Origin of the sequence: Methylobacterium sp. 092160098-2 (genome assembly GCF_028920805.1) — a bacterium.
GTDB lineage: Bacteria > Pseudomonadota > Alphaproteobacteria > Rhizobiales > Beijerinckiaceae > Methylobacterium > Methylobacterium fujisawaense.
On sequence record NZ_JAQPZJ010000001.1, the window covers coordinates 2,345,611 to 2,402,039 of the forward strand.

Sequence of the window (56,429 nt, forward strand, 5' to 3'; positions counted from 1 at the left end):
TCGTCGAAGCCCGACGCCCCGTCCGCCTCCGGCGGCGCCAACGCCGCCAGGATGCCTTGCAGAATCATTTCCATCGCGGCCAGACGCCGCTCGATCAGCACGCCGTCCATCACCCGCTCCTTCCAGCATCAGCCCGTCGAGCCGTGCCCGTACCGCCGCCGCCCGAATGCGCTCGCCCGTCAGGCGTCGGGAGCCCGCGCCGACGAGCCGCGTCGCCGAATGTGCCGTGCCGCTCGCGTCGACGACGACCGGACCCTCTCGGCCATGCCTCAGGTCGAGCCCGCGGGCTCGGAGGGCGGCGACGAAGCCGGGGCCGTCCGCCGACTCCTGCCAAGCCGAGAAGACCGCGCGGCGCAGGTCGTCGAGCGGCACGCCGGTCCGCTCCTCGACGCGGCGTTCGCCGGGCGTCACCTTGGCGACGGGCCGTTCCGCCCGGGTGGCGCCGGCCGCGACGAGCCATCCCGCCACATCGTGTAGCCCGTCCTTGCGCAGGGCTTGCGCGATGCTCCGGGCGAACTTCGACGGCACGGGCGCAAGCCCGGCCTCGTACTCGACGATGCGCGCGCATTTCTCGCGGCGGGCGTAGTCGTGAGATAGGTCGATCACGGATCCCGAGGGCCGAACCAGGGCATAGACGCGGTGTTCGTGGACGCGTCCGTCCTTGTCGTGCACGACCCCGCAGTAAGGTTGGCGGGTGAGATCGAACTCGCCCTCCATGAGCGCCCAGAAGCGCGCGCGGGCGGCGGCGTTGTCGGCGATGCCAGGGTCGGGGCTGCAATGGACGTGGTAGACCGGGCGTGTGGTCCGGCCGCCCGCGCACAGGGCGACCAATTCGCTGATTTGGCCGGCCAGGTCCGGGCTGCCGAGGCCGCGTGGCGCGGTCACGGTCGGGCGGTTCTCGCCCTTCAGGAGGTGGCGCGCCAGGGCGTCCCCGAGCCCGGCCCCGCGCGTCGCCCCGGAGATCACGGAGCGGGCCGTCCGAGCGCGAGCGGGACCAGGATCGCCCGGGCGGCCTGGATGGCGGGGATGGCCGACGCCGGGTCGTCGGATTGCGCCGCGGCGCTGGCGGCGGCGAGGTTCCTCAAGGCCGCCGCGATGGCGGCCTGATGCGCCTCCGGCATTCGCACGGGCCGGCCGCTGCGCGCGTCCGCATCGGACTGCATGCCGAGCCTATCCAGCAGTTGCCGCCGGACCCAGGCTCCCACCGTCAGGCCCTCGCCCCGGGCCGCCCCCGCTATGGCCGTGCTGAGCCCACCGCTCATCCGGACGACCAGGCGGACATGGAGGCCGCGCTTCGGCGTCGGCGGTCGCGCGGGCGGGCGTGGCACGGGCCGGATCGGGATGATGGCGCGGTAGACTTGGTCGGACATGTTCGTCGTGCCTTGAATGTCGGTCGTGCCGGTGGGCTATCGTCAGGTCCTGCGGGGTGGACCCGGTCCGCCACCTCCCGGCTCCACCGGCACAAGTTCCGGGCCCCCGCCGCCGCCGTCGCCGCCACCCCGTCCGCGTAGGCGAAGCGCGCGCTCGCGCGCCGCTGCCTTCTGCGCTTCGATGGCGGCCGTGACTGCCGGGGGAACGATCAGGGGCGCGGGCTCGGGCGTCCCATAGCGGGCGGCGCGGGTCCGCTCCGCGGCGAGGGTCGCGATGGCCCGCTCCCAGAGCGGGATGTCCCGGAGCATCTGGCCGACGGCGTTCTCGCGCTCACCGCTCTCGACGAAAGCGGGGGATGCCCTCGATGGCGAAACCCCGGCCAGGCGCCGCGCGCGCTGCCATGCCCAGACCTCAGGGCCCATACCGACGTAGAGCCGGGTGACCTCGTGGCTGTCGAGCCGGTCGAATGTGCCGGCCTCAAGCGAGCGGGCGTAATCCCGCGTGGCCGAGGCGAGGGAGGGGACCGGCGTTGACCCCGGCGTCTCCGCGGTCGGGGACGGCCGGACGGGGGACCGGCCCGCGGCGGGGCCCGGGTTGGCGGCGATATCCGGCCGGCGGTGTCTCAGGAAGTGCGGGAGCATCGGAACGGGCCCACGGCCCGTTCCGGGCCAGGTGGCATCGATCAAAGCACCATGAACCTGAATTCCTAGTGGGATGACATCTTTTCCGATCCGACGTATCGCGAAAGTTATCGGCGGATTTAGATCAAATGCTCCGCAACAGTGCCGATGATCGACTTGTCATGCCGGCCTTCAGGCAAGGATGGACGCGCGCGCATTAGCGCTCTGTACGCCCGCGAATCGGGGGCGCGAAACGGCGAAGACGGTCCGGTCTTCAACAAAAAGGGATGACATCTATGGCTTGCGGTTCCGGCGAGGGACGCGCTGTTTGGAAAAACAGGGCCTGACGGGGACAATCGCCGCCGTACGAAACGCGACGAGGTCCGACGATGTCCCTGATGACGGAGCTGCTCCATAGGCTTGGCATCCTGCCCGAACGTCCGCCCCGGACGCCGGTGCAGAGCCCCCCGCCGCACCGACCGGCGCCCGCCACGGTGAGGCCCGTGTCGGCGAGGCCCGTGTCCGATCCCGCGGCGAGAGCGGCGGCAGGAGGAAAAGAGGGTGAGCAAGCCATGGTGGTCATGCCTACGCATGACCACCAGATGCCGCCGCGAGCGGCGTCACCAGGGCTGCCGCCCGTGGACCCGGCCAAGATGGAAGGGCGGATGAGTACGCCCGACGGGTGCGGGCCGGCGACCCGGCCGGCAGGGTCGGTCGAGCGTCAGTCCGACCCGACGGCAGTCGGTCAAGCTTGCGACGAGGGGCCGGACCGAATCACGGAGGGGCCGCGAGCGCCTGGACCGAATCGGCCGACGGACCCGGCCGAAGGTGCCAAAACGCCGCAGCCGGCTACCGGCCAAGCTGCTGACCTTCCCGGTCGGGTGGCGCTGTCAGACCCCGGGCCGCAGGTGCCTGGCGAAGGATTGCCGACCAGTCTGAAGGATTGCGGTCGGTCGGGACCCGGCGACGGTCAGGCGATGATTCCATCCGCGCCGCCCGTGGCTTCCGAGCGCCCAGGGTCGAGTGCGCCCCTGGATTGTGTACTCGGTCCTATAGGTGTCCCGACGGGCGTCGGCGACTGTCGCGACCAGGGAGCCGAGGCTGCTCTCACGGCCTCCCCGGCCTCCGGCGCCGTCGTTGACAGCCCGGCGAAACCGAGTCCCCCTTGTGCGGGAGAGGCGGCCTCGCCGAGGCGCCGGATGCCACCGAGGGTCGCGGCGCGGCCCCGCCCGGAGGAGTGGGCCGATGACGAACTGCTGACCCTGCCGGAGGCCGCCGCCCTGTTCTGGCCGGACGGCCCGATCACCACGAACACCCTGAGGACGGCCGGCCACCAGGGCACGCTGGCCATCACGAAGGTCGCGGGCAAGTTCTTCACCACTCCGATGGCGGTCCGTCGGATGGGGCTGGAGGAGCCGGGGCCGACCCAGCGGCAGCCCGAGGCGGCACAGGACGTGTCCGCGCAGGCGCTGTTCCAGTTGAAGCTCGCCGAGGCCAAGCGTCTCGGACGTGAACGCGCACGCCCGAAGCGTGTCGCGGAGAGATCTGCCGCGCCTGTCCCGAGGGGCAAGGCGGGGCAGTAAGGCGGCGGACACGGGGCGCGTTCGACTTGGCGGAAGATCCGCCCCGCGTCCGCCTTCCCATAACGCCCGCACGCGTGCGGGCTCAGGAAGCAGGACACTAGAATCGTGCGTGAGACGATGCAAGTCGGCGCCCTGGCGCGCGCCGCGGAGGACATTCGCGCCGCGTTGATGACCACCGCGGCGGCCATCCCCGAGATGGACCGGAGGCGGGGGCCGGCCCCGCAGGGCCCTCACCTCGTCGAGCGGCGGTCCCGGACCGACCCCGGCAAGGTCACCCTGTATATCCGGGACGGTCGGGTCGAAACCTCGACCCGGCTTCCCCCGGAACGGCGGGCGGAGGCGGAGACGCTGCTCGACCTGTACAAGCTCCAGAAGGGTGCCCGCGAACGGGGCATCGTCGGTCCGCGGATGGTGCCCGTGGCCGCCGCGCTGGCCCATCTCCTCGACGCGGAGCGCCCCGTCCGGGATGCGCCCCCGGCGGAGCATTCGAAGTACGTCGCACTCGCCACGCGGCTGGCGACCCTCGCGAGCTTCTTCGGCGAGGACGTCTTCAAGGACGTCACGACCGCGCGGTGCAAGGCGTTCATCGACTGGCGCACGAGCCAGCCGGACGCGCGCTACCGCCCGGGAACGCCCGACGCGCCGCTGGCGAAGGAAGCCAGCGCCAGGGAGGATCTGTTCGAGCTCAGGAAGGCCATCGACCTCTACGCGGACGAGAACGCCCTGGCGTGGCATCCCGAGGTGTTCGTGCCCAAGTCGGGCCCCGGCCGCACGCGATGGCTCCGTCGGCCCGAGGTCGCCCGCATCGTCTGGGCGATCCGGGGACGCATCTGGGATGCCGCGACCGGGGACTGGAAGCGCGAGACCGTGGTCGATGCCGCGGGCGACGTCGTGACCCGGCTCGTCCTGCGCGATCCCGAGACGGTCGCGGTCAGGAGGATCATCTACCGCCTGCTCGTGCTCGGCCTCTACACCGGGACCCGGGGAACGGCCATGCGGGAACTCCGGTGGGAGTGCTCGGCCGACGGCGGCTGCATCGACGTCGAGGGCCGCCACATCCATCGGCGCGGGTTCGGCCTCGACCCGAGCCAGGGGAAGCCCCGGGCGAGTTCCCGCATCTCGACCAAGCTCGCCACCACCGTGGCGCGGTGGCGGGATGCCGACCGGGCCGCGGGCATCGCCCACGTCATCCACCGGCCGGACGGCCAGGAGTACCTGTCCACCCCGATATGGCTGTGGAACACCATCATGGCGGATGCCGGCATCGGCTCCGACGTGGTCAGGCACACCCTCCGGCATACGGCGGCGACGTGGCTGCGCATCGCGCGGGTCGACGTGCGCGCCGCCGCCGACGTGCTCGGGATGAGCATCCAGACGATGGTGCGCATCTACGGGCAATGGACCCTGGAGGGCCAGGACGTCGCCGCGGATGCGCTGGCGCTGGGGGCCGGGGTCAAGGCCGCCACCTTCTTCGGCATCCCGGCACCGAAGCCGCTGGCCGACGTGCTCGCGCCGCCGGTCGGCGCCCCGCCGCGCGCCCACCCCACCGTCGCGCTCCGGCGCAAGCGCGACCATGTCCGCGCCAACGGTGCGAGCCTGCGCGCACGGGTCGGGTATGCGCCGGCCGGTCGTCGGGGCGGCAACCCGGCTTGAGGGGCCGTCCGCCAGCCACCATTGCCGGCGGCGTCAGCTCCCGCCGCCCTCGTCGGCCCCTCGGCCCTTAACCTCAGCCGGCGCCGCCGCCGCCGGCGCCTTGGCACCGTTGCCCGGCTTCGGCGGGACTATCTTCGCATGGAGCCGCAGCCATTCGAACTCGTCGATGCCGACATCGTGCAACCGCGCCGCCACCGTGCCGGCCGTCCTCTGGGCGGTCAGGTCGCGCAGGTCGCCCAACCAGAGATACCTGCCGCCGTCAGCGTCGGTGAAGACGAAGGACGGGCCTTGGGCTTCAGCCAGCACGCGTTCGTCGCTGCTGGCGTTGAACCGGACCATCACCGTGTTGAAAGGCTTCGTTTCGACGAGGAGATGGACGCGTTCCTCCGCGTCACCGGGGCCGGGCAGGGTGGCGACAAGGTTGAACGCGTCATCCGTCACCGCCCGTCCCGTTTGGAACGGGAAACTGCGCCCGTCCCCGATGCGGATGGAATCGCAGCGTGGTTGGGTGCACAGGAGGTAGCCTCCGGGGACAGGTGCCCCCGTTTTGTCGAGTGCCACGATCAGGCTTCCGAGGGAGAGCGTGGGCTTCCAACGGCCGCGCGGGGCCCGGCGGCCATAAGGCTCGTTCTTGAACTGCGATAGCCGGGAGAAGCCGTGGTGCGACCGCAGGTAGTGCGCGTGGCCGTCATGGAAGAGCTGGCCGACCGTCCTCGGGGAGATCTTCCTTTTCCCGAGCCCCTCCCGGGGCTTGGCCCGCCCGGGCACGACGGCGTGGTCCTGGACCTTCTCGGAGGCGAGGACCGCTTCCTCGCCTCCGGACGCGAACGCCTTCACGACATCCACCGGGACCTGGACCTCATCGGTCCGGATCAGGCGGTCCGCCCCGGCCCGTCGGTCGATCCACTCCATCAGGGGGGCCGAGGCCAGGACCTGCATCGCCTCGCCGTTGCGTGTGACCACGCCCCTGAATTCTCCCGCCAGGAGTTCCAGTGCGAACTCGGTGGCGTCGTCGGGCGTCTTGAGCGAGCACCGATGCGCCAGGAACGCCCCGTCCAATTCCGAGGAGAAGACCGCGAGGACGTGGTGCGTCGCCCGCCGGATCGCGGCCACGGCCGTCACGGCGAACGTGCTCAGGATGCCGTCGGACAGCCGGGCGAACTCGGCGATGATGCGTTCGGGCAAATCCGGGACCGCGACGGTCTCCGCGGCCATCGGGGTCCCGGATTTGTTGAGGACGACGATCCGGGTATCCGCCCCCGTCAGGACGCCGTTCCCCTCGTGTTTGAGGGCTGTCCCGCCGAGATGCTCGGAGACTTCCCGGGCGACGCCCTCGACGCCCGGCATCGAGGTATAGACGACGATCAGGCGCAGCCGCCCATGGTCCTCCCGGTCCCCGTCCAGGATGCCCTTGATGATGTCCTTCGCCGGTCCGGGATCGCTGCCCACCAGGAGCCAGTCGATGATGACGGCATCGGAGCGCCGCGCCGCGTGGATGGCTTCGCTGACCAGGTCGCCCTCGCCCTCCGGCCTGTGCATGCCGCAGATCAGCGACTTCTTCAGGAACGCATCCATGATGGATTTCACGTTGAGACGGCTCGGACCCGCCGCCGTCGCCTCGACGGGTGTATCGACCCGCCCTTCGGCCGTTCGCTCCGGCTCGACGGCGGTCGGCGGGGGTGGCTCGGCGGCCGGGCTTCGCCCGAAGGGTCCGGGCGGCCGCGGGGGCAACTTCGGCGCCGGCTCGACCGGAGGGGCCGCCATCACCAACTCGTTGTCGATCACGAGGACGGTCTGGAGGAAGCTGCGGGCGCCGGAGCGCACCAGTTCGTCGAGGCTAACTCCCGCGGTCACTCGTCGGTCTCCGTCTCTTCGTCCGCCACGGCGGGAGCGATCATGAAGCGGGGGTTGCGTGCGGCCCCGGCATCCAGCAGCGTCAGTTCCAGGTCGGACCTGCGCAATGCCTCGCGGGACACGTAAAGGCCCATGCCTCGCCCGCCTGTCCTGGTGGTCTCGCCGAACTCGAAGATGCGGTCGGCATTCCTGGCCTCGATGCCGGGGCCGCTGTTGGCGATGGTCAGCCCCGCACCCTCGCATCCGAACCGGACCAGCCTCTCGCCTGCGGGCATCGTGCAAAGCCAGTGGATGGCATTGTCCATGAGGTTCACGAAGGCGGCGAGGATCGCCGACGGCTGGCCGGCTAGGGTGCCGCCGTCGAAATCGCGCGCCGTTTCCACCCTGATACCATGCCGCCTCATCCGGTCGCCGAACACCTCGTCGAGGTACGTTCGGATTTCCCGCCCGGATATGGTGACGGCGGTTCGCGACAGACGCTTGCTCAGGGGCGCGAACAGGTCGAGGTAGGCGTCGATATGCTCGAAACCGGCCCTGAGGTCGCGGTCGAGCGCTTCGAGGCCGGGGTTCGACTTCGCCCACCAGTCGAGTTGCTCGATGGCGCCGCGAACCCGGATCACCGCGCTTGCGAACTCGTGCTGAACGATGCCGACCGCCGTGCCGAGCTGGGCGAGCTCGACGTATTGGTCGAGCTGCTCCCTGTAAGCCTCGGAGCGGGTCTCGATGGCGTCCGTCGTCTCGTCGAGGGTGACGCCGCCGCGAACGGCTTCCATGAGGTTGCCGAGCTGTCCGGCGAGGGCCTCCAGCATTTCCCGGGTATCGCGGGACGACGCTTCGATCTCGTTCTCGAACCCGATGCGCATCCCTTCGAATGCACGTTCGTCGAGGCCGCCGGTGCTGACCCCGGAGAGGGTGATGCGCGTACCCTCGACCTTGGACGACAGGCCGGCGATGGCCGTCCTGACGCTGGTGGTGACCTCCGTGCGAAGCTCTTCGAGACGCTTGTCGACGGAGATGCGCACGCGTTCGGCCTGGGCCACGACGCGTTGGCCCTTGTCGTCGATGGCCTTCGCCAAGCGGCGTCGACGGTCGACGTTGAGCCCCTTCGCGTTGATCGCCTGCTCGATCATCTCGGCCGTCTCCCTGTCGAGGGGACCGATCAGCTCGTTGCGTATGCGGGCGACGTTGCGCTGGTAAGCGTCCCAGTCGGCCGCCTTGGACTTCGATAGTCCCGCGCCCTGCGGCCTGGTGAGGACGAGCTTGGCCGAAAGGGCGTCCTTCGCCCGCCTGAGGTCGGCCTCAATCGCGAGGACCGCCGTCCCTCCGCCCTCGGGATCGGACGTCATGTTGTCGAGGCGTTCGCGCACCTCTTGGCGGATACGCTCGGCCTCCCTGGTGAATTCCCCGGCTTCGAGCCGGGCGAAGAATCCGTCCAGCCGTTTCGTGAACCGGGCGAGCTTGGCCTTGGCGGAACGTTCCCGCTTGGCCAGGAGCGCCGCGTCCCGGTTCAACCTGGACTTCGTCTCGCTCCAGTCACCGTGCTTCGAGCTATCCCGAAAAAAATCGTAGGCGAGCTTTTCGAAGAAGCCCGACAGGATACTGACGAAGTCGTTGTACGCCCCATCCCTGATGAACCCCTCGCGTCCGGCCTTTTCCTTTAGGTCCTTGTTTTCGGGGTAGGTGATCTCCACCGCGCCGAACATGCGCCGGTAGGAGAAGAACCAGTCCGAGGCGCTCTTGGTCCGGCGCCGTTCGATCCCGAGGAAGTCCTGGTCCGGCCCCCCGTACGGCAGGATGCGGATGCCGTCCCTGTAGACGTACAAGCCTCCGAGGCGATTGAGCTTTACCGACAGGCTTTGCCACTTCTCCGGTGGCAGCAGGGTATCGGCCATCGCCCCCTGCAGGTACGCGAAGGTGATGCGGAACGGACCGCAGCGGGACGGGTCATTGGTCGCGTTCCGCCACGCGATCTCGTGATCCTTGTGCTCGCTGCCGTAGACGGAGATGCGTCCACGGAAATGACCGTGCTCGTCGAACCGGCCCTCGATGGAATGATCCGCGCTGGCGAAGTCGTCCGGGGTGAAGAATTCCTGCGAGCCGATGGGCGTCTTGACCGTGCCGTCCTCGCGGTGGTCGTTGAAGGTGGCGACGATGGAAGGCGGGGGCCTGTCCGGCATCATGGTGTTGCTGAAGCCGAGCAGGTACTTCTCGACCTGGGACACGTCTTCGTCGTTGGCCTTCTGCAGGTCGAAGGCGAGCGTTTTCTCCGTAGGCCTGATGATGAACTGGGTCCCGTGACCTCCGTCGGCGAGGGTCGGCCCCGCCATCGCGCCGAGGTCGGCCGCGGGGTCGACGTCGAAACCTGCGATGTCCTTGAGGATGAGGTCGATCTCGATGCCGTTCGCGGGCGTGCGCATCTTCCCGACGTTGTCGGCGAGCCGTTCGCACAGGGTTCGGATGGCGGCGGCGTCGGGAAGGTCGCCGCCGTCGAGGCGCATCGTCGGGACCGCCACCCGGGACAGGTCGACGTCGGGAAGCTTGTTCACGCCCCAGTGGACGAGGCTGACGAGCAGCGGTTGCGTCACTCCGGAGATGGGTCGAGGGCGGGTCAGGATGAGGACCTGCGGTCCGATGGAGGCGATGGCGAGGCGCCCGATCCCCTTTTCGCCCATGATCTTACGGCGGGGTCGTTCGTGGCCTTCGTTTTCGGCCTGCTCGCGGGCAGCGTTGGCTCCCGCCTTGACGGAGCTCGCCAGCGTCAGCCAGCCTTTCCGCAACTGGTCGGGGGTCATGCCGTCGCCGTCGTCCCTGATGACGAAGACGTTCGGCTGGCGGAAATAGTCGGCCACGACCCGGTCGGCGTAGGCGTCGTGCGCGTTCTTGAACAGCTCGTGCAGGGCCGTGGGGATGTTCGCGATCTGCTGGCGTCCCAGCATGTCGATGGTCCGCGCGGGAACCGACCATGCCTCGTCCCAGAACTCGGGTTGGCTCACTTTCCGCCCCTGCTTGCGAGGTCGCCGAGCGCGGACAGGACCATCCCTGCGGCCTCGTCCGGCCCCGTGTGTTCCCAGATCCTTAGCACTCGCCACCCCGCGGCCGCCAACGCCAGGTCGGTATCCCGGTCCCGCTCCCGGTTGCCATCGATCTTGGCCTTCCAAAAGGCGGTGTTGGTCCGTGGAAGCGCCCCGTGGATCGGGCAGCCGTGCCAGAAGCACCCGTCCACGAAGACGGCGAGGCGGCGTCGGGTGAAGGCGATGTCGATGGAGCGGCGCGGCTTGCCGGGAACCGGATGGGTCACGCGATAGCGCAGGCCGGAACGGTGCAGACGGCGGCGCAGGAGGGCTTCCGGCTCGGTGCCGGCCGTCCGGACGCTGCGCATCTCATCGGACTTGGTCGTGGTCGGTGCGACCCAGCCGTCGCCCCCCCTTCTCATGCGGCCGCCAACGCAGCGACGAGGGCGGGCACCATCGCCGCCACCATGGCCACCGGCACGGCGTTGCCGATCTGCGTGGCGACTTCCTTGTATGCGCCGTGAAAGACGTACTTCGGCGGGAATGTCTGGAGCAAGGCCGCCTCGCGCAGGGTGATGGCGCGATCCTGTTCCGGATGGCCGAAGCGTCCGCGGGTGACGTCGGTGCAGCCCGTGGTCAAGGTCGGGGCGACATCATTCCAGGCCATGCGCCCGTACACGTCCGGGTAGCCGTGGGTGGTCTCATGGCACTTCAGGCGGAGCTCGGGCGGCAGGGAGGCCCGACTGCCGCCGTCCCTCGGTATCGCGCGCAAGCGTCGCAGGGCGATGGGGGCGTGTCGCCGCGCGGCATGGAGGTGGTCGCCCGGATCGACTTCGCCGCTTTCGAGGGGGACGAGGTCACGGATGGCATCGGCGACCGTCTTGCGGGCGGCCGACGGTTTCGCCCCCTCGAAGCGGGCGACGACGTCCTCGGACCGTGCCGCGAACATGACGCAACGGATGCGGCGCTGCGGAACCCCCAGGTCCGCGGCGTTGACCTTGCGCGGTTTCCCGACGACGTACCCGACGGCGGCCATGGCGCGCGCGAGATCCTCGTAGACCCCGGCCGCCCCCGCGAGGCCGGGCACGTTCTCGAACAGGATACCCTTGGGATTGCAGGCCTCGGCGTAACGCGCGGCCTGCAGGATCAACGTCGCGCGCGGATCGGCTTCCTTGCGCTGGTTCTGGTTGCTGAAGGGCTGGCAGGGCGCGCAGACGATGAGCAGGTCGACGTTCGCGGCGTCCGGAACCTCCTTCAGGACCTCGGCCGGATCGAGGGTGGTTATGTCGCGCTCGAACAGGCGGACGCCGGGATGGTTCGCCGCATAGGTCAGGCAGGCGGTCGCGTCATGGTCGACGGCGGCCACGACGTCGAACGCGCCCGACAGCCCGGTCGTGACGGCGCCCGATCCGCAGAAGAGGTCGACGGCACGAAGCCGCGACCGGTCGTTCGCCGCCATGACATCACCTCGGTGTGGGAGCCGGATTCGCGGATCGTCCATGGAGGGAACGTACCACCGGCGTAAGCTTGGCAGAAATGGTCCGACCGGGGCCCCGGCCGTGCCCGGTACCGTGTCGGCTCGACCGACCGTGCCCTTCCGTAAATGGATGGGACGACGGACGGGGCTACCTGGCCATGGCGTCCCGTCGCGATCAAGCGGAGGTGCGGGCCCGGCCTGTGGATCCCGCGATGCGCATGCCCATGGGCGCACCCGTAGCCGGTGGCGGGTGACCGGCGTCCGGTGCCGGGCGGCGGTGCCAGCCGCGGGTGGGACGGATGGGCGGGGGTGACGGCACCGGGGGGCGCCGAGGTCCGGCGTCCGGAGGATATCGGACCGCGCGTCGGCAAGGGCCGTGCCGTGACGTCGGGCGAGGGACGGCCCTCCGCCTCCGGGCGCGGACCGGCGTGTCCCGCCGCCGGGCCGCACGGCGCGTTCCCCGGACCGTCGCGGCGTCATGCATCGCGCAGCCCTCTTGGACATGGTCGACCGGCGGCGGATGCCGAAGGCGTTCCACGGTGACCGCCCGTTCCCAGCCATAGAGGGGGGCGAGGCGAAACCGGGCGCCCCCGCCCCGGGACCGCATCGCGGACGCATCACGACCGCAAGCGGTGCGCGGCTCGTCCATCGGACGTGGAGGCCGGCTCGGTGACAGGCCGCCGGGGCCGGCGGGACCGGATGGGTGTAGGGTTCGTCGCATCGGGCCTCCGGCTCTTTCCGGGCTGGCCCTGGCGGCTCATCTTAGGCGTCGGCGATGGTCGCGGCGTCCTGTCCGGCGGCGGGATCGGGCGGTCGGGGGGCGTGGTCCGCCGCGCCGGAGCCGCGAGGGCCGCCGGGAGGGCCGGTCCCGGGACCATGATCCGCCGGGAAACCGTCGGGAGCGACCCCCATCGCCCTGGGGATCGTTGTTGATGGGCAAGAAACTCGTTGTTTCTAACCCATTGATTTTGATCGAGACCGGTTCGGCCCAGTTCAGCCGCGTGCGGTTTCGCTCCCTCGGGAAAACCGAAACCTGCGTGAAACCGTCGGGACAAAATCTCTTGCGGCCGGACGATGCGCCCAGGGCTGTTCGGAGGAGGCAGAAGTTGGCTTAGGCCGTCTACTAAGCACCACAGTCGGTTCGCGTAACGGGCCTATCGCTGGACGACGTGAAAGAATTTCGCGGGTGATCCTTCAGCCGACCACACGCCATGGCGCTGGACCTCAAAATCGCGCTCAGCGCGGTGTTACATAGGGCTCTGCACACGACTCAATGGCATGGCAACCGCTAACCGAGGCGTGATTGGGCTGTCTCTAGGCTGTCCTAGGCTAAAGGCAGAGCACGCGATGCAGTGCTAAGTCATTGTGCAACCTGGCGACCCCGGTAGGGCTCGAACCTACGACCTGCCGCTTAGAAGGCGGCTGCTCTATCCAGCTGAGCTACGGAGTCAGGATGCCAAGCGGCCCCAGAAGCCACGGGCTCGCCCGGGGGTCAAGCGCGAGACGAAGACGTCCGCCGCCCCCGGGTTCACATCGGCGGTGACGATGTGGACGTCTGGATCGTGCCGCGGATCCGGATTGGGGTTGCGCGACGCTGCGGATCCGGACAGGCCGGGGCGCGGTTCATGCCGGGGCACCGCGCCCCCGTCCGGAGACCGAGGTTGCCCGCGCCGAGTCCCACAGCTTCGCCCCCTGGGCCGGCCCGGCGCCGGTGGAACGCCGCGGGTCGGGGCAGCCTGAACCGGCCCGGCTCGGACCTGCGGCGCCTGCCGACGGGCCTCGACCTCCGGAACGTCCGGCTCGTGGAGGGCGTGCGCGCCGCCTTCGCGTTCGGCGTCGTCATCCTCCTCAACATCTGGATCCAGTGGGCGCCGCTGCTGACGATGGCGCTCGCCGCCAACCTCGCCTGCTTCTGCGACAACGGCGGCCCGATGCGCGCCCGCCTGCGGGTCCTCACCGCCTTCTCGGTCCTGGGCGGCCTGCTCTGGGCCGGACTCGGCTTGATCCAGCCCCTCGGCCTGCCGGTGGTCGTCCCGGTCGCCTGCGCGCTGATCTTCGCTTGCTCGTACGCCCGCGTCTGGAGCGTTCAGGCCCAGTCGGCCGGCAACGTGCTCGTGGTGGTGCTGTGCATCGCCCTCGACCGGCCCCTGACCCCGGAGCAGGCGGCCGTCACCGCGCTGATGTTCGCGGCCGGCGGTCTCTGGGCGACGTTCCTGGCCCTGGTGATCTGGCGGCTGCACCCGTACCGGCCGGCCCACCGGGCGGTGGCGGAGGTCTGGCACAACCTCGCCCGGCTCTGCGGCGACCTCGAGCGGCTCGTCGTCCTGCCGGAACCCGACACGGCCGCCTTCGACGGCCACGCGCGGGGCCACCGGCGGGGCGTGCGGGCGAGCATCGAGACCGCCCGGACCATGATCCTCGACCTCGCCCGCTCCCGCGAGCGCGTCTCGGACCGCACCGCCCAGGCCCTGCTGCGCCTGGAGAGCGCCGAGCAGATCTTTTCCGCGCTGATCGCCGTCGGCGAGCTGATCGACAGCCGTCCCGATGCCCGCCGCCGGGCCCTCGCCAAGGTCTTCCTGCGGCGCCTGCGCCCCCTGCTGGTGACCATCGCCCGGGCGATCCGCGACGACGTCAACCTCGACCTCGACCGTCTGGAACACTCCATCGCCCGCGTGGCCGAGGGGCTGTCGGAGGATCCGACCCTCGCCCGCCTCGCCGAACGGATCGTCGGGCGCGTGCGGATCGGCGCCAAGCTGTCGACCCCGGAGGGCTATCGCCCCGGCGGCACGCTCACGGAGGGCGGCAGCCTCGACCGCTGGACCCGCTATGTCGGGCCGCTGCGGCAGAACTTCACCCTGGCCTCGCCCAATCTCCGGCACGCCCTGCGGGCGAGCGCGGTCGCGGCCCCGGCGCTCGCCGCCACCCTGACCTATGCGGGCGCCTTCACGCACTGGCTGGTGATGACCGTGGTGCTCACCATGCAGCCCTTCTACGCGGCGACGTGGCAGCGGGCGCTGGAGCGGATCGGCGGCACGGTGCTGGGCGGCCTCGTGGGCGCCGTGCTCGCCTACTACGCCACGAGCCCCCTGGCGGAGGCCGGGCTGATCCTCGTGCTCAGCATCGTCGGCTTCGCGGCGCGCCAGATCTCCTACGGCTTCTTCGTCACCTGCCTGACCCCCCTCGTGGTGCTGCTGGTCGAGCTGCTGGAGCCCGGCCACAGCTCCTGGGAGATCGTCGCCATGCGGGGCGGCTTCACGGTGCTGGGCGGCGTGATCGCGGTGGCGAGCTGCCTGGTGCTGTGGCCGATCTGGGAGCCCGATCAGGTCCGGCAGGAACTGCGCCGGGCGCTCAAGGCCCAGGCCGGTCTCGCCGAGGCGGTGCTCCGCGCGCCGCGCGGCGAGGGCCGCGAGACCGCGATCGCGGCGCAGAGCCGCGAGGCCGGCCTCGCCCTCAACGATCTGGAGGCGGCGCTCTCCCGCGCCCTGCAGCAGCCCCGGGCCGGCAGCCACCCGGAGGTGGAATCCGCCCTGGTGGCCGACGCGACCCTGCGCCGGATCAGCGCCCGGCTCATCGTCCTGCGGCACGCCCCGGAGGCGGCCGCCCCCGAGGCCGAGCCCTGGCGGGCCTGGATCACCGCAACCCTGGCGGCCCTGGGCGCGGACAGGCCCGTGCCCGAGCGGCCGGCGCTGGATCGCGGGCAATCGCTCGTGCGTCTCGTCAGCCAGGTCGATCTTCTGGTGGGAACCCTGCGCCCTGGAGAGATCCGGGCTGGGACGGCGGCCGTCGGCGCGGTGCCGGGTCCGGCAAGCGGCGCCACCGGCCTTGCCGACCGGCCCGTCCCTCACACCTGAGAGTCCGCCGGTCCGGTGCCCCGATCACCGCCGGTTATCGGGGCCCGAGGAGCCCGCGGGCCCGTTCGCCCGTCAGAACCGCGGCAGGGCGTTGGCCGGGCCGCCGGCATGCGGACCGCTGTAGCGGTAGGCGGCCGCCCGCGCGGGACCGGCGGCGTCCCGATGCAGGACGGCGCCGTTGCCGACCCAGCCCGAATAGGCCGAGGCCGGGTAGGGCGAGTGCTTCGAATCCAGGCCCTGCGCGAGGGCGGGCGTGGCGACCGCGGCGACCAGGGCGGCGGCAGCGAGCATGCGGACGGTCATGATGATCTCCTGGTGTCTTCGTACGACTTCAGCGGGAAGTCATCCGGTCAACCGTGTCGCGTGAGGAAGATCGTCGGGTCGGCGGTCTTGATCACTCGGGCTTTGCTTGGCCGAATGTGACCTCTCAACGGGGATATTCTGCTTCGGGTTCGGCCGAGGCCGTGCGCTGGCGCACGACGGAGACGGCCCGGGCCCGGAGGCCGGCCCATCGCTCCGGTCGGGCCGGACCCGGCCTGGGGGTGCGTCCCGCGCGGAAGCGTGCCACAGACCGCGCCGAACGGAGTCCCGCGGAACCCTCTGACATGAAGTTGATCGTCGGCCTCGGAAACCCGGGCGCACGCTATGCGGGCAACCGGCACAATATCGGCTTCCTCGCCGTCGACGCGATCGCCCGCCAGCACCGGGCGAGCCCGTTCCGCCACCGCTTCCAGGGCGAGGCTGCCGAGGCGGTGCTGGGCCCGGAGCGGGCGATCCTCCTGAAGCCCTCGACCTTCATGAACGAGTCCGGCCGCGCCGTCTCGGAGGCGCAGCGCTTCTACAAGATTCCGCTCTCCGACGTGATCGTGCTGCACGACGAGCTCGACCTCGCCCCCGCCAAGCTCCGGGTGAAGCTCGGCGGCGGCAATGCCGGCCATAACGGCCTGCGCTCGATCACCGCCCAATGCGGCAACGACTACCGCCGGGTGCGGCTCGGCATCGGCCATCCCGGCGACAAGGCGCTGGTGCATGCCTACGTGCTCAACGATTTCGGCAAGGCCGAGCTGCCCTGGGTGGACGATCTCTGCCGGGCCGTGGCCGACCACGCCGCCCTGCTCGCCGCCGGCGAGGATGCGAGCTTCCAGAACAAGGTCCACCTCGCCATGGCCGGCCGCGGCTGGGACGAGGTGAAGACGCTGGGCGCCCGAAATTGACACGCCCCCGCGGGGACGGGATATCGGGGCGGGCGAGAGGGTCCGATGAAGGCCGTGCGCCACAAGCCCGGCTGTCGGCGGTTCGATTGCCTCCCGGTGGCTGAGGCCCGGCTCGCCGGTGCCGCGCGTGCTCGACCGAGGACAGGGCGCACGGTGCCGTGTTCGCGGGCCTGACTCTCCGCAACCCTTTTTCGCGCGTCGCCCGACGACGTGCTGCGACGGAACTGACCCATGGGCTTCAAATGCGGCATCGTCGGCCTGCCGAACGTCGGCAAGTCGACCCTCTTCAACGCGCTGACGCAGACGGCGGCCGCCCAGGCGGCGAACTACCCGTTCTGCACCATCGAGCCGAATGTCGGCGAGGTGGCGGTGCCCGATCCGCGGCTCGATGACCTCGCCCGCATCGCCTCGTCGAAGGAGAAGATCCCGACGCGCCTGACCTTCGTGGACATCGCCGGCCTCGTGCGCGGCGCCTCCAAGGGCGAGGGCCTGGGCAACCAGTTCCTGGCCAATATCCGCGAGGTCGACGCCATCGCCCACGTGGTCCGCTGCTTCACGGACGGCGACGTCACCCACGTGGAGGGCAAGGTCGATCCGGCCGCCGACATCGAGACGATCGAGACCGAGCTGATGCTCGCCGACCTCGACAGCCTGGAGCGCCGCGCCGTCGCCCTGGAGAAGAAGGCCAAGGGGGCCGACAAGGAGGCCAAGGAGAGCCTCGACCTCGTCAACCGGGCGCTGCCGCTCCTGCGCGAGGGCAAGCCGGCGCGGCTGGTGGAGCGCAAGCCCGACGAGGAGAAGCTGTTCCAGTCCCTCGGCCTGATGACCGCCAAGCCCGTCCTCTACGTCTGCAACGTCGATGAGCCCGACGCCGACAAGGGCAACGCCTATTCGGACGCGGTCTTCGCCCGCGCCAAGGCGGAGGGCGCCGTGGCGGTGGTGGTTTCGGCCAAGATCGAGAGCGAGATCGCCGTGATGCCCGAGGCCGACCAGGCGGAGTTCCTGGAGGCGGTGGGGCTCGCCGAGCCCGGCCTCAACCGGGTGATCCGCGCCGGCTACGACCTGCTCGGCCTCGTCACCTACTTCACGGTGGGCCCCAAGGAGGCCCGCGCCTGGACGATCACCAAGGGCACCCGCGCCCCCGGGGCGGCCGGGGTGATCCACTCGGATTTCGAGAAGGGCTTCATCCGGGCCGAGACCATCGCGTTCAAGGACTACACGGCGCTCAACGGCGAATCCGGGGCCCGGGACGCCGGCAAGCTGCGGCTGGAGGGCAAGGAGTACGTGGTGCAGGACGGCGACGTGCTGCACTTCCGCTTCGCCAACTGAGGCTCGGGCCGCGCTCAGCCCTGGGCGACGCTGCGTCTTGGCGAGCGGGGCGAAGCAATCCAGGGCAGCGCGACATCGGTGAGCGTGGCGCTCCTGGATTGCTTCGCTCCCGCTCGCAAAGACGGCGATCCCGATCGCCCGCCCCACCGATCAACCAGACGAGCCCGCCATGCCCGATCCCGCCCTCGAGGATTTCGCCGTCGGCGACGTGATCGTCGGCGCGCCGCTCACCGTCACCCGCGACGCCATCGTGGGCTTCGCGCAGGCCTTCGACTTCCAGCCCTTCCACCTCGACGAGGCGGCGGCGGAAGGGACCTTCGCGGGCCGGCTGATCGGCTCGGGCTGGCACACGGCGGCTTTGGGCATGCGGCTGCTCCAGCAGGGACCGTTCAAGGGCGGCTCGTCGCTCGGCGCGCCGGGGATCGACGAGCTGCGCTGGCTCGCGCCGGTCCTGCCGGGGGACGCGCTGACGCTGACCTTCCGGGTGGTGGGGCTGCGCGATTCGGCCTCCAAGCCCGGGCTCGGTTTCGTGACCGCCGAGGTCGCCCTCGGCAACCCGCGCGGCGAGACGGTGCTGACCCAGCGCTTCACCTTCATGCTGGCCCGCCGCGGCACCGATCCCCTGCCCCCGCGGCCGGTGGAGATCGGCGTGCCGGGACCGGTCGCCGAGCCGGAGGATGCCGAGATCCTGCCGTTCCTGCGGGATGCCGAGATCGGCGCCGTGCGGGAGCTGGGCGCCTATCCGTTCACCGCCGAGGCGATCATCGCGTTCGCCGAGGCCTACGATCCACAGGCCTTCCACCTCGACCACGCGGCGGCCAAGCGCAGCCATTTCGGCGGCCTCTGCGCCTCCGGCTGGCACACGGCCGCCGCCTACATGAACCGGATGCTCACGACCCGCGCCCGCGACGCCGCCTACACGGCCACCCGCGGCCCGGTCCCGGAGGCGGGCCCCTCCCCCGGGTTCAAGAACCTGCGCTGGCTGAAGCCCGTCTACGCGGGCGACACGGTCCGGTTCAGCGCCAAGCTCACCGACAAGCGCGCCTCGGCCTCGCGGCCCGGCTGGGGCCTGGCCTTCGCCCGCAACACCGGGGTGAACCAGCGCGGCGAGCCGGTCTTCGCCTTCGACAGCGCGGTGTTCCACCGCTGGGAGCCCTGAGCGCACCGGGCCCGCTCCCGCGCGTTGACACCCCAGACACGGACGGGATCAGGCAGGCATGTATCAGAAGAAGCTCGGCAGCACGGGGCTGTTCGTCTCGGAACTCTGCCTCGGCACCATGACCTTCGGCGGCGGGGCCGGGATGTGGCGCCAGATCGGCGCCCTCGACCAGACGGAGGCCGGGCGCCTCGTCGGACGGGCGCTCGATGCCGGGATCAACTTCATCGACACGGCCGACGTCTACGCGGAGGGGCTCTCGGAGCAGATCACCGGCCAGGCCCTGCGCGACCTCAAGGTCCCGCGCGACAGCGTCGTCGTCGCCACCAAGGGCTACGGGCCGATGGGGCCGGGCGCGAACGCCAAGGGCGCCTCGCGCCTGCACCTGATCGACGCCTGCAAGGCGAGCCTCAAGCGGCTCCAGCTCGACCACATCGACCTCTATCAGGTCCACGGCTTCGACCCGGCGACGCCGATCGAGGAGCAGGTGCGCGCCCTCGACATCCTCGTCCAGCACGGCCACGTCCGCTACGTCGGCGTCTCGAACTGGGCGGCGTGGCAGATCGTGAAGGCGCTGGGGATCAGCGCGCGGGCGGGGCTCGCCCGCTTCGAGACCCTGCAGGCCTATTACTCCATCGCGGGCCGCGACCTGGAGCGCGAGATCGTCCCGATGCTGCGCTCGGAGGGGCTCGGCCTCCTGGTCTGGAGCCCGCTGGCCGGCGGCCTGCTCAGCGGCAAGTATGCCGGCGGCGCGGGGGAGGGCCGGCGCGCGAGCTTCGACTTCCCGCCGGTCGACCGCCCCCGGGCCGACGCCTGCATCGACGCCATGCGGCAGGTGGCGGAGGCCCGCGGCGTCTCGGTGGCCCAGGTGGCGCTGGCCTGGCTGCTACACCGCAAGGCGGTGACCAGCGTGATCGTCGGTGCCAAGCGCCTCGACCAGCTCGAGGACAACATCGCGGCGACCGAACTCAGCCTCAGCGACGCGGAACTCGACGCCCTCGATGCGGTGAGCGCCCTGCCGCCGGAATATCCGGGCTGGATGTTCGAGCGCCAGGGCGCCCGGGCGCAGCAGCTCGCGGAATCGGGCCGGCCCGGGGTGCGGTGAGGCGGCTCACGCCGCCTTCCGGCGCTCCGGATAGAGCCCGTACAACCCCTCGGCGCTGGCCTCGCAGATGCCGCGTTCGGTGATGATGCCGGTCACCAGCCGGGCCGGGGTCACGTCGAAGGCGGGATTCGCCACGGGACTGCCGGGGGAGACCACCTCGATCGTGGCGAAGCCGCCATCGGGCAGCCGCCCGGTCATGTGGGTGACCTCGCGCCCGTCGCGCTCCTCGATCGGGATCTCCTTGACCCCGTCGTCGAGGGTCCAGTCGATGGTCGAGAACGGCAGGGCGGCGTAGAACGGCACGCCGTTGTCGTGGGCCGCCAGCGCCTTCAGGTAGGTGCCGATCTTGTTGCAGACGTCGCCGCTCGCCGTGGTCCGGTCCGAGCCGACGATGCACAGGTCGACGCCGCCGTGCTGCATGAGGTGGCCGCCGGCATTGTCGGCGATGACCGTGTGCGGCACGCCGTGGCCGTTCAGCTCGAAGGCCGTGAGCGCGGCACCCTGGCTGCGCGGCCGGGTCTCGTCGACCAGGACATGCACCGGCACGCCCCGCTCGTGGGCGGCGTAGATCGGCGCCAGCGCCGTGCCCCAATCCACCGTGGCGAGCCAGCCGGCATTGCAGTGGGTCAGCACGGTGACCGGTCTGTCGCCGCCCTTGGCCCTGTGCAGGTCGGCGATGACCTGGCTGCCATGGGCGCCGATGGCGCGGCAGCTCGCCACGTCCTCCTCGGCGATGCGGCCGGCCTCCGCGAAGGCGCGGGCGAAGCGCTCGTCCGGCGCAACCTGCCGCAGGTTGGTGGAGACCCGATCCAGCGCCCAGCGCAGGTTGATGGCGGTCGGACGTGTCGCCGCGAGCGTCGCCACCGCCCGGTCGATCCCATCGTGGGAGGCATCCGCCCGCATGGCCAGCGCCAGCCCGTAGGCGGCCGTGACGCCGATCAAGGGCGCGCCCCGCACGATCATCGTGCGGATCGCCACCGCGGCGTCCTCCAGCGTGGCGAGGCGCTTCAGCTCGAACGCGAAGGGCAGGCGGGTCTGGTCGATCACCTGGACGCTGACGCCGTCCGGGTCCGGGAAGATCGTGCGGTAGGGCTGGCCGTCGATATTCATGGCCGCTCCTGTGCCACAGCGGGGCGGCTTTTGCATCCTCCCGGGCGGGATCGCGACGGCCCGAGGAGGCCCGGCCGGGCGCCGGTGAGCCTTCCTCAACCTTAGCAGGTCGTTAAGGCGGTCATGCCTAGCCTCGGGCGTAAGTCCCCGTCTTGCGTCCGGTCCCGCATGCGCTCGCTTCGCCGTCCCGCATCGCCCTACGAGACTTTCGTCGACAGCGTTCGCCCCTTCCTGGGCAAGCGCCTGACGGAACTCGGCGGTTTCGTGCTCTTCACCGGCGCGGTCGCGCTGACCGTGGCCCTGGCCACGTGGTCGATCGACGACCCGAGCCTCAACCACGCCACCGACCACGCCGCCCACAACGTCCTCGGCCAGCCGGGCGCCGTCGTGGCCGATCTCGCCATGCAGATCCTGGGCCTGGGCTCCCTGGCCTTCGTGCTGCCGCCGGTCCTCTGGGGCATCCGGCTGATGCGCGAGCGCAACCTGCCCGAGGGCGGCCTGCGCATCGCGCTCTGGATCATCGGCTTCTGCGCCGCCAGTGCGGTGGCGAGCGCGCTCCCGCCGACGACCCGCTGGCCGCTGCCCACCGGCCTCGGCGGCGTGGCCGGCGACGGCCTGCTGTCGATGGCGCGGGTGATCGTCGGGGCGGTCTCGTCCGCGGCGGCCCATCTCGTCGGCTTCGGCTACGCGGCGGTGGCGATCCTCAGCCTGACCGGTGCCTGCCGATTCGGCGCCGTCGAGGAGGAAAGCCTGCACGACGACCCCTATCCCGTCCGCCGCGCCCCGGCGCGCGGCCGGGAATCGGCCCGCGACGAGCGCGAGGATTCCGACGAGCCGAGCCTCGGCCTCGTGGGTGTCGGCGCCCTGGCGCAGGGGCTGATGGGCCTGCGCGTCGCCGCGGCGGACCGGATCGCGGCATGGCGCGCCGGCCGGGCCGAGCCGATCGACAGTGCCTCGCCGGCCCTCGCGGCCCGGCGCGCCTTCACGGATGCGGATCTGCCCTGGGCCGACCACCTGCCCGAGGGACGGGCGCCGGGGCCGGGTCGGCGCGAGCCGGTCTTCGAGGCGCCCGAGGACGGCCCCCCGGCCACGACCGCCCGCCGAATCGCGGCGCCGCAGATCGATGCGGAGGACGAGCTGGAGGCGTTCGAGGCGCCGCAGAGCCCGGTCCCGCCGCGCTCCGAACCCACCGCCTCCCGGGTCGCTCCGCCCCCGGCCGCGCCGGTGCCGGCGCGCCGCGCGCCCGCGCCGCCCGTCCGCCCGGAGGATTACGCCCTGCCCGCCCTCGACCTGCTGGCCGCCCCGGGGCCCGTCCCAGGCGAGCCTGATCTCGGCGGACGCCCTGGAGCAGAACGCCACGCTCCTCGAGGCGACGCTGGGCGATTTCGGCGTGCGCGGCGACATCCTGGCGGTGCGGCCGGGCCCGGTCGTCACCCTCTACGAGCTGGAGCCGGCACCGGGCACCAAGTCCAGCCGCGTCATCGCGCTCGCCGACGACATCGCCCGGTCGATGTCGGCGGTCTCGGCCCGCGTCGCGGTGGTGCCCGGCCGCAACGCCATCGGCATCGAACTGCCGAACGCCAAGCGCGAGACGGTGTATCTGCGCGAGCTCCTGGCCTCCACGGATTTCGCCGAGAGCAAGCACAAGCTGGCCCTGTGCCTGGGCAAGAACATCGGCGGCGAGCCGATCATCGCCGACCTCGCGCGCATGCCGCACCTGCTGGTGGCCGGCACCACCGGCTCGGGCAAGTCGGTGGCGATCAACACCATGATCCTCAGCCTGCTCTACCGGCTGAAGCCGGAGGAGTGCCGGCTGATCATGGTCGATCCGAAGATGCTGGAGCTGTCGGTCTACGACGGCATCCCGCACCTGCTCTCCCCCGTGGTCACCGACCCCAAGAAGGCGGTGATCGCCCTCAAATGGGCGGTGCGCGAGATGGAGGAGCGCTACAAGAAAATGGCCAAGATCGCCGTCCGGAACATCGACGGCTACAACGCCCGGGTCGCCGAGGCGGCGGCGCGCGGCGAGGTGCTGACCCGGACCGTGCAGACCGGCTTCGACCGCCACACCGGCGAGGCGGTCTACGAGGACGAGGCGATGGATCTGGCGCCGCTGCCGTACATCGTGATCGTGGTCGACGAGATGGCCGACCTGATGATGGTGGCCGGCAAGGACATCGAGGGGGCGATCCAGCGCCTGGCGCAGATGGCGCGGGCGGCGGGCATCCACCTGATCATGGCGACGCAGCGGCCTTCGGTGGACGTGATCACCGGCACGATCAAGGCGAACTTCCCGACCCGGATCAGCTTCCAGGTGACGAGCAAGATCGACTCGCGCACGATTCTGGGCGAGATGGGCGCGGAGCAGCTTCTGGGCCAGGGCGACATGCTGTTCATGGCCGGCGGCGGGCGCACGACCCGGGTGCACGGGCCGTTCTGCTCGGACAGCGAGGTCGAGACCGTCGTGGCGCATCTCAAGCGCCAGGGCCGCCCCAGCTACCTCGACGCCGTCACGGCGGATGACGAGGAGGGCGCGCCCGAGAAGGGCGGCGAACGGGCCGGGAAGGGGAAGGCCGGCGCGGCGGAACTCGAACTCGACGGCGCCGTGTTCGACCAGGGCTCCTTCGGCGAGGCCGGCGGCGATCTCTACGATCAGGCCGTGCAGGTGGTGCTGCGCGACCAGAAGGCGTCGACGAGCTACATCCAGCGCCGCCTGCAGATCGGCTACAACCGCGCCGCCTCGCTCATGGAGCGGATGGAGATCGAGGGCATCGTCGGTCCGGCCAACCATGCCGGCAAGCGCGAGATCCTGGTGGAGGAGGCGGTCGGCTGAGCGTGCGGGCGCCGGTGCCGCCGGTTCCGGTCCGGCGCCCGTCCCAGTCCCCGGCCTCATCCTGATCTCTTGGGGCCGGAATGCCCGGTCCGACAGCCTGCAGCGTCGCGGTCAAAAATTTTCGCTCGGCCTGGAACCCGCCCTCCCCCGGCACGTTACGCGCGTGCGAGGCCCGGAAACGGGCTCGCGGTGAGGGCGCCGGACACGGTGTCCGGCGTCGCTTGTAGTCACGTTGCTCGTCGGAGGATGTGGTTATGAGGACTTACGACGTTTCGCCCCTGTTCCGGTCGTCCATCGGGTTCGACCGCCTGTTCGAGCTGCTCAATCAGGCTGAGCGCGTCGAGCCTTCGGCCGCTTGGCCGCCCTACAACATCGAGAAGGTCGCCGAGGACCAGTATCGCATCACCATGGCGGTGGCGGGCTTCACGCCCGAGGAGATCGAGCTGACCCAGCAGGACACCACGCTCCTGGTGTCCGGTCAGAAGGCCGCCCAGGAGGGCGAGAGGCACTACCTCCACCGCGGCATCGCGGCGCGCACCTTCCGCCAGACCTTCAATCTGGCCGAGCACGTGACGGTCGTGGGCGCGTCCCTGGAGAACGGCCTGCTCACCGTCGCGCTGAAGCGCGAGGTGCCGGAGGCGCTCAAGCCCCGCCGCATCGCCATCGGCGGCACGACGGCCGCGTCCGGCCAGGACAACGCCCCGGCTCAGATCGCCCGCGACGCCAAGGCAGCCTGATCGGCGGCCCGGGCCGCGCGTCCGGGCACCCCGTGCCGACACGCATGACATCCCTCACGGGTCCGCGGACCCGCCGCGGGCCTGTTCCCACGACTGCATCGCATGCGCTGGAGAATGGACCATGAGCGTGAGAGATCTGATTCCCTGGAGCCGCAGCACGGCCCCGGCGCCCACCGCCCTGTCGCAGGAGCCGGCCAGCCCGTTCCTGACGCTGCACCGGGAGATGAACCGCCTGTTCGACGACGTGTTCAGCGGGTTCGGCGGCGTGCCGAGCCTCGCGAGCCGCGGCATCGGCTGGCCGCAGGTCGAACTGGTGGAGGCGGACGGGGCGCTGCGCGTCACCGCCGAGCTTCCCGGCCTCGACGAGAAGGACGTCGAACTCCTCATCGCGGACGGTGTCCTGACCTTGAAGGGCGAGAAGCGTGCCGAGACCACCGACAAGGCGCGCGGCTATTCCGAGCGCAGCTACGGCCGTTTCGAGCGGTCGATCGCCCTCCCCGTGCCGGTGGAGGAGGACAAGGCCGAGGCGACGTTCCGCAACGGCGTGCTCACCGTGACGCTGCCGCGGGCCGCCGAGGCGCCGGAACGCCGTCGGCGCATCGCGATCAACGCTACCGGCGCGCCGGCCGCCAAGCACTGAGCCGGCTTTGGATCGACCTTGCCTGCGGCCGCCCCGGCGGCCGCAGACCTGAACGCATGATGCGGCCGCCGGTGCGTCCCGATCAACGTGCCGGCTGCCCCTGCCTTTGCTCACGACGAGGAGGGTTGCATGCAGCCGATCGATACGACGTCCATCCATCCCGAGATCGAGCGCCTCGGTCCGGTGGCGGCCGCCACCCTGAGACCGCAGGCGGTCGAGCCGTTCGACGCCTTCGTGGCGCCGGGCGACGTCTTCCGGCATCCCCGCGAGGTGCTGCGCTATCCGGGCCTGTCGCACGCCGAGAAGCGGGCGATCCTGGCCTCCTGGGCCTCCGACGCACGGGCGGTCGAGTCCTGTCCGGCGCTGCGCTGCTTGCCCGGTTGCCGGGCCGAGCCCGTGCCGCTCGACGCGATCCTGGACGCGCTCCAGGCGCTCGACGAGGGTTCGGCCCCGCCCGTCTCTCCGGCGCCGCCCAAGCCGCTCTTCCCCGCGGCGTTCACCCGCCGCTGGCGGCGCGGTCCGACCGGGCGCGAGCCTCAGCTGAACTGAGCCGGAGGCGTCCGATGGCAACCTTCGACCTGAGGGGTGGGCACAGGCGCGTATCCCGGTTGCGGCATGGCCGGCGTGGCGGGCCGGTGCAGGCGACCGACTGGGCTGTGCTGGGCCGCTGGATCCTGTCCGCCGCGCTGTGCGTCGCTTTGGCCGCGCTCTGCCCGTCACCGGCCCTGCCCTGGGTGCTGGCCGTGCTGCTGAGCCTGTCGGGCTTCGTATGGCTCGGTCTTGCGATCACGCAGGCCGGGCCGCCGGCCAACACCCCGCATCTGACTGCCTGGGACGCCGCGCTGCTCTCGTTCGCGGCGAGCTTCGGCGTGCAATCGGCGGCGCGGCTCGGTCTCTTCGGCGGCTGAGCGCGCCTCAACAGGGAGGCAACCATGCAGGATCGTACGATCGGACTCGGAGACGACACGCCGCCCGCGGGCGCAACGAGGCGCGCCGGCCGCCGGGCGCCGATCCGCCACGGCGGGCGCTCCGTCGAGACATCCGGCCCCGCCCGGGCCGAGAGGGGCGGCCTCGCCGTCGAGCGGGCGACGCCTCCGGAGATCGCGGCGCCGATGGGCTGGACCGGCGAGACCGGCACGCCCGCCACGGAGGGGGCGCTGACAGGCCCGACAGGGGAGCGGGCGGCAGCCTCTGCCGCGGGCCGGAGCCGCGCCGACAGGCCCGCGCCCGACCCGGCGGACCGAGGTGGTCGGCCAGGCACTGTGCGGGTCTGGCGCTCGAACCGGGACGCGGCGCCCGTGCAGGTCCGCGCGACGGCGCAGGGTCGTTCCGCGGACGATCGCGTGCCCGAGGGGGTGCCGGATCTGGAGCGAGCCCTGGTCAACCCGGCCGCGGTGTTCGCCACGCCGGCCGCGGTCCTCGATCATCCCCGGCTGCTGCCCAGCTGCAAGCGCGAAATCCTGCGGCGCTGGGCGTGGGACGAGTACCTGAAGGAGGTCGCCGCCGCCGAGGGCATGGCCGATGGCGAGCCTTCCCGGCTCGACGCCGTGACGGTTGCCCTGCTGACGCTCGGCGAGACGCGGCGTCCGCATCCCGCCGCGCCGGCCGCCGCGATCCCCGGCCTGCGGGGACGCCCGCAGGCCGCGTGAGGCCGGAGCCGGCCGTCAGACCGGATCGGCCGGTCCCGGATCGAGCCCGGGTTCGGCCCTCAGGGCGCTGCGGCCCGGCGGTATGCGCCCTGACGGAGGCGTGAGGCTGGCGCGACGCGCCCTCACACCACCGAGAACCGGAACTCCGTCGTCGCCGCGAAGGTCTCGCCCGGCCGCAGGACCGCGGAGGGAAAGGCCGGCTGGTTCGGCGCGTCCGGAAAGCCCTGCGTCTCGAAGCAGACGCCGTCCCCGGACCGGTAGATGCGTCCGGAGGGCCCGATCAGCCGCCCGTCGAGATTGTTGCCGCTGTAGAGCTGCAGCGCCGGCTGCGTGGTCCAGACGTCGAGCCGGCGCCCGCTGCCGGGGGCGATGCAGGTGGCGGCCGGCCGCAGCGTCCCTGCGGCGCCGCGCAGGACGAAGGCGTGATCGTAGCCCTTGGCGTAGGCGAGCTGCGGGTCCCCCTCGCGGATCCGGGTCTCCAGGGCCCGGGGCGTGCGGAAGTCGAACGGCGTCCCGGCGACCGGCTGGAGCGCGCCGGTGGGGATCTGGGTCGCGTCCGTCGGCGCGAATGCGTCCGCTTCGACCTGCACGATGTGGCCGAGGACGCTGCCCGTCCCCTCCCCGGCGAGGTTGAAGTAGCTGTGGTTGGTGAGGTTCACGACCGTCGGCCGGTCGGTGACGGCGGCATAATCGATGCGCAGCACGCCGTCCTCCGGAAGGCTGTACGTCACGCGGACATCGAGGGTGCCGGGAAATCCCTCTTCCCCGTCCGGGGAGCGGCGGCTCAGGACGAGGCGCGTCGCCTCGGAGAGGTCCGCCCGCCACAGGCGCCGGCCGAAATTGTCCGGGCCGCCGTGGAGGGTGTTGGGCGCCTCGTTCACAGGCAGGCGATAGCTCTGCCCGTCGAGGCTGAAGCGCCCGTCCGCGATGCGGTTGGCGTAGCGGCCGACGATGGCGCCGAAGCTCGGGCTCAGCGTCTCGTAGGCCGCGAGGGTGTCGAGGCCGAGGACGACGTTGGCCGAATGGCCGGCGCGGTCGGGCACCTCGATCGCCGTGACGGCCGCGCCGAAATCGATGATGGCGACGCGCAGACCGTCCCGGCTCAGGACATGGCGGGTGACCGGCCGGCCATCCGCGGTGGTGCCGAACGCTTCGGCCGGCATCGGTCTAGCGCTTCCAGACGCCGAGCCGTTCGCTCCGGGCGTGATCCTCGGCCGCGACCAGTTCGGGGCTCGCCTCCGGCGAGGCGCGACCGCCACCGTTGAACAGCACCACCTCGGAGAGGTCGCGCCCGTCCACGAGGCAATTCATGGTCGTGCTGCCGGGGGCGGGCTGGCAGGTCACCGGCCGGTTGCCGATGTACCGGGCCAACTCCTCCGCCTGGCCGCCGCGTACCCATTCGACGCCGAACAGATGCACGACCTTGCCGCCGACCTTGAGGGTCGCGGTATCGATGACTTGGGCCTGTCCCGTCACGGCATTCGGCGGCAGCGGCGCGTCGGGCTCGGACTCGCCTCCGGTTTCGGGGGGCGGCGTGACCGTGTCGGGGGCTGCCGCCGGGGCGCCGGAGGAGGGATTGTTCGGGGTGGCGCCGTTCGGGGCCTCCGTTCGGGGCGCGGCCGGGGCCGCGGGACGCGCGGGATCGGGCGCACGGCCCTCCAGGACGAGGCCCGCGGCGATCACCGCCGCCAGGGTGCCGGCACTGGCGCCCAGGAGCAGGCGGCGCTGCCGGCGTGCGCCCTCGTCCGCGCCGTCTCCGCCGCGGCCGAACCGGTCGCGCAGACGGCCGAAGCCGTCACGGAGGGACTCTCCGACGCGGCCGGGGCCGCTGTTCCAGGCCGTTGCCGGATCGACCCCCGGGCTCGCCCCCGTGGCCGCGTCGGTCCGGACCGTCGCGGGACGGGCGAACCGGCCGCGCAGGCTCGTCCGCAGGGTGGCGAACCGGCCGGCGGCGCTCTGCGCCAGCACCCGACCCTGCTCGGAGGAGCGCTCCGCCAGGGAGCGGGCCCGTTCGGACTGGGTTTCGACGAAGCGCGCGGTGGCGGCCTTCATCTCGTAGGCGCCGCTCAGCAGGGACGAATCGCGGGCCTCGTCGGCGGCCTCCGGCGCCGATTCGGGTTCGGGCTCGGGCGGCAGGAACAGGGCCGGATGCCGGGCGCGCAGGTCCGCCACGAGATCCACGAGGGTCATCGGCTCGGACGTGTCGTCCCGCAGGCGCACGGCACCGTGTCGATCGAGTACGCGGAGGCCGGTTCCCGCCTCATCGGGGGTGCAGGCGGCCTCGGCCAGGAGCTCGAGGGTCCGGACCGCCACGGGGCGCGGGCGCGCCCGCGCGATCTCGGCCCGGATTGCCTCGCGCAGGGCGAGGCGGCCGGGACCGTCGAGGGCCGGACGCGCCGGCTCCGCCGCCTGTTTCCCCACCACCATCGAAGACGTCATACACCCGATCCCGGCATCACCGCGCGCGGCGTGAAGGAGGCCCGGCCGCGCCTCCCGACGAAGCCCGCCCGGGGCGCCTCACGGAACGCCCGAGCACCGGGACCGATCCCATGACGCACCACCTCGCACGCCCCTGCCCGCCGCGAGGCGGCGGACCATGATCCGGGGCTCTTACGCCTTGCCGGGCGAAGCGGCCAGGGTTCCGGCCTGGATGCTCCGCCGCAGGACGCGACCGGTCTCGCCGAGGATGTAGGGTCGCGTGCCCGCGAAGCCGACCTCCAGGATCAGCTCGGCCTCGCCGCTGGAGACGGCGCCGCGCCCCGGATTGGCGGTGCGGAAATCGACGATCGTGCGGATCGTACAGGTCTCGGCATCGCAGGCGGCGCGCATCGCCCGCGGCTCGTAGCGACGCTCGGGCCAGCGCTGCACGAAGCTGCGCTTCTCGGCCACGAGGCCCGCCGTGGTGATCGGCCGCCCATAGAAGCGCACGCGGGTCGCGTAGAACCGGGTCGCGGCATCGACCATCGTGTCGCTCGAACCCGAGACGGTGGCGAGGTAGCTCGTGGCCAGCGCCCGGGCGGCGGCGGCGCGCTCGGCCGAGACGCCGGATGCCGGGACCATCGCGGCCGGCGTCTCGGCGAGCCGGTGCTGAGGGCGCGCGTGATGGTGCAGGGATTCCCGGACCGGCGGGCGCTCCAGGGCGGCGGCCCGCTTCGGTCCCGGCCCCCGCGTCGCCGCAGCCTTCGGCAGGGCATCCTCCCCCGGTTCCGGTCTGGCGGCCTGCCGGAGCGGCTCGGCGCCGCGCCCGCCTTCGGGCGGGGCTTTCGCCTGAGCGGTGACGGGCTCCTGGGTCTGTGGGCCTGCGGCTTTGAGCGGGGCCTTCGGGGCAGCCGCAACGGGCGCGGCCGCCCGCGGGGGCGGATCCACCCAGCCGCCCCCGCCCGCAGCACCCGGCTGCTGGGCCGCGGCAGAGCCCACGATGGCGAGCGGCAGGACCAAGCCCAGGACGAGGGCCTGGGGACGGGTGGGACGTGTGGCGGGCATCGGTGCCTTCCTGGCGGCCGGGGCGGACTGAGAGAGAACGCGCCTGCGTGAGTGCGGGGTTCCACGGGGGCTTCGGGCGCGCGTCACATCCTGCCCGACTGCGCGGCGGCGACCAGCCCTGGATTGCGGGGATGATGGGGTTGCGTTCGTGCGTTTGGGTACCAAGTCGGGGACAGTCTCGGCCTTTCGCCGTTCCCGCGTTCCCCTGGCACCCCCTTGCCGCCGTGCACCGAGGATCCCTTGGCCCGACCTGAGACCGAAACGCTGTCCGGCACCCGTTCCGGACGCACACGATGAGCACGCGCCAGCGCCGGGCCCTGCTGATCTGTAACGCCAAGGCCCGCAATGGCGCCCTGGATCTCGACGAGGTGCGCGCCATCCTGCGGGAGGGCGGGATCGAGCCGGAGGAGCCGTCGCCGGAGGCCGATTGCCGGGATGTCATCCGCGACCGCGCCGGCGCGGTCGACCTCGTGATTCTCGGCGGCGGCGACGGCACCATGAACTACGCCGCCCCGGCTCTGGTGGAGGCCGGCCTGCCCTTCGCCATCCTGCCGCTCGGCACGGCCAACGACCTCGCCCGCTCCCTCAACCTGCCGCTGGATCCCCTGGCGGCCGCCCGCTTCATCCCCGCCGCCGAGGCGCGGCCGGTGGATCTCGGCTGGGTCAACGGTCACTACTACTTCAACGTGGCGAGCATCGGCTTCTCCGCCGAACTCGCCGGCGAACTCACGGCGGAATCCAAGAAGACCTGGGGCGTGCTCGGTTACGCGGTCGCGGCTGTCCGCGTGCTGCGCCGTGTCCGGCCCTTCACCGTCACGATCGAGCATGACGGCACGGTGGAGAAGGTCACCACGATCCAGGTCTCGGTGGGCAATGGCCGCCACTATGGCGGCGGCATGACCGTCGAGGAGATGGCCGCGGTGGATGACGGCAAGCTGGATTTCTACAGCCTGGAGATCGATCACTGGTGGCGGCTCATCACGCTGCTCCCGGCGCTTCGGCGGGGCACGCATGGACGGGCGGCCGACGTGCGGGCGTTCCACGCGCAGGAGATCCGCCTCTCCACCCGCAGACCCCGGCCGGTGAACACCGACGGCGAGCTGACCACGCACACGCCCGCCCACTTCAAGGTCTTCCCGCAGATTCTGCGGGTGCTGGCCCCCGAGCCGGTGCGCGGCCCCAGCCCGTTCGACCTGACCACCCTGGGCAGCCGCTTGTTCCCGACCAGTGAGGCCCCCAGCCTGTGACCGACCTGCTCCAACTCGCGAGCCAGCCGGCCGTCTGGGCCGCCCTCGCCACCCTGGTGGTGATGGAGGTGGTGCTCGGGATCGACAACCTGATCTTCATCTCGATCCTGACCAACAAGCTGCCGGCCGACCAGCAGACCCGGGCGCGGCGTATCGGCATCGGGCTCGCGCTGATCCTGCGGCTGGGGCTGCTCGGCACCGTGGCGTTCATCGTGCAGCTGACCGAACCGGTCTTCGCGGTGCTCGGCCAGGCTTTCTCCTGGCGCGACCTGATCCTGATCGGCGGCGGCCTGTTCCTGCTGTGGAAGGCCACCAAGGAGATCCACCACACGGTGGATCCGGAGCCCGAGACGGACAGGCCGACCGGGGGCAGCCTGGGCTTCGGCGCGGCGATCGGCCAGATCCTGCTCCTCGACCTCGTCTTCTCCGTCGACTCGATCATCACCGCGGTGGGCATGACCGAGCACGTGCCGGTGATGATGGTGGCGGTGGTGGCCGCCGTGGTGGTGATGCTGGTCGCCGCCGAGCCGCTCTCGGCCTTCATCGCCCGAAACCCCAGCGTGGTGATGCTGGCGCTCGGCTTCCTGATCATGATCGGCATGACGCTGATCGCCGAGGGGTTCGGCGCGCATGTGCAGAAGGGCTACGTCTACACGGCCATGGCCTTCTCGGCCGGCGTCGAGAGCCTCAACATGCTGGCCCGCCGGCGCCGCCGTCCCGCCCGGGACGGCGTCCCCGCGTCGACCGGGCCGGCGCGGCGCGCCTGAGGCGGAGCGACCGTCATGTGGATCCGCGCAGCCCTCCTCCTGCTGCTCCCCGCCGCCGCACATGCCGAGACGAGACCGATGGCACCCGATCCGACGGTCCTGCACGACCTCGCCCCCACAGGCACGCTCCGGGCGGCGATCAATCTCGGCAACCCGGTGCTCGCTCAGGGAGGCCCGGACGGGCCCGCGGGGGTCTCGGTGGATCTGGCCCGGGCCCTGGCGGCGCGGCTCGGGGTGCCGGTGGCGTTCATCACCTATCCGGGAGCGGGCGCGGTTTCGGGCTCGGCGGGCTCCGGAACCTGGGACATCTGCTTCCTGGCGATCGACCCCAAGCGCGCCGAGGGGATCAGCTTCACCGAGCCCTACGTGCTGATCGCCGGCAGCTACCTCGTGCCGGCCGCCTCGCCGCTCCGGTCCCCGGAGGCGGTGGATCGCGACGGCGTACGCGTCTCGGTGGGGCGCGGCAGCGCCTACGACCTGTTCCTGACCCGCGCCCTGACGCACGCGGCCCTGGTGCGGGCACCGACCTCGGCCGAGGCGGTGACGGCCTTCGTGCGGGACGGGTTGGAGGTGGCGGCGGGCGTGCATCAGCCGCTGGCCGCCTACGCGGCGGCGCATCCGGAGGTGCGGTTGCTGCCGGGGCACTTCATGGAGATCCCGCAGGCCATGGGCCTGCCGGTCGGACGCGCGGCCGGGGCCGCCTACCTCGCCGCGTTCATCGCGCAGGCGAAGCGGGACGGACTGGTGCGGCGCGGTCTGGAAGCCAGCGGGCAGGACCCGGAGTTGGCGGCGCCTTGAGGGGCGTCACGCGGCGCGCTGAAGCCTTCGTCAACCCGGCGCTGTGACAGAGGCCCGGCAGAGCCGTCCTCGCCCTGGAATCCGCTGACCTCACCCGTGCCCTCATCCTGAGGTGCCCGCGTCGGCGGGCCTCGAAGGAGGGCACCCGGGATCGCCCGGCTGGCGGGAGCTCTCCTTCGAGGCCTCCGCTGCGCTCCGGCACCTCAGGATGAGGATGGAGGGTGGGATGGAGTCGATTCCCGATGGGATCGGCAGATCGACGCCTCACACCACCAGGTTCACGATCCGCCCCGGCACGACGATGACCTTGCGGGGCGCCTTGCCCTCCAGGACCTTCTGGACTGCCTCCAGCGCCAGGGTCGCGGCCTCCACAGCCTTGGCGTCGGCATCGCGCGGCACGGTGACGTCCGCACGCTTCTTGCCGTTGATCTGGACCGGCAAGGTGATCTCGTCCTCGACGAGGAGCCCCGCCTCGGTCTCGGGCCAGGGCGCCTGGGCCACGAGGCCGCCGCGGCCGAGGACGGACCAGCACTCCTCGGCGAGGTGCGGCATCATCGGGGCGATGAGCTGGACCAGGATGCCGGCGGCCTCCCGCGCCGCTTGTCCCGAGACCGGCCCGCGCAGGCCATCCTCCAGGGCGTTGGCCAGGGTGTAGATGTGGGCGACGCAGCGGTTGAAGCGCAGGCGCTCGATATCGTCCTGCACGGAGGCCAGCGCCCGGTGGGCGGCCTTGCGCAGGGGCAGGTCCGCGGCCCCGTCGCCGGTCGCCTGCACGGCCGCGTTGACCAGCCGCCAGACCTTCTGGACGAAGCGGGCCGCGCCCTGCACGCCCTCCTCGGTCCAGATCACGTCGCGCTCCGGCGGCGAGTCGGAGAGCATGAACCAGCGCGCCGTGTCGGCCCCATAGCTCGCGATGATGTCGTCGGGGTCGACCACGTTCTTCTTCGACTTGGACATCTTCTCGATGGCGCCGATCGTGATCGGCGCCTGAGTTTTCACGTGAAACGCGCGGCGCTCGCCCTCCTCCGTGGCGAAGCGGATCTCGGCCGGGGGCACCCAGGCGCCGGCCGCGTCCTTGTAGGTTTCGTGGACGACCATGCCCTGCGTGAACAGGCCGGCGAAGGGCTCGGAGACGCCGGCCCAGCCGGTCTCGCGCATCGCCCGCATGAAGAACCGGGCGTAGAGCAGGTGCAGGATCGCGTGCTCGATGCCGCCGATATACTGGTCCACCGCCAGCCAGCGATCGACCACGGCGCGGTCGGTGGGCGCGTCCGTGAGCCAGGGCGCGGTGAAGCGGGCGTAGTACCAGGACGAATCAACGAACGTGTCCATCGTGTCGGTCTCGCGCCGGGCCGGCGCGCCGCATTGCGGGCAGGGCACGTTCCGCCACGCCGCGTCGCGCTCCAGCGGGTTGCCGGGCTGATCGAAGGAGACGTCCTCGGGGAGCTTCACCGGCAGGTCGGACACCGGAACCGGGACCGGGCCGCAGGACTCGCAGTGGATGATCGGGATCGGGCAGCCCCAGTAGCGCTGGCGGGAGACGCCCCAGTCGCGCAGGCGGAACTGGACCTTGCGCTTGGCGATCCCCTCCCCTTCCAGGCGCCGCGCCACGGCCTCGAAGGCCTCCCCGGTGCTCATGCCGTCGAGGAAGCGCGAATTGATCATCCGCCCGTCCTCGACATAGGCGGTGTCGGTGATGACAAAGGTCGCCGGATCCTGCCCCTCGGGGCAGACCACCGGCGTGTTGCCGAGCCCGTACTTGTTCGAAAAATCGAGGTCGCGCTGGTCGTGCGCCGGGCAGCCGAACACCGCGCCGGTGCCGTATTCCATCAGCACGAAATTCGCCACGTAGACCGGCAGCGTCCAGGACGGGTCCAGGGGATGGCGGACGGTGAGGCCGGTGTCGAAGCCGAGTTTTTCCGCCGTGTCGATCGCCGCCTGGGCCGTGCCCGTGCGCCGGCATTCTTCGATGAAGGCCTGGAGAGCGGGGTTTGTTGCGGCAACCGCTGCCGCCAGCGGATGATCGGCGGCCACGGCGAGGAACTTGGCGCCGAACAGGGTGTCGGGCCGCGTGGTGTAGACCTTGATGTCACGGAGGACCCCATCCGCCGCAGGTTGGGCCGCTGCGGCGTGGGCATCCGGAACAAGTGCGAAAAGAACCTCCAGGCCTTCCGAGCGGCCGATCCAGTTCTTCTGCATCAGCCGGACCTTCTCCGGCCAGCGGTCCAGCCCGTCCAGCGCGGTCAGCAGGTCCTCGGCGAAGTCGGTGATCTTGAAGAACCACTGGGTCAGCTCGCGCTGCTCCACCAGGGCGCCGGAGCGCCAGCCGCGCCCGTCGATCACCTGCTCGTTGGCGAGCACGGTGTGGTCCACCGGGTCCCAGTTCACCTTGGCGGTGCGGCGGGTCACGAGGCCCTTCGCCAAGAAGTCCAGGAACATGCGCTGCTGATGCTTGTAATAGTCGGGATCGCAGGTCGCGATCTCCCGGCTCCAGTCCAGCGACAGGCCCATGGCCTTCAACTGGTCGCGCATCGACGCGATGTTGGCGTAGGTCCAGTCCCGCGGGTTGACCTTGCGCTCCATGGCGGCGTTCTCGGCCGGCAGGCCGAAGGCGTCCCAGCCCATCGGGTGCAGCACGTTGAAGCCGCGGGCGCGCTTGTAGCGGGCGACGACGTCGCCCATCGCGTAGTTGCGGACATGGCCCATGTGGATGCGCCCCGACGGATAGGGGAACATCTCCAGAACGTAGTATTTCGGACGGCTGTCGGAATTGTCGGTCTCGAACAGGCGCCTCTCAGCCCAGGCTTCCTGCCAGCGCGGCTCGGCATCCTTGGCGTTGTAGCGCTCGACGGGCTGGGGGGCGGTGCTGGTCATGGATCCGGCTGGGTCAGGGGCTCGTCGGTCATTCCGAAGGATGACCACGGCACGGTCGCGCCGCGATAGCATATCTGCGCCGCAGCCGGTCAACGCAGCGCGCGATTCGGGCTTGCGCGGGGCGCGCGAACGCATAGGTCGGACAGGGAGAGGCGGGACATGAGGCGGGGTCGCGCCGGAGCGATCCCATCCAACCCCCTCATCCTGAGACGCGGCGCCGCCGCCTCGACGGCGGGCTGCAGGGTGGCGGACCGCCGGGACCCTCCTTCGAGGCCTCCGCGGCGCTCCGGCATCTCAGGATGAGGGGGTTGGACAGGATGACCGTCCCCTCGAGAATCACGGCAGCGGGGATGCACGGGCCGCCGCCCGGCAGCGACAGGACAGGCAAGGCCATGGACGACGCGAAGACCGAACCCAGCGCGCCTCCCACCGACGGGATGGGGCATGTGACCGCGAAGCTTCCGGTGGGGCAGGCCGATGTCGCCGCGGGTCTCGCCGAGGTCCGGGCGGCCATCGCCCGGGCCGCCGAGGATTCGGAGCGCGATCCGGCCACGGTCCAGCTCGTGGCCGTCTCCAAGACCGTGCCGGCCGAGGGCATCCTACCGGCGCTCAAGGCCGGACAGCGGGTCTTCGGCGAGAACTACGTCCAGGAATCCGTAGCGAAATGGCCGGACCTCCGGGCCCGCTACCCGGATGTCGAGTTGCACCTCGTCGGGCCGCTGCAATCCAACAAGGCCCGGGAGGCGGTCGCCCTGTTCGACGTGATCCACTCCCTCGACCGGCTGTCGCTCGCGGCGGCGCTGGCCAAGGAGATCGACCGGTCCGGCCGGACGCCGAAGCTTCTGATCCAGGTCAATACCGGCGCAGAGCCGCAGAAGGGCGGCGTGCTCCCGGATCAACTCGACACCCTGCTCTCCGAATGCCAGGAGACTCACGGCCTCGCCATTCAGGGGCTGATGTGCATCCCGCCGGCGGAGGATCCGCCCTCGGCCCATTTCGCCCTGCTGGCCCGGCTCGCGAAGGCCCACAACCTGCCGATCCTCTCCATGGGCATGAGCGCGGATTTCCCCGCGGCGATCCAGCTCGGCGCCACCCATGTCCGGGTCGGGACCGCGATCTTCGGGGCCCGGACCCGGAAGGCCTGAGCCTGAGGTCAGGCCTCAGCCGATCCGCAGATGCGTCCGCGGCCCGAGGCGGCGCAGCAGCCGCAGCAGGTCGGCCCGGGCCAGGGCGACGCAGCCCTCCGTCGGGCGGTAGCCGTCCCGGGCGATGTGCAGGAAGATCGCCGAGCCCCGCCCCTTCCGGATCGGGGCGCGGTTGTAGTCGAGATCGATCACCACGTCGTAGAGCCCGTCGCCGCGCCACATCGATTCGGCGCTGATCCCGGGGGCCGGCAGGCGGATCGGCCGGTTGTAGCGGCGGTCCCGGCTCTCGTCGCACCAGCCGTCGTCGGGCCGGGTCGCCCGCAGCGGCAGCAGCGTGCGCGGCCGGATCCCGAGATGATCGGGCCGGTAGGCGCCGGCCCGCAGGCGGAAGCGCCCGCGCGGCGAGCCGCCGTCGCCCTCGCGCTTGTCGATCACGATCCCGCCCGCCCCGAGGGCGCAGGAGATCACCGCCGGGCCGACGAGGAGCTGCCCGCGCCGCCGGTCCCCCACCGTGGCCCGCACGCGGATGTCCCCCAGGGTCAAGCGGACGGGTCCCCTGCTCGGCCGCCGCATCTCCGTCCTCCCGAATCCACCCGGTCCGGCGCGCCTTATGCCCGAGATCCGTACTCCGAACCGGTGAAAAATTGCGCGCAAGGCAACTTCCGGCCACAAAGGGCGCTCTATTTCTCGGTTGAACCCGGGCCGCCGAGCCGGGATTCGGGAGCCAGCCCACCGCCTCGCCGTGGGGTCCGACGCCTTGATCCTGAAGCGGTGCGCCCCGATCCCGCAGCCCGTTCACCGCGGCGATTGCCGCGGCGGCGAAAGGATGCGGAAACACAAGCCTCGGTAGAGTCGCGCCGCGATCCTGCCGAGATCCTGACGTCATCGCATGCTGCACCCGGCAGGCGGCCCCCGCCTCTCCCGCAGCCTGCTCTGGGGCCCCGGACGATGCCGAATGCCTACCGCCTGCTGATCTGCGACGACGACGCGATCCTGCGCGATACTCTCACCGAGCAGCTCGATCTCTGCGACGAGTTCACGGTCTTCACCGAAGCCAACGCCACGGACGCGATCCGACGGGTCGCCGCCGAGCGCATCGACCTCGCCGTGATGGATGTCGGCCTGCCCGACCTCGACGGGCGCGAGGCCGTGCGCCGGATGCGGGCCGGCGGCTTCCGCGGCCCGGTGATCATGCTGACCGCCCAGGATTCCGAGGCGGACCATGTCGAGGGGCTGGAGGCCGGCGCCAACGACTACGTCACCAAGCCGTTCAAGTTCGGCATCCTGCTGGCCCGGATCCGCGCCCACCTGCGCAGCCATGAGGCCTCCGAGGACGCGGTGTTCCAGATCGGCCCCTACACGTTCCGGCCGGGGGCCAAGCTCCTCGTCGGCGAGCGCGGCTCGAAGCTGAAGCTCACCGAGAAGGAGACCGCGATCCTGCGCTTCCTCTACCGGGCGGGCCGGGCCGTGGTGAACCGCGACACCCTCCTCGCCGAGGTCTGGGGCTACAACGCCCAGGTGACCACGCACACGCTGGAGACGCATATCTACCGGCTGCGCCAGAAGATCGAGCCGAACCCCGCCACCGCCGCGATCCTCGTGACCGAGGGGGGCGGATACAAGTTGCTGCCCTGACGAATTGAAGCTTTACGTGTAGGCGATCCGGCAGGTTCGCGTATGCGCAGGGTGGTGAGGCGTTCTTGGGGCTCGACGACGACATCGCGATCCTCGCGGCCGCACCGCTGTTCGGCTTCCTCGACCGGGATGCCCTGCGCCTGCTGACCTTCGCGGCGGAGCGCCGCGACCTCGCGGACGGCGACCTGCTGTTTTCCCGCGGCGATCCGGCCGATGGCGGCTTCGTGGTGATGGCCGGGACGATCCGGCTGGCACCCCGGTCCCCGGGCGCCGAGCCGGTGCGGGCCGGGCGCTCCGCCTTGATCGGCCAGCTCGCCCTGTTCGTGCGCGGGACCCGCCCGACCGAGGCCCGGGCCGAGGGGAGCGCCGCGGTGATGCGCATCACGCCGATGCTGATGCGCCGGGTGCTGGAGGAATTCCCCGCGGCCGCGCAGGCCGTCCACGACACCCTGGCGGACGACCTCGCCGGGCTGGTGACCGATCTCGATCAGGTGCGCGGGCTCCTCGAGGTCATCGACGGCATCTCCTCAGGTGACAGCTCCGATGGCCGCTTGTAAGCACGGGCTCCCGCCGCAAGAGTTCTGACCCGTTCCATGTCCCAGGCCGGCCTGCCCCATTCCGATCTCGCCCAGACCATCGAAGCCGCCTGGGAAGACCGCGCCAACATCTCGACCGCCACCCAGGGGGCGGTGCGCGAGGCGGTCGAGACGGCCCTGGAGCTGCTCGATTCGGGCAAGGCACGGGTCGCCGAGAAGAGCGGCAACCACGACTGGGTGGTCAACCAGTGGCTGAAGAAGGCGGTGCTGCTCTCCTTCCGCCTCAACGACATGGCGACGATCGAGGGCGGCCCCGGCGGCGCGCCCTGGTGGGACAAGGTCGCGTCGAAATTCGCCGGCTGGGGCGAGGCCGAGTTCCGCGCCGCGGGCCTGCGCGCCGTGCCGGGCTGCTTCGTCCGCCGGGGCTCCTACATCGCCCCCGGTGCCGTGCTGATGCCGAGCTTCGTCAATCTCGGCGCCCATGTGGGCGAGGGCACGATGGTCGACACCTGGGTGACGATCGGCTCCTGCGCGCAGGTGGGGAAGAACTGCCACATCTCCGGCGGCGCCGGCATCGCGGGCGTGCTGGAGCCGCTCCAGGCCAACCCGGTGATCATCGAGGACGATTGCTTCATCGGCGCCCGCGCCGAGGTGGCGGAGGGCGTCATCGTCGGCCAGGGCAGCGTCCTGTCCATGGGCGTGTATATCGGCGCCTCCACCAAGATCGTCGATCGGACCACCGGCGAGGTGATGTACGGCCGCGTGCCGCCCTACTCCGTGGTCGTCTCGGGCACGATGCCCGGCAAGGCGCTCCCGGACGGATCGCCCGGCCCGGGCCTCTACTGCGCGGTGATCGTCAAGCGCGTCGATGCCGGCACCCGGTCGAAGACCGCCATCAACGAGCTGCTGCGCACCTGATGTCCTGAGACTGGGCGGGAGCGTGCTTGGCGGGAGCGCGATGGAGACGCTGGAGCTGAACCTCACGGTGGCGGGCCGGCCGGTGCCGACCCCCTGCGACGTGTTCGGAGCGGGGCCGGACGCCCTCCTGCTCCCGGCCCTGTCGACCATCTCGGCGCGCGCCGAGATGCGGGACCTCGCCCGCGACCTGGGAACCGCGTATCGCTGCCTCGTGCCCGACTGGCCCGGTTTCGGCGCCCGGCCGCGGACGCGGGTGCCCCTCGCCCCCGCGACCTTCCACGCCTTCCTCGACGCCCTGCTCGCCGCCGCCCCCGGCCCGTACGCGCTCGGCGTCGCGGCCGGCCATGCCGCCGGCTACCTCGTGGCGGCGGCGCGGCGCCATCCGCAGGCCTTCGCGCGCCTGGTCCTGGTGGCGCCGACCTGGCGGGGGCCGCTGCCCACCGCGATGCCGGGACGGGCGCACTGGTTCCCGCGCATCCGCCGCGCCGTGGAGGCGCCGCTCCTCGGCGAGGCGCTCTACCGCATCAACATCAGCCCACCGATCATCGGCCGGATGATGCGCGCCCATGTCTATGCCGACGCCGCCCGGGTGACCCCGGCTCTGATCCGCGACAAGCACGCCATCACCCGCCAGCGCAACGGCCGCTTCGGCACCGCCGCCTTCGTCACCGGAGGCCTCGATCCGGTGGGCAGCCGCGACGCCTTCCTGGCCCTGTTCGGCGACGGCCTGCCGCCGACCCTGGTGCTGCGGCCCGAGGGCGCACCCCGGCGCTCGGGCGCCGAGATGGACGCCCTCATCGCCGGCGGCCGCGTGACCGGCGCCGCGATCCCCGGCGCCCTGAGCCCGCACGAGGAGCATCCGGGCGCCGTGGCCGCCGCGATCCGGGCGGCGTGAATGCGGCGGGGGCGCGATCACGCGTGACAGTCGGCGCGGATCGGCACCGTCACCCTGGACAGAAGAGGGCGCCTGTGCAGGGACTGGATGGGCCGGCTGAGCCGTTCGTCCGGCAGCGGGCGCGCCCCGCAGATTCCATCCGATAGAGCCCCGGATCCGATGCTGCGCACGCCGTCCCTCCCCCTCCTCGCCCCGGCCGCCCTCGCCCTCCTCCTGGCCGTCGCGGCCCGGGCTGAGGATGCGCCCCATCACCCCCCGGCGATGACCCCTGCAGCCCCGTCCCTGGGCGCCGAGACGCTGAAGCCCGGCAAGCCGGCCGTGAAGCCCTACCTGGCGGATGCGGCGGTGCCGGACGCCGTCCAGATCCTGCCGGCCCCGCCGGCCCACGACGCGCCCCTCGACAAGGCCGACCGGGCGGCCTTCAACAGCACCCGTGTCCTCAAGGGAACGGCCCGTTGGGACCTGGCCGCCAACGACGTCGCGGAGGGCGCGGCGGCGGTGCTGGAGAATTTCGCCTGCGTCCTCGGCACCCGGATCGATCAGGCGCGGGTGCCGGCGGTGATCAACCTCCTGGAGCGCGCCCGCCTCGACCTCGCCCGGGCGACGCGGGGCCCCAAGGTCCATTACCGCCGCCTGCGCCCGTTCGTGGGCAACGAGGCGCCGATCTGCGTGCAGCGCAGCCAGGCCCTGGCCGACAGCTTCAGTTATCCCTCCGGGCACGCCACCCAGGGGTGGGCCTACGCGCTGATTCTCGCATCCCTGGTTCCCGAGAAGGCGACGCCGATCCTGACCCGCGGCCGGGCCTATGGCGAGAGCCGGATCGTCTGCGGCGTGCACTGGCTCAGCGACGTGGCGGCGGGACGCCTCACCGGCACCGCGGTCTTCGCCGCCCTGATGGGGGATGCAACCTTCCGGGCGGACCTCGACCGGGCTCGGGCCGAGCTCCGGAGCGCCATGGCGGGCGCCGGGACGGTGCCGGATCAGGCTGCCTGTACCCGAGAGGCTGACGCCCTGCGGGAGCCGCCGCTCGAGTTCTAGGCTCGAACCGTTCCAGATTTGAAGTCTTCTAAGTGTGTGATTTACAACACGTTTTCGGCTTGCTCAAGGACCCGTGAACGATGGTACGTGGACCCCAGGCGCCGCGTAAGGGCGCGTTTCGGGGTCTCCGATGTCATTCCGTATCGCCCAGTCCGGCCTGCTGCTCGCCACCACGGCGCTGACCACGATTGCCCTCGCCCCGGCGGCTGCCGCGCAAGAGACCGCCGTGCAGCTCAACGAGATCTCCGTGGAGGCCGCCCGGCCGGCCGTGGCGGCTCCGACGGGATCCGGCGGCGGCGGCGGCAATGTCAGCGGCGGTGACGGCGGCAGCGCCGCCACCAGCGGCGGCGGCGGCGGGCCCTCCGGCATCACCGGCTACGTGGCGCGGGTGAGCCCGACCGCCACGAAGACCAACACGCCCCTGATCGAGACCCCGCAATCGGTCTCCGTGGTCACCCGCGAGCAGCTCAACGACCGCAACGTGCAGAGCTTCAGCGACGCGCTCGCCTACGTTCCAGGCGCGACCATCAACGTGTCCGGCTTCGACCCGCGCTTCGATCAGATCTTCATCCGCGGCTTCGATGTGCTCTCCAACCAGGGCACCTATCGCGATGGCCTGCGTCAGATCGGGAGCGGCTTCATCTTCCCGCGCATCGAGCCCTATGGCTTGGAATCCGTCACCGTTCTGCGCGGACCGGCCTCCGGCCTGTACGGTCTCGGCTCACCGGGTGGCATCCTCGACGCCACGTCGAAGCGGCCGGTCTTCGCGCCGTTCGGCGAAGTCTGGTTCCAGTCGGGGAGCTTTGATCGCTTCCAGGGCAATTTCGATCTCGGCGGACCGATCGAGGGCACCGGCGGCACCATGGCTTACCGCCTGACGGGTGTGCGTCGGGAGGCGGGGACCTTCATCGGCCGCGGCACGAACGACGACCAGCTCAACATCGCCCCCGCTTTCACGTGGAAGCCCTCGGCCGATACGACCTTCACGTTTCTGAGCGAATTTCAGGTCCGGAATACGCCGGCGACGGTGTTCTACTACAATGATCCCGGCTTCCGCGTTACCAAGTATTACAGCGGCGACCCCCGCTTTGCCGGGCTCGATCAGACGCAATACCGTGTCGGCTACGCTTTCGAGCACCGCTTTTCGGACGACCTGATCTTCCGTCAGAACTTTCGGCACTACGGGGTCTTCCTGAGCGCGAAGTACACCGGAATCGATTCGATCAACGAGGCACGCACCATCGGTACCCGATCGACCGGCTACATCCGCGAGGGATTGGTCCAGCAGACTCTGGATAACCAGCTCGAGGCGCACGTCACCACGGGCCCGATCTCCCATACCCTCGTGGCCGGTGTGGATTACGCCCATTATGGCCTGAGCAACCGGTTCGGCGCCGGTTCTGCGCCGTCTCTCAACCTAATCACCCAGAATTACGGCCAACAATTCATCCCGACACCCGTTCTCGCGAGCCCGACGCGCCAAGCCCAGGACCAGATCGGCGTCTACCTCCAGGATCAGGCCAAGTTCGGCGACTTCGTGTTGACGCTGAACGGCCGTCATGACTGGGTCTTCCAGGATAACCGGACCTCACCCGTCAGCGCGGTGACGAGCCAGGACAACACTGCCTTCACCGGCCGGGTCGGCCTGAACTATCTCCTGGCGCCCGGCCTCGTGCCCTATGCCAGCTATGCCACGACCTTCACGCCGCAGGTGGGCACGGATGTGCGCGGCCAAGCTTTCAAGCCGGCGACGGGTGACCAGATCGAGGCGGGTGTAAAGTACCTGATCCCCGGGACCAACATTCAGACCGCTTTCGCGGGATTCGACATCGTGCAGTCGAGCATCCTGCGGACTGACCCGACCAACCTCGCCTTCCAGGCGGCCACCGGCTCCGTGCGGTCCCGCGGCTTCGAGGCCGAGGCCACGGCCAACCTCGCTCCGGGCACGAACCTGACGATCGCCTACACGCACCTGGATTTCCGCTTCCTGAGCCAGACCTCGTTTACGGGCGCCACGCAGGATGGAAACCGCGTCTCTGGCATCCCCAGCGACACCTACACGTCGTTCCTGACCTACGCGTTCCCGACATATTCGCCGTTGCGCGGGCTGACGGTGGGTGGTGGCATCCGCTACATCGGCACGAGCTTCGCTGACGACGACAATACGGTGCGGAACCCGACTGTAACGCTCTACGACGCTTTGGTGGCCTACGATTTCGCGGCGATCGATCCGAAGTATCAGGGGCTGCGCGCGCAGGTTAACGCCTACAATATCTTTGACCGGACCTATAACACCTGCGCGTTCGGGAATTGCTATCGCGGCGCGCCCGCGACGGTCATCGGCAGCCTGATCTACCGCTGGTAGGTCCTGTGAGCCGGGGCCGCGGCATGGCAGGTCCCCGCCCCCGGCACTGGAGATGGCCCCGCAAACCGTCCTAAGGCCGGAGCATCGTCCTCCGACCCGGACCCGCCATGCTCTCGACCGTGCTGGTCGTGCTGCCGATCTTCGCGCTGATCTTCGCCGGCTGGCTGGCCCGCCGGATCGGCGTGCTCGGCGCCGCCGCCACCACCGAACTCAACCGGTTCGTGGTCTTCCTGGCCCTGCCGGCCCTCCTGTTCGACGTCACCGCCCACGCTCATTGGAGCGCCATCTGGAAGCCCGGCTTCATCGGCGCCTTCGGCTTCAGCAGCCTCGCGGTCTTCGCCCTCACCGTGATGATCCGGCGCGCGGAGGGGCGGCCGCTGGCCGATGCCGCGGTGGACGGGCTCAACGCCGGCTACGCCAATACCGGCTTCATGGGGTTCCCCCTGGCGCTGGTCGCCTTCGGGCCCGAGGCGCTCGCCCCCACCACGGTGGCGGCGATCCTGACGGTCTGCGGCGTGTTCGCGGTGGCCATCGTGCTGATCGAGACCGGGCTGCGGCGCGAGGCGGCCGCGTCGGGCCGGAGCGGGCCCCGCATGCCCGTCTGGCGGTCGGTCGGCCGCTCGCTCATGCGCAACCCGCTTCTGGTGGCGCCGGCGCTGGGCGCCCTGGTGCCGAGTGCCGGACTGACCGTGCCGGAATCCGCGGAGACCTTCCTGAAGCTCCTCGGCGGCGCGGCCGCGCCCTGCGCCCTGGTGGCGCTCGGCCTGTTCCTGGCCCAGACCCGTCACGCCGGCGGCGGGCAGGGGCGGACCGCCGCGCTCCTCGTCGGCCTCAAGCTCGCCCTTCATCCGCTGCTGGCCTACGGCCTCGGCCGCTACCTGTTCGACCTGCCCCCGCTCCTGCTGCACACCGCGGTGCTCATGGCCGCCCTCCCCACGGGAACCGGACCGTTCATGCTGGCGGAGTTCTACCGGCGCGAGGCCGACCTGACCGCCACCGTGGTGCTGGTCTCGACGGTGCTGGCGATCGTGACGGTCTCGGCCTACCTGTCGGCAATCGCCTAGGATTTGCGGCCGGTCATCGGATTTCTCTCCCGCCGCGGCATGACATTCGGAAACCGGACGATCACGCTCTTGCCGCAGAGGAATCGTAACGTTTGACCCCTAGCGTCGTGGCGCGGCATGCCGTGTCCGCGCTAGAACGATCCGACAAGCGGGGGCGGAACGACGGCGGATGGTGGGTTCGGGAGTTTCCATCGCGGGGCGGATCGTCCGCCTCGCCTGCGCGACCGGCCTGGCGCTGAGCCTCTCGGCCTGCTTTCGGCCGCTCTACGGGCCGACCGCGTCAGGCGAGTCCGTCCAGGCGCTGCTCGCCTCGGTCCAGGTCGACGACGTGGCGATGGCCCAGGGGCAGGAGCGCCTCGGCCATTACCTGCGCAGCGAACTGGTCTTCGATCTCGACGGGTCCGGTCATCCGGCGACCAAGCGCTACCGGCTGAAGCTCTCGGGCTCCGAGATCGTGCAGACCCCGATCGTCTCCTCCACCACCGGCCGCGCCGAGGCCGGCACCCTGGTGGCCAACATCAAGTACAGCCTCGAGGATATGAGCGGCGCCAAGGTCTATACCGAGGGCGTGGCCACCTCGACCGCGACCTACGATCGCTCGGTCCAGCGCTTCGCCAGCCAGCGGGCGGCGCGGGACGCCGAGATCCGGCTGGCGAGCGTGCTGTCCGATCAGATCAAGAGCCGCCTCGCCGCCGTGCTCTCGACGAAGCCGTAATCCGACGTGACGGCGGTCAAGGCGGGTGAGATCGAGGGGCTGATCCGGCGCGGACCCGATCCGCGCATCCCCATCATCCTCGTCTACGGGCCGGATACCGGGCTGGTCACCGAGCGGGCCCGGAAGCTCGCCGAGGATTTCGTCGACGACCCGGCCGATCCTTTCGCGCTGGTTCGGATCGACGGCGATGCCCTGGCGGCCGATCCGGGCCGGCTGTGCGACGAGGCCGGGACGATGGGCCTGTTCGGCGGCCGCCGGTCGATCTGGGTCCGTCCGGGCACCCGCAATTACGCCCCGGCCGTCGAGGCGGTGCTCGGCGCGACGGTCGCCGACACCCGCATCGTCGTCGAGGCCGGCGATCTCGCCAAGAACAACCCGCTCCGCACCCTGTGCGAGCGCTCTCCGAAGGCTCTGGCGATCCCCTGCTACGCCGACGACGAGCGGACCCTCTCGGACCTGATCGAGCGCACCCTTCAGGAGCGTGGCCTGCGCATCGACCGGGCCGCCCGGGAGGTTCTGGCCCGCAGCCTCGGCGGCGACCGCCGGGCGAGCCTGATGGAGATCGAGAAGCTCGCCCTCTACGCCGGGGGCGAGGGGGGAGGGGACAAGACCGTGACCCTCGACCATGTGGAGGCGATCACCAGCGACGTCGCGGCGAGCGTGCTCAACACCCTGATCGATGCCGCCTTCGACGGCCGCCGCGACGCGGTGGAGCGCGATTACCGCCGCTTCCGGCACGAGGGCCTCGACCCCGGCGTGGTGCTGGGCTCGGCGCTGCGGCACGCCCTGACGCTGCTCACCACCCGGCTCGACAATCCCGACAAGACGCCCGCCATGATGGTCGCGACGTGGCGCGGCCTGCATTTCAAGCGCAAGGCCAGCATCGAGGGCCAGCTCGGCGCCTGGCCGCCCGGCACCCTCCGGCAGGCCGTCGCGGCCCTGCAGGCGGCGGTCCTGGCCTGCCGGCGGGCGGAGCCCGACCTGGCCCACGCCCTGGCCTCGGCGGCCCTCCTGCGGGTCGCGGAGGCGGGGGCGCGGCGGCGGCGCTAGTCCGGGCTCAGGCGCCGTCGGCGCTTCCGGCACGGCGCAGCGCGAGCCACGCGCCCCAGAACAGGCTGGAAAAGAAGCGGGTCGGGGGCGCGAAGCCGGCGGCATCCAGCAGGGCCGCGACGGCCGCCTCGGAATGGGGCGGATCGGCCCCCTGCAGGATCTTCCCGCGTCGGGCCTCGATCGCGTCGGCGCTGGCGCCGTGCTGGCGCCAGCGTTCGCCCCAGGCCGCAAGCAGCAGGGGCTGACTTGCATACGCGTAATGGTTGCCGGCGAGCACCAGAGGCGCGCCCGGCTTCAGGCGCCCGGCAATGGCCCGCAGGATCGCCCGTTTCTCCGCGTCGCCCGGCAGATGGTGCAGCACGCCGATCAGGGTCGCGGCGTCGTAGACCGCGTCCTGGGGGAGGGCATCCACCGTACCGAGGACGATCTCGGTCCGGTCGTGGAGACCGTCCTGCTCCAGCCGCGCGATCGTGAGATCCATCATGGCGCTGGACGGGTCGACGGCGGTGAAGCGCCAGCCGGGCTCGAGGGCCGCCGCAGTGACGATCTCCGGGCCACCCCCGCCCGCGCCGACGATCAGCAGCCGCGCAGGCGTGCCGCTGCCCAGGACGGCGGCAAGCATGCAGGCGGCGAGCTCATGGCAGGCCTCGTAGCCGGCCAGGGCGATCCGGCTCTGCTGCGCGTATTCGCCGGCCCGGTCGGCGTCGAATTTCCGAGCCGCCGCGCTGGTACCGTCCGCCAAGGTCCGGCTCCCCGGTCATCGGGACTGCGGACCGGCCCGCATGTCCCAACTCTGGGCCGGGCGACACACGCGCTCCGGCCACCGATACGGCACGCGCTCGGACCCGCGAGCGCCACCGGCAGGGCAGGGGGCCCGATCAGGCGTCCGAGACCTTGAACCGGTTGAGCAGGGCCTGAAGCTCGTCCTTCGTCTCGTAGCGGATGCGGATCTCGCCCGAATCGGCGTCCTTCGGCTTGTAGGAGACCGGGACGCCGAGCGCCCGGTGGATCCGCAACTCCAGATCGCGCACCGGCGCGGGGCGCTCGGCCGAGAGGCGCGGGCGCCCGGGGCGGGGTGCCTCGGCCGGCGCGGCCTCCGCGGAGGCGATGGCCTCCACGTCCCGGACCGACAGACCCTCGGCCACGACGCGGCGCGCCGTCGCCTCGGGATCGCGCACGGCCAGCAGGGCGCGGGCATGACCGGCGGTCAGCTCGCCGGCGGAAACCCGCTCCTGCACGGAGAGCGGCAGGTTGAGCAGCCGGAGCGTGTTGGCCAGATGGCTGCGGCTCTTGCCGAGGATCTCGGCCAGCTCCTTCTGCGTGTACGAGAAATCCTTCATCAGGCGCTCGTAGCCGGACGCCTCCTCGATCGCGTTGAGGTCGGTGCGCTGGACGTTCTCCAGGATGGCGAATTCCAGGGAGCCCCGGTCGTCGATCTCGACCACCACCACCGGCACCTCGTCGAGGCCGGCGCGCTGGGCCGCCCGCCAGCGCCGCTCGCCGGCCACGATCTCGAAGGTGCCGGGCACGTCGCCGATCGGCCGCACCACGATCGGCTGGATGATGCCCCGCTGGCCGATCGAGACCGCGAGCTCCGACAGCTCCGTTTCGGCGAAGCTCCGGCGCGGGTTGCGCGGGTTGGCACGCAGGAACTCGATCGGAACCTTGCGCTGCTCCTCGGCCTTGGCCGACCCACGGCCCGCCTCGTTGAAATCGCCGATCAGCGCCGCGAGCCCGCGCCCCAGTCGAGGCTTCGCCCCCTCCTCCGCCATGATCGCCACCCGTGTCACGCTCCACACTCCCCCTCTTCGAACCGGAGGGGGCTCAAATCAATCAGGCCGCGGCCGGAACCCGGCCCTCGCGCTGGATCACCTCCGAGGCGAGGCGCAGGTAGGCTTGGCTGCCGGCGCATTTCAGGTCGTACAGCAGCGCCGGCTTGCCGTGCGAGGGCGCCTCGGAGATCCGGACGTTGCGCGGGATCACGGTCTCGTAGACCTTGTCGCCCATGAACCCGCGCACATCCGCCACCACCTGGGCGGAGAGGTTGTTGCGCGGGTCGAACATCGTCAGCACGATGCCCTGGATCGTCAGCTTCGGGTTCAGGGCGCCGCGGACCTGCTCGACGGTGCGCAGCAGCTGGCTGAGGCCTTCCAGGGCGAAGAACTCGCATTGCAGCGGCACCAGCACCGCGTCGGCCGCCGCCAGGGCATTGATGGTCAGCAGGTTGAGCGAGGGCGGGCAGTCGATCAGCACGTAGCTGATCCGGCTGAGGCTCGGCGCCTGGGTCAGGCTCTTCAGGACGCTGCGCAGCCGGTGCGCCCGGTCGGGCAGGGTGGCCAGTTCCAGCTCCAAGCCGAGGAGGTCCATGGTCGAGGGCGCCAGGGACAGCCGCGGCACGGCCGTGGGGACCACGGCCTGCGCCAGGGAGGCCTCGCCAGCCATCACCTCGTAGGTCGAGACCCTACGCTTGGCGCGGTCGATCCCGAGACCCGTGGAGGCGTTGCCCTGCGGATCGAGATCGATCACCAGCACATCCTCGCCGATCGCCGCCAGGGCGGTGCCGAGGTTGATCGCCGTCGTGGTCTTGCCGACGCCGCCCTTCTGGTTGGCGAGCGCCAGAACGCGCAGAGGGCGTCGCATGGATGAATCCATGGACCGGTCGGCGGAATCGCCGAGGATCGCTTCGCTCATCGGTGGCTCGGGGCGGCGAGGGCAGTGACGCGCACGATCCGGGCTTCGGAATCGGTCCGGCTCGGCACGAGGTCGTTAACGACTGTCCACTGCGCGCCGGCCTGGGTCAATTCGGCTTGTACGTCCCGGCCCTTCGGAAACAGTCCGGTGGTGCCCGTTTTCAACAGAGGCTCGGTCCAGGCGAGGAGCTGCGTCATCGGCGCGAGGGCGCGGGCGCAGACCACGTCGGTGCCGACATAGTCCCCGATCACCGCCTCGATCCGGGCGTTGCGCACCCGGGCCGGGGCTCCGGTGAGCCGTGCGGTCTCGGTGAGGAAGGCGCATTTGCGCGCGTTGCTCTCCACGAGGTCCACCCGGATGCCGCGCTCCTGGCCGGCGATGGCCAGGATCAGGCCGGGGATGCCCGCGCCGGAGCCGAGATCGAGCCACGTGCGCGCCTCCGGTGCCAGGTCGAGCAGCTGGAGCGCGTCGTCGATATGGCGGCTCCAGACCTCCGTCAGCGTCGCCGGGCCGACGAGGTTCTTGATGGGCTGCCAGCGCCGCAGCTGGGCCACGTAGAGGTCGAGCCGCTCGGCTGTTTCACGTGAAACACCGGCCGCCGCGAGGACGCGGGCGCGATCCGGATCGTTCATGCCGAAAGCGGGTCCACGGGGGCCGCGACCGGGACCGATCGGGCGCCGCGCCGCGCATGCGCGGCCAGCAGGGTCAGGGCCGCCGGCGTCACGCCCTCGATCCGCGCCGCCTGTCCGAGGGTCCCGGGGCGCACGGTCTCGAGCTTCACCCGCATTTCGTTGGAGAGCCCGCTGATCGTCGCGTAATCCAGGGCCGGCGGCAGGCGCACCGCCTCGTCCCGGCGGAAGGCCGCGATGTCGGCGTTCTGACGATCGAGATAGACCGCGTAGGTGGCGTCGGTCTTCATCCGGTCGGCGATCCGCGGGGCGACATCCGCGAGGTCCGGCCACACCGCTGCCAGATCGGACCACGCGATCTCCGGATAGGCCAGCAGCTGGAAGCCCGTGCGGCGGATGCCGTCGCGGTTCAGGCTGATCCCATGGGACGCGGCCTGGCTCGGCGTCAGGCTCACGGCTTCGAGGCGGGCGCGGGCTTCGTCCAGGGCCGCCTGTCCGGCCGCGTAATGGGCTGCCCGGTCTCCGCCGACGCAGCCCAGCGCGATCCCCCGCGGCGTCAGCCGGGCGTCGGCATTGTCGACCCGCAGGGACAGCCGATACTCCGAGCGCGAGGTGAACATCCGGTAGGGCTCGCTGACCCCCTGGGTCACGAGGTCGTCAATCATCACGCCGAGATACGACTCGGCCCGGTCGAAGCCCACGATGCCGCGGCCGCCCGCGTGCCGAGCGGCGTTGAGACCGGCCACCAGCCCCTGGCCGGCCGCCTCCTCGTAGCCCGTGGTGCCGTTGATCTGGCCGGCCAGGAACAGGCCCGGCAGGCGCTTCACCTGCAGGCCGACATCGAGTTCCCGGGGATCGACGTAATCGTACTCGATGGCGTAGCCCGGCCGGAGGATCGCGGCCCGCTCCAGCCCGGGGATCAGGCGGACGAGATCGTGCTGGACCTCCTCCGGCAGCGCCGTGGAAATGCCGTTCGGGTAGATCGTCGGATCGTCGAGGCTTTCGGGCTCCAGGAAGATCTGGTGCCCTTCCCGGTCGCCGAAGCGCACGACCTTGTCCTCGATCGATGGACAGTAGCGCGGGCCCCGGCTGGCGATCCCGCCGGAATACATCGGCGAGCGGTGCAGGTTGGCGCGGATCAAGTCATGGACGGCCTGGCTCGTCCGGGTGATGCCGCAGCGGATCTGTGGCGTCGTGATCCGCTCGGTGAGCGTCGAGAACGGCACCGGCTCGGCGTCGGCCTCCTGCATCTCCAGGCCCGACCAATCGATGGTCCGCCCGTCGAGGCGCGGGGGCGTGCCGGTCTTCAGGCGTCCGAGGCGAAGGCCGAGGCGGTCGAGGGTCTGCGCCAGCCCGATCGCCGGCGCCTCGCCGACCCGGCCCGCCGGGATCTGCCGCTCGCCGATATGGATCAGCCCGCGCAGGAAGGTGCCGGTGGTCAGCACCACTGCGCCGCAGGCGAGGGTGCGCCCATCCGCCAGACCGAGGCCGCAGAGGCGGCCATCCGCGTCGAAGGTCAGATCCTCGCAGGCGCCCGCGATCACCGTGAGTCCCGCGGTCTCGGCGACGGCGGCCTGCATGGCGGCGGCGTAGAGCTTGCGGTCGGCCTGGGTCCGGGGGCCGCGCACCGCCGGCCCCTTGCGACGGTTGAGCAGGCGGAACTGAATGCCCGCCGCGTCGGCGACGCGACCCATCAGCCCGTCCAGGGCGTCGACCTCGCGGACGAGATGGCCCTTGCCGAGACCGCCGATGGCCGGGTTGCACGACATCGCCCCGATCGTCGCCGGATCGTGGGTGACCAGCGCCGTGCGCGCGCCGCAGCGCGCGGCCGCGGCCGCGGCCTCGACGCCGGCATGGCCGCCGCCGACGACCGCGACGTCGAACCGGGCGGAGGAGGTGGTGAGCATGGGGTGACGAGCAGCCTTTCGCAGACATCCCGCCGCGGATGCGGGTGACGCACACCCGCTGTCCTCCGGACTCGAGCCCGGGGGCGGCGGTTCTTCCGGGAGGTCTAAGCGGGGGCGGGCGCGGCGGTCAACGCATCCCCGTCGTCCTTCGCCAGACGCGGCCTCCGTCCTAGTCGCCGGTCGAAGTCGCAAATGGATACGATATTCGGTGCGATCGAGGCGCCGAGATCTATCGTCACCTCAAGCATTGCTCGTGGAGGATGCGTGAGGACTTGGCTATCGTCGCTTGCCAGTCACCCCGGACCGTGCAAGTCTTGCGCCGTGACTTCATCCTGAACGGACAGCGCCGTCCGGCAGGCTCACGAGAGGGGCTGTTTCGCCGCGTCGCGGGGCGACGCGGGATGAGGAGATTCGACATGTCGTCCCTGACGATCGGTCTGGGGGCCGCCTGCTGCGCGGCCGGCGCCGCCGCCCATTTCCTCGACCGCACCCAGCGCAAGGAAGGGCTGTTCGGCCTCGCGGGCTTCGCCCTGCTGCTGACGGGGATGTTCCTGAGCCGCTCCTGAGCGGGGTTCCTCGGAGGCCGGCCATCATCGTCCCGATACCTGCTTGGCCAGGATGACGGCTTGGCCGGGACGATGGAGCGCCGCGACATCTGCCGCCGCAGCCCGACACCCCGGATCCGGCGTTCCGGGACCCGACTCGGCGTCAGCCCGTCATGGCCGTCGCGGTGTAGCCGGCCTTGGTCAGGGCCTCGGCGAGGGTGAGCGCCTGCGCGCCGGTGCGGATCGCCACCCGCCCGGCGTCCCGGTCGACCTGCACGTCGGCCGCGGGATCGATCCGCTTCACCGTGCGGGTCACCGCGGCGGCGCAGCCGTCGCAGGTCATCCCCTCCACCCGCATCAGCAGGTCGGTGCGCGTCTCGTCCATCCGGGCCTCCATCAGCCGTATCGCCTTCCGTCGTATCGCCGGGATGTCGGGCCCGGGTGCGACCGGTGCAAGCCGTGCGTGCGGCTCAGAACAGCGCAGGCATCCGGAAGGCGTAATCGATCCGCAGGCCGAACTGGTACTGATTGGGATTGCCGAAGGGCCGACGCACGAGCGGGCTGTTGCCGGAGGCGCCCAGGATGCGGGTGTAGCCGGCATAGGCCGTGTAGGCCCAGGTCTCGCTCTGCGTGTAGGTCACGCCGCCGAGCACGCCCGCCGAGTAGAAGCTGCGCGGGTCGTAGGGGGTGACGCGCCCGTTCAGCGCCGCCTCGATCGGGGAGACGCCGAAATACTTCCGGGCGTAGCTGGCATCGCCGATGTTCAGGCGCGGCCCGATGGAGAACAGGAATTTCTCCGCGGGGATCAGGTAGTCGGCCGCCACCGAGCCGACCGTGCCGTGGTGACCGTAGAGGCCCTGGCGCACCTCGACGCGGGTCCGGATGAACGAGACCGGGTAGAATTCCGCGAACACGCCCGGCTCCACCGCGAAGCGGGCGTCGCGGAAGCCGTACAGGTGCCGCCGGTCGTCGCCGTAATAGCGCCCCGGCACGAAGCGCGCGGTCGGGCCGATCCGGAACGACTCGGTGTCGAACAGCGACAGGCTGAACCCGTCATCCGGCGTCGAGAAGCGGCGCGGCTCGCCCACCCGGCGGATATCGATCGAGGGATAGCCGACGGCTGTGTAGTCGCTGGCGCCGGGATAGCGCGGCACGGCCTGGATCGAGCCGCTCAGCGTGACGATCCACGTATTGGGATCGATCATCGCGAAGGTCGGCGTGGTGCGCGGAAGATCTGCGCCGAGATCCGCGGCCTGCGGCGCCGTCGCGCCGAAGGCCGCGAGGAGCGCGCCGGCGCCGAGAACGGCGCGAAATCGGGAAGTACGCGGGGGGACGAACGTCATGGCCACGCTTTATGACCCTTTTTCATCCCCTCCGCATTCGCAAGCCGCGCAACCCTCCCCGGAGCGCCTCGCAATCGGATCCGCCGTGATGATTCCGCAACGTTCCAGCGGGCTCCGGCGTCACACCGCCCGGAATTAACAGGTGATGGCGCATCCTCCTCCTCCCGGAGCCTTGCCGGGCCCGGTGCGCCCGGCCAATGATCCAGTGATTCGGTTCGCGCCCGGTGGGGTTCGCTCGGGATGTCCCCCGGCGACCGGCGCGCGTTCCCGGCAGGTGGTTAGACGATGGTCCCGGTCCTCGGCCGGTATGCGGGGCTGTTGACGGTCGGCCTTCTCGGGCTCGTCGTGTTCGGGCCACTCGCGGTGTTCCTGCCGCTCTGGAGTGCCATGACGCTCGGCGTCGCCGCCGCCCTGGCCGGCGGTCTCGCCCTGACCCGTATCGCCACCCTGAAGGCGCGCTGCGAGAAGCTGTCCGGCGAGGTCGATCTGCTGTCCCGGCGCCTGCTCAAGGTCGAGACGGCGGGGGCCGGCGCCGCGGCTCAGCCGCGCCCCGAAGCCGCCGAGGCGGCGTTGCGGGCGCAGATCGAGGAATTGACGGTCGAATTCGGGTTGCTCAGCGGCATCGTGCGCGACCTCACCACCGTGCTGAGCGCGCAGGATGCCGAGATCGCGGCCCTCAAGGCCCGGCCGGCGGAGGCGCTCCGGCCGCAGCCCGAGGCGGTGCCCGGCGCGGCCCTTCCGGACGCCGCCCCGGCCCCGGCCCTGCCGCGTCCGCAGGTGTCGGCCGCCCCCGCGCGAGGACGGGGCGCTCCGGCCGCAGGCGGTTCCGCCGGACCCGCAACCGGCCCCGAACCCGGCCCCATCCGTCCCGGCACGGCCGATCCCCCCGCGGCCGATCCCGCCCCGGCCCGCGGCTCCCCCCGTCGACGAGGCCGGTCTCATCGGCGCCTTCGAAGGGGACGGTCTGGAGATCCATCTGCAGCCGGTTGTCACCCTGCCTCAACGCAAGGTCGTGGCCTACGAGGCGCTGGCCCGGCTCCGGATCAGCGGCCCCGGCGTTCCGCCGGCCGAGCCCGAGGTCTTCCTGCCCGTGCTGGAGCGCTTCGGACGGACCACCGAACTCGACCGCCGCATGCTGCAGCGGGCCACCATCGTGGCACGTCACCTCGCCCGGCGCGGCAGCGAGACGCTGCTGACCTACAGCCTGTCGCCGCTGTCGCTGTTCGAGCCCGGGCTCCTGCGCGAGCTCGCCCGCACCGCCACCGACGATCCGGCCCTGGCAGGTCTGACTATCGCCCTGCCGCAGGCGAGCTGGCGCCGTCTCGATGCAGGCCAGCGGGGCCTGCTCGCGCCGCTCCGGGGTCGGATCGGCTTCAGCCTCGACCGTCCGGACGACCTGCGCTTCGATGCGGCCGAATTCGCGGACCGCGGCATCGGTCAGGTCAAGGTCCCGGCCGAGATGCTGCTGCGCCCGCGCTCCGACCGGGGCAGCCTGTCCGACATCGCCGTGGAGGACATCGCACCGGCCCTGACCCGGGCCGGCATCCGCCTGATCGCCACCGGCGTCGCCGACGAGGCCGACGTCCCGGAC

The 56,429-nt window shown here is 71.3% G+C and carries 48 protein-coding genes, 1 tRNA gene and 1 pseudogene (2 of these 50 only partly in view); 28 read left to right on the plus strand and 22 right to left on the minus strand.

The window, feature by feature from the left end; genetic code table 11:
• The 3 genes in view from PQI07_RS11035 to PQI07_RS11045 are tightly spaced (at most 42 nt apart) and all read right to left on the minus strand, a layout consistent with a single transcriptional unit that may run on beyond the window.
• Positions 1-966, minus strand: partial view of a relaxase/mobilization nuclease domain-containing protein gene (locus PQI07_RS11035; RefSeq protein WP_274926618.1) — the 5' portion only. It extends 279 nt beyond the left edge of the window; 966 of the gene's 1,245 nt are visible here — the first part of the coding sequence; its start codon is at positions 964-966; its stop codon lies off the left edge, out of view.
• Positions 963-1,370 carry a hypothetical protein gene (locus PQI07_RS11040; protein ID WP_274926619.1) on the minus strand — a complete coding sequence of 136 codons (408 nt, stop codon included), beginning with the start codon at positions 1,368-1,370 and terminating at the stop codon, positions 963-965. The genes PQI07_RS11035 and PQI07_RS11040 overlap by 4 nt, the downstream gene beginning before the upstream one ends.
• Before the next feature lie 42 nt (positions 1,371-1,412).
• Positions 1,413-2,012, minus strand: a complete 600-nt coding sequence (locus tag PQI07_RS11045; RefSeq protein ID WP_274926620.1) for a hypothetical protein — start codon at positions 2,010-2,012, stop codon at positions 1,413-1,415.
• Between the two features lie 1,178 nt (positions 2,013-3,190).
• Here PQI07_RS11045 and PQI07_RS11050 point away from each other — a divergent pair.
• Together PQI07_RS11050 and PQI07_RS11055 are read left to right on the plus strand one after the other, a co-directional pair.
• Positions 3,191-3,574, plus strand: coding sequence for a hypothetical protein (locus PQI07_RS11050; protein WP_274926621.1), 384 nt, complete (start codon positions 3,191-3,193; stop codon positions 3,572-3,574).
• A 105-nt stretch (positions 3,575-3,679) separates the two neighbouring features.
• Positions 3,680-5,227, plus strand: coding sequence for a tyrosine-type recombinase/integrase (locus PQI07_RS11055; protein ID WP_274926622.1), 1,548 nt, complete (start codon positions 3,680-3,682; stop codon positions 5,225-5,227).
• 33 nt (positions 5,228-5,260) lie between these two features.
• Here PQI07_RS11055 and PQI07_RS11060 read toward each other — a convergent pair whose 3' ends face one another.
• From PQI07_RS11060 to PQI07_RS11080, 5 genes are all read right to left on the minus strand, one after another.
• Positions 5,261-7,081 (minus strand): response regulator receiver domain, encoded by a 1,821-nt coding sequence (locus PQI07_RS11060; protein WP_274926623.1) that lies wholly within the window; start codon positions 7,079-7,081, stop codon positions 5,261-5,263.
• Entirely contained in the window at positions 7,078-10,074 is a 2,997-nt protein-coding gene (locus PQI07_RS11065; RefSeq protein WP_274926624.1) for an ATP-binding protein, read from the minus strand. Before PQI07_RS11065 ends, PQI07_RS11060 begins: the two co-directional genes overlap by 4 nt.
• Positions 10,071-10,514 carry a very short patch repair endonuclease gene (locus tag PQI07_RS11070; RefSeq protein WP_274926625.1) on the minus strand — a complete coding sequence of 148 codons (444 nt, stop codon included), beginning with the start codon at positions 10,512-10,514 and terminating at the stop codon, positions 10,071-10,073. Before PQI07_RS11070 ends, PQI07_RS11065 begins: the two co-directional genes overlap by 4 nt.
• Positions 10,511-11,551: a DNA cytosine methyltransferase gene (locus PQI07_RS11075; RefSeq protein ID WP_274926626.1), complete on the minus strand. Its 1,041-nt coding sequence runs from the start codon at positions 11,549-11,551 to the stop codon at positions 10,511-10,513. The genes PQI07_RS11070 and PQI07_RS11075 overlap by 4 nt, the downstream gene beginning before the upstream one ends.
• Positions 11,552-12,942: 1,391 nt before the next feature.
• Positions 12,943-13,019: transfer RNA gene (locus PQI07_RS11080), tRNA-Arg, on the minus strand.
• 175 nt (positions 13,020-13,194) lie between these two features.
• Between PQI07_RS11080 and PQI07_RS11085 the strand changes: the two genes are divergently transcribed.
• On the plus strand, positions 13,195-15,420 hold the full coding sequence (locus PQI07_RS11085) for an FUSC family protein (protein WP_446720945.1): 2,226 nt from the start codon (positions 13,195-13,197) through the stop codon (positions 15,418-15,420).
• 72 nt (positions 15,421-15,492) lie between these two features.
• Here the strand turns inward: PQI07_RS11085 and PQI07_RS11090 are convergent, their stop codons facing one another.
• Positions 15,493-15,723 (minus strand): hypothetical protein, encoded by a 231-nt coding sequence (locus PQI07_RS11090; protein ID WP_043387836.1) that lies wholly within the window; start codon positions 15,721-15,723, stop codon positions 15,493-15,495.
• 302 nt (positions 15,724-16,025) lie between these two features.
• On the opposite strand from PQI07_RS11090, the gene pth reads away from it, so the two are divergent.
• The 4 genes from pth to PQI07_RS11110 all read left to right on the plus strand — a co-directional run bounded on the left by pth (position 16,026) and on the right by PQI07_RS11110 (position 20,224).
• Positions 16,026-16,634, plus strand: a complete 609-nt coding sequence (gene pth / locus PQI07_RS11095) for an aminoacyl-tRNA hydrolase (RefSeq protein ID WP_043387837.1) — start codon at positions 16,026-16,028, stop codon at positions 16,632-16,634.
• Between the two features lie 231 nt (positions 16,635-16,865).
• On the plus strand, positions 16,866-17,963 hold the full coding sequence (gene ychF / locus PQI07_RS11100) for a redox-regulated ATPase YchF (RefSeq protein WP_043355673.1): 1,098 nt from the start codon (positions 16,866-16,868) through the stop codon (positions 17,961-17,963).
• Between the two features lie 169 nt (positions 17,964-18,132).
• Entirely contained in the window at positions 18,133-19,122 is a 990-nt protein-coding gene (locus tag PQI07_RS11105; protein ID WP_043387838.1) for a MaoC/PaaZ C-terminal domain-containing protein, read from the plus strand.
• Positions 19,123-19,180: 58 nt separating this feature from the next.
• A complete protein-coding gene (locus PQI07_RS11110; RefSeq protein ID WP_053610597.1) occupies positions 19,181-20,224 on the plus strand; it encodes an aldo/keto reductase in 1,044 nt (347 codons plus the stop codon).
• Positions 20,225-20,230: 6 nt separating this feature from the next.
• Here PQI07_RS11110 and mtnA read toward each other — a convergent pair whose 3' ends face one another.
• Complete coding sequence (gene mtnA / locus PQI07_RS11115; protein ID WP_043346823.1) at positions 20,231-21,334, minus strand: S-methyl-5-thioribose-1-phosphate isomerase; 1,104 nt, start codon at positions 21,332-21,334, stop codon at positions 20,231-20,233.
• A 168-nt stretch (positions 21,335-21,502) separates the two neighbouring features.
• Between mtnA and PQI07_RS11120 the strand changes: the two are divergent.
• From PQI07_RS11120 to PQI07_RS11145, 6 genes and pseudogenes are all read left to right on the plus strand, one after another.
• Positions 21,503-24,167 (plus strand): annotated as a pseudogene (locus PQI07_RS11120) (DNA translocase FtsK).
• 254 nt (positions 24,168-24,421) lie between these two features.
• Complete coding sequence (locus PQI07_RS11125) at positions 24,422-24,904, plus strand: Hsp20 family protein (RefSeq protein WP_043346827.1); 483 nt, start codon at positions 24,422-24,424, stop codon at positions 24,902-24,904.
• A gap of 121 nt (positions 24,905-25,025) precedes the next feature.
• The gene (locus PQI07_RS11130; protein ID WP_274926628.1) at positions 25,026-25,544 is read left to right on the plus strand and encodes an Hsp20/alpha crystallin family protein; all 519 of its coding nucleotides are present in this window, start codon (positions 25,026-25,028) and stop codon (positions 25,542-25,544) included.
• Positions 25,545-25,673: 129 nt separating this feature from the next.
• The gene (locus PQI07_RS11135; protein ID WP_043346832.1) at positions 25,674-26,093 is read left to right on the plus strand and encodes a hypothetical protein; all 420 of its coding nucleotides are present in this window, start codon (positions 25,674-25,676) and stop codon (positions 26,091-26,093) included.
• Between the two features lie 14 nt (positions 26,094-26,107).
• Complete coding sequence (locus PQI07_RS11140; protein ID WP_274926629.1) at positions 26,108-26,452, plus strand: hypothetical protein; 345 nt, start codon at positions 26,108-26,110, stop codon at positions 26,450-26,452.
• A gap of 24 nt (positions 26,453-26,476) precedes the next feature.
• Complete coding sequence (locus PQI07_RS11145; protein ID WP_274926630.1) at positions 26,477-27,193, plus strand: hypothetical protein; 717 nt, start codon at positions 26,477-26,479, stop codon at positions 27,191-27,193.
• Positions 27,194-27,315: 122 nt separating this feature from the next.
• On the opposite strand, the gene PQI07_RS11150 is transcribed toward PQI07_RS11145, so the two are convergent.
• The 3 genes from PQI07_RS11150 to PQI07_RS11160 form a co-directional block, all read right to left on the minus strand.
• On the minus strand, positions 27,316-28,356 hold the full coding sequence (locus tag PQI07_RS11150; RefSeq protein ID WP_274926631.1) for an aldose epimerase family protein: 1,041 nt from the start codon (positions 28,354-28,356) through the stop codon (positions 27,316-27,318).
• A 4-nt stretch (positions 28,357-28,360) separates the two neighbouring features.
• Positions 28,361-29,632: a thermonuclease family protein gene (locus tag PQI07_RS11155; protein WP_043384087.1), complete on the minus strand. Its 1,272-nt coding sequence runs from the start codon at positions 29,630-29,632 to the stop codon at positions 28,361-28,363.
• A gap of 171 nt (positions 29,633-29,803) precedes the next feature.
• Complete coding sequence (locus PQI07_RS11160; protein WP_043346839.1) at positions 29,804-30,676, minus strand: hypothetical protein; 873 nt, start codon at positions 30,674-30,676, stop codon at positions 29,804-29,806.
• A 293-nt stretch (positions 30,677-30,969) separates the two neighbouring features.
• On the opposite strand from PQI07_RS11160, the gene PQI07_RS11165 reads away from it, so the two are divergent.
• The 3 genes from PQI07_RS11165 to PQI07_RS11175 are packed head-to-tail and all read left to right on the plus strand — an operon-like array spanning position 30,970 to position 33,488.
• Positions 30,970-31,923, plus strand: coding sequence for a lipid kinase (locus tag PQI07_RS11165; protein ID WP_043346841.1), 954 nt, complete (start codon positions 30,970-30,972; stop codon positions 31,921-31,923).
• Complete coding sequence (locus PQI07_RS11170) at positions 31,920-32,690, plus strand: TerC family protein (RefSeq protein ID WP_043346844.1); 771 nt, start codon at positions 31,920-31,922, stop codon at positions 32,688-32,690. The genes PQI07_RS11165 and PQI07_RS11170 overlap by 4 nt, the downstream gene beginning before the upstream one ends.
• Positions 32,691-32,705: 15 nt before the next feature.
• Entirely contained in the window at positions 32,706-33,488 is a 783-nt protein-coding gene (locus tag PQI07_RS11175; RefSeq protein WP_083935960.1) for an ABC transporter substrate-binding protein, read from the plus strand.
• A gap of 264 nt (positions 33,489-33,752) precedes the next feature.
• Here the strand turns inward: PQI07_RS11175 and leuS are convergent, their stop codons facing one another.
• Positions 33,753-36,362 (minus strand): leucine--tRNA ligase, encoded by a 2,610-nt coding sequence (gene leuS / locus PQI07_RS11180; RefSeq protein ID WP_274926632.1) that lies wholly within the window; start codon positions 36,360-36,362, stop codon positions 33,753-33,755.
• Positions 36,363-36,754: 392 nt separating this feature from the next.
• Between leuS and PQI07_RS11185 the strand changes: the two genes are divergently transcribed.
• Positions 36,755-37,507, plus strand: a complete 753-nt coding sequence (locus PQI07_RS11185; protein WP_043346853.1) for a YggS family pyridoxal phosphate-dependent enzyme — start codon at positions 36,755-36,757, stop codon at positions 37,505-37,507.
• Between the two features lie 15 nt (positions 37,508-37,522).
• Here PQI07_RS11185 and PQI07_RS11190 read toward each other — a convergent pair whose 3' ends face one another.
• Positions 37,523-38,080 (minus strand): L,D-transpeptidase family protein, encoded by a 558-nt coding sequence (locus PQI07_RS11190; RefSeq protein ID WP_274926633.1) that lies wholly within the window; start codon positions 38,078-38,080, stop codon positions 37,523-37,525.
• 375 nt (positions 38,081-38,455) lie between these two features.
• Here PQI07_RS11190 and PQI07_RS11195 point away from each other — a divergent pair, with 375 nt between their 5' ends.
• From PQI07_RS11195 to holA, 9 genes are all read left to right on the plus strand, one after another.
• Complete coding sequence (locus PQI07_RS11195) at positions 38,456-39,142, plus strand: response regulator transcription factor (protein WP_043346856.1); 687 nt, start codon at positions 38,456-38,458, stop codon at positions 39,140-39,142.
• Positions 39,143-39,207: 65 nt separating this feature from the next.
• Complete coding sequence (locus tag PQI07_RS11200; protein ID WP_043384073.1) at positions 39,208-39,699, plus strand: cyclic nucleotide-binding domain-containing protein; 492 nt, start codon at positions 39,208-39,210, stop codon at positions 39,697-39,699.
• Positions 39,700-39,750: 51 nt separating this feature from the next.
• A complete protein-coding gene (gene dapD, locus PQI07_RS11205; RefSeq protein ID WP_043384148.1) occupies positions 39,751-40,596 on the plus strand; it encodes a 2,3,4,5-tetrahydropyridine-2,6-dicarboxylate N-succinyltransferase in 846 nt (281 codons plus the stop codon).
• A gap of 40 nt (positions 40,597-40,636) precedes the next feature.
• Positions 40,637-41,491, plus strand: a complete 855-nt coding sequence (locus PQI07_RS11210; protein WP_043384071.1) for an alpha/beta fold hydrolase — start codon at positions 40,637-40,639, stop codon at positions 41,489-41,491.
• 159 nt (positions 41,492-41,650) lie between these two features.
• On the plus strand, positions 41,651-42,529 hold the full coding sequence (locus tag PQI07_RS11215; RefSeq protein ID WP_043346862.1) for an acid phosphatase: 879 nt from the start codon (positions 41,651-41,653) through the stop codon (positions 42,527-42,529).
• Between the two features lie 130 nt (positions 42,530-42,659).
• Complete coding sequence (locus tag PQI07_RS11220; RefSeq protein ID WP_043384067.1) at positions 42,660-44,894, plus strand: TonB-dependent siderophore receptor; 2,235 nt, start codon at positions 42,660-42,662, stop codon at positions 44,892-44,894.
• A gap of 107 nt (positions 44,895-45,001) precedes the next feature.
• Positions 45,002-45,958, plus strand: coding sequence for an AEC family transporter (locus tag PQI07_RS11225; RefSeq protein WP_274926634.1), 957 nt, complete (start codon positions 45,002-45,004; stop codon positions 45,956-45,958).
• A gap of 169 nt (positions 45,959-46,127) precedes the next feature.
• Positions 46,128-46,673 carry an LPS assembly lipoprotein LptE gene (locus PQI07_RS11230; RefSeq protein WP_043346867.1) on the plus strand — a complete coding sequence of 182 codons (546 nt, stop codon included), beginning with the start codon at positions 46,128-46,130 and terminating at the stop codon, positions 46,671-46,673.
• Positions 46,674-46,679: 6 nt separating this feature from the next.
• Positions 46,680-47,723: a DNA polymerase III subunit delta gene (gene holA / locus PQI07_RS11235; RefSeq protein ID WP_274926635.1), complete on the plus strand. Its 1,044-nt coding sequence runs from the start codon at positions 46,680-46,682 to the stop codon at positions 47,721-47,723.
• A 7-nt stretch (positions 47,724-47,730) separates the two neighbouring features.
• Here holA and PQI07_RS11240 read toward each other — a convergent pair whose 3' ends face one another.
• The 5 genes from PQI07_RS11240 to mnmG form a co-directional block, all read right to left on the minus strand.
• Positions 47,731-48,465, minus strand: a complete 735-nt coding sequence (locus PQI07_RS11240; protein WP_274926636.1) for a class I SAM-dependent methyltransferase — start codon at positions 48,463-48,465, stop codon at positions 47,731-47,733.
• 136 nt (positions 48,466-48,601) lie between these two features.
• On the minus strand, positions 48,602-49,495 hold the full coding sequence (locus PQI07_RS11245) for a ParB/RepB/Spo0J family partition protein (protein ID WP_053609629.1): 894 nt from the start codon (positions 49,493-49,495) through the stop codon (positions 48,602-48,604).
• A 61-nt stretch (positions 49,496-49,556) separates the two neighbouring features.
• Complete coding sequence (locus PQI07_RS11250; protein ID WP_043354859.1) at positions 49,557-50,414, minus strand: ParA family protein; 858 nt, start codon at positions 50,412-50,414, stop codon at positions 49,557-49,559.
• The gene (gene rsmG / locus PQI07_RS11255; RefSeq protein WP_274926637.1) at positions 50,411-51,046 is read right to left on the minus strand and encodes a 16S rRNA (guanine(527)-N(7))-methyltransferase RsmG; all 636 of its coding nucleotides are present in this window, start codon (positions 51,044-51,046) and stop codon (positions 50,411-50,413) included. Before rsmG ends, PQI07_RS11250 begins: the two co-directional genes overlap by 4 nt.
• The gene (mnmG, locus tag PQI07_RS11260; protein WP_274926638.1) at positions 51,043-52,950 is read right to left on the minus strand and encodes a tRNA uridine-5-carboxymethylaminomethyl(34) synthesis enzyme MnmG; all 1,908 of its coding nucleotides are present in this window, start codon (positions 52,948-52,950) and stop codon (positions 51,043-51,045) included. Before mnmG ends, rsmG begins: the two co-directional genes overlap by 4 nt.
• Before the next feature lie 416 nt (positions 52,951-53,366).
• On the opposite strand from mnmG, the gene PQI07_RS11265 reads away from it, so the two are divergent.
• Complete coding sequence (locus tag PQI07_RS11265; RefSeq protein WP_164706362.1) at positions 53,367-53,516, plus strand: hypothetical protein; 150 nt, start codon at positions 53,367-53,369, stop codon at positions 53,514-53,516.
• 142 nt (positions 53,517-53,658) lie between these two features.
• On the opposite strand, the gene PQI07_RS11270 is transcribed toward PQI07_RS11265, so the two are convergent.
• Together PQI07_RS11270 and PQI07_RS11275 are read right to left on the minus strand one after the other, a co-directional pair.
• Positions 53,659-53,880: a heavy-metal-associated domain-containing protein gene (locus PQI07_RS11270; RefSeq protein ID WP_043353346.1), complete on the minus strand. Its 222-nt coding sequence runs from the start codon at positions 53,878-53,880 to the stop codon at positions 53,659-53,661.
• Between the two features lie 85 nt (positions 53,881-53,965).
• Positions 53,966-54,838, minus strand: a complete 873-nt coding sequence (locus tag PQI07_RS11275) for a MipA/OmpV family protein (protein WP_051976115.1) — start codon at positions 54,836-54,838, stop codon at positions 53,966-53,968.
• Positions 54,839-55,496: 658 nt separating this feature from the next.
• Here PQI07_RS11275 and PQI07_RS11280 point away from each other — a divergent pair.
• Positions 55,497-56,429: the 5' portion of an EAL domain-containing protein gene (locus tag PQI07_RS11280; RefSeq protein WP_274926639.1), read on the plus strand. Its footprint extends 165 nt past the window's final position; the window shows 933 of its 1,098 coding nt (coding positions 1-933); it begins with the start codon at positions 55,497-55,499; the stop codon falls past the right edge of the window.

What these genes read in the sequence shown, in the direction of transcription:
- PQI07_RS11075 (WP_274926626.1), bottom strand. Translation starts at nt 11,551, where the DNA reads ATGGCGGCGAACGACCGGTCGCGGCTTCGTGCCGTCGACCTCTTCTGC.
- PQI07_RS11070 (WP_274926625.1), bottom strand. Translation starts at nt 10,514, where the DNA reads ATGAGAAGGGGGGGCGACGGCTGGGTCGCACCGACCACGACCAAGTCC.
- PQI07_RS11155 (WP_043384087.1), bottom strand. Translation starts at nt 29,632, where the DNA reads ATGACGTCTTCGATGGTGGTGGGGAAACAGGCGGCGGAGCCGGCGCGT.
- PQI07_RS11250 (WP_043354859.1), bottom strand. Translation starts at nt 50,414, where the DNA reads ATGAGCGAAGCGATCCTCGGCGATTCCGCCGACCGGTCCATGGATTCA.
- PQI07_RS11085 (WP_446720945.1), top strand. Translation starts at nt 13,195, where the DNA reads ATGCCGGGGCACCGCGCCCCCGTCCGGAGACCGAGGTTGCCCGCGCCG.
- PQI07_RS11185 (WP_043346853.1), top strand. Translation starts at nt 36,755, where the DNA reads ATGGACGACGCGAAGACCGAACCCAGCGCGCCTCCCACCGACGGGATG.
- PQI07_RS11230 (WP_043346867.1), top strand. Translation starts at nt 46,128, where the DNA reads ATGGTGGGTTCGGGAGTTTCCATCGCGGGGCGGATCGTCCGCCTCGCC.
- PQI07_RS11135 (WP_043346832.1), top strand. Translation starts at nt 25,674, where the DNA reads ATGCAGCCGATCGATACGACGTCCATCCATCCCGAGATCGAGCGCCTC.
- PQI07_RS11145 (WP_274926630.1), top strand. Translation starts at nt 26,477, where the DNA reads ATGCAGGATCGTACGATCGGACTCGGAGACGACACGCCGCCCGCGGGC.
- PQI07_RS11175 (WP_083935960.1), top strand. Translation starts at nt 32,706, where the DNA reads ATGTGGATCCGCGCAGCCCTCCTCCTGCTGCTCCCCGCCGCCGCACAT.
- PQI07_RS11105 (WP_043387838.1), top strand. Translation starts at nt 18,133, where the DNA reads ATGCCCGATCCCGCCCTCGAGGATTTCGCCGTCGGCGACGTGATCGTC.
- PQI07_RS11190 (WP_274926633.1), bottom strand. Translation starts at nt 38,080, where the DNA reads ATGCGGCGGCCGAGCAGGGGACCCGTCCGCTTGACCCTGGGGGACATC.
- PQI07_RS11210 (WP_043384071.1), top strand. Translation starts at nt 40,637, where the DNA reads ATGGAGACGCTGGAGCTGAACCTCACGGTGGCGGGCCGGCCGGTGCCG.
- rsmG (WP_274926637.1), bottom strand. Translation starts at nt 51,046, where the DNA reads ATGAACGATCCGGATCGCGCCCGCGTCCTCGCGGCGGCCGGTGTTTCA.
- PQI07_RS11130 (WP_274926628.1), top strand. Translation starts at nt 25,026, where the DNA reads ATGAGCGTGAGAGATCTGATTCCCTGGAGCCGCAGCACGGCCCCGGCG.
- PQI07_RS11275 (WP_051976115.1), bottom strand. Translation starts at nt 54,838, where the DNA reads ATGACGTTCGTCCCCCCGCGTACTTCCCGATTTCGCGCCGTTCTCGGC.
- PQI07_RS11220 (WP_043384067.1), top strand. Translation starts at nt 42,660, where the DNA reads ATGTCATTCCGTATCGCCCAGTCCGGCCTGCTGCTCGCCACCACGGCG.
- mtnA (WP_043346823.1), bottom strand. Translation starts at nt 21,334, where the DNA reads ATGAATATCGACGGCCAGCCCTACCGCACGATCTTCCCGGACCCGGAC.
- PQI07_RS11245 (WP_053609629.1), bottom strand. Translation starts at nt 49,495, where the DNA reads ATGGCGGAGGAGGGGGCGAAGCCTCGACTGGGGCGCGGGCTCGCGGCG.
- PQI07_RS11110 (WP_053610597.1), top strand. Translation starts at nt 19,181, where the DNA reads ATGTATCAGAAGAAGCTCGGCAGCACGGGGCTGTTCGTCTCGGAACTC.
- PQI07_RS11140 (WP_274926629.1), top strand. Translation starts at nt 26,108, where the DNA reads ATGGCAACCTTCGACCTGAGGGGTGGGCACAGGCGCGTATCCCGGTTG.
- PQI07_RS11125 (WP_043346827.1), top strand. Translation starts at nt 24,422, where the DNA reads ATGAGGACTTACGACGTTTCGCCCCTGTTCCGGTCGTCCATCGGGTTC.
- PQI07_RS11050 (WP_274926621.1), top strand. Translation starts at nt 3,191, where the DNA reads ATGCCACCGAGGGTCGCGGCGCGGCCCCGCCCGGAGGAGTGGGCCGAT.
- pth (WP_043387837.1), top strand. Translation starts at nt 16,026, where the DNA reads ATGAAGTTGATCGTCGGCCTCGGAAACCCGGGCGCACGCTATGCGGGC.
- PQI07_RS11045 (WP_274926620.1), bottom strand. Translation starts at nt 2,012, where the DNA reads ATGCTCCCGCACTTCCTGAGACACCGCCGGCCGGATATCGCCGCCAAC.
- PQI07_RS11090 (WP_043387836.1), bottom strand. Translation starts at nt 15,723, where the DNA reads ATGACCGTCCGCATGCTCGCTGCCGCCGCCCTGGTCGCCGCGGTCGCC.
- PQI07_RS11040 (WP_274926619.1), bottom strand. Translation starts at nt 1,370, where the DNA reads ATGTCCGACCAAGTCTACCGCGCCATCATCCCGATCCGGCCCGTGCCA.
- PQI07_RS11215 (WP_043346862.1), top strand. Translation starts at nt 41,651, where the DNA reads ATGCTGCGCACGCCGTCCCTCCCCCTCCTCGCCCCGGCCGCCCTCGCC.
- mnmG (WP_274926638.1), bottom strand. Translation starts at nt 52,950, where the DNA reads ATGCTCACCACCTCCTCCGCCCGGTTCGACGTCGCGGTCGTCGGCGGC.
- PQI07_RS11265 (WP_164706362.1), top strand. Translation starts at nt 53,367, where the DNA reads ATGTCGTCCCTGACGATCGGTCTGGGGGCCGCCTGCTGCGCGGCCGGC.
- PQI07_RS11195 (WP_043346856.1), top strand. Translation starts at nt 38,456, where the DNA reads ATGCCGAATGCCTACCGCCTGCTGATCTGCGACGACGACGCGATCCTG.
- PQI07_RS11225 (WP_274926634.1), top strand. Translation starts at nt 45,002, where the DNA reads ATGCTCTCGACCGTGCTGGTCGTGCTGCCGATCTTCGCGCTGATCTTC.
- PQI07_RS11270 (WP_043353346.1), bottom strand. Translation starts at nt 53,880, where the DNA reads ATGGACGAGACGCGCACCGACCTGCTGATGCGGGTGGAGGGGATGACC.
- PQI07_RS11165 (WP_043346841.1), top strand. Translation starts at nt 30,970, where the DNA reads ATGAGCACGCGCCAGCGCCGGGCCCTGCTGATCTGTAACGCCAAGGCC.
- leuS (WP_274926632.1), bottom strand. Translation starts at nt 36,362, where the DNA reads ATGACCAGCACCGCCCCCCAGCCCGTCGAGCGCTACAACGCCAAGGAT.
- PQI07_RS11150 (WP_274926631.1), bottom strand. Translation starts at nt 28,356, where the DNA reads ATGCCGGCCGAAGCGTTCGGCACCACCGCGGATGGCCGGCCGGTCACC.
- ychF (WP_043355673.1), top strand. Translation starts at nt 16,866, where the DNA reads ATGGGCTTCAAATGCGGCATCGTCGGCCTGCCGAACGTCGGCAAGTCG.
- PQI07_RS11160 (WP_043346839.1), bottom strand. Translation starts at nt 30,676, where the DNA reads ATGCCCGCCACACGTCCCACCCGTCCCCAGGCCCTCGTCCTGGGCTTG.